The sequence below is a fragment of the Streptococcus sp. SR1 genome (genome assembly GCF_000526075.1).
Classification (GTDB): Bacteria; Bacillota; Bacilli; order Lactobacillales; family Streptococcaceae; genus Streptococcus; species Streptococcus halitosis.
Genome location: NZ_JATR01000002.1, coordinates 1 through 57,671, shown reverse-complemented (window position 1 = coordinate 57,671; position 57,671 = coordinate 1). Strand labels below are relative to the sequence as shown.

The following is a 57,671-nucleotide window of genomic DNA, read 5'->3' as shown; positions in this document are numbered from 1 at the left end:
CGGTCCTTATCATCACTCTTTACGAATACAATATTCCGTTTACCTGTTAACTCTATCAGTTTTTCCTTCCCAAGGATGATTGCGAGATTCTTAATAATTGAACGTTTAGCTGGTTCATCAAAGTAAGTGTAAATAAATCGATATAGATACTCACCTTTCTCTGCTAATTCAAAACATTTTTGGAATATCTCTTTATCCAGAGGATCTACAGAGTGACCAAAAACAATGATATTTTTAGAAGTAATATAACCCTCAAAATCATTATCAGGAAATTGAATAGTTTGTCTGAAGAATTCTTCAAATTTATTTCCGGTCTCTTTAACAACTCTTTGGTAATACTTCTGATAAGGAATCAAATCACTGTTGACATCATTTTCTTTATCCTCAATTCCAAAGACCATGGTATTGAGCCTATTAAACGTTCTATCTAAATCAATTCGACCATGTATAAAATGAGTTCTTTCTTCAACAGTTCTAAATAGATAACTTGACGTGTTGGTATAATTAAAGTTTAAAACATAAGAACTTAATAAATGAGGTACTGCATCTAAAGCTGTTGGTCTTGCTTCAATCCCTCGAACTTCAAAATCTAAATAATCTATATATGACAGATAGATTTCTAACAATTCAATCAATAGATCAAGTTGCCTGATAAATTTACTATTTAATTTTTCAAGTGTAACTTCTCTTTCCAAAGAATCCCAGCCTTCCTCTTTATAAAAGGAAATAAAGCTTCTTGCAACAAATACTTTTGAACTATAATTATTTTCACTTACTAATTTATCTTCAAGTACCCAAAATTGATTTGCAGGAGCAATTTGAAATAGCAAATCACTCTTCTCCTTAAAATACATTATTGCATCTGCAAGTTGAGAAATCATGGTTTCAAGATTTGACCAATTATCCCCAAGGGTATCTTTATTCTCATTAATAAATTTCAAATACAAATTATCCTTATATTTCTCAATCCTTATATTTTTAACTTTTAGGAACTCCAGTAACTCCTCATTTGGATTAGAGAATAATTGTTTTTCAAAGTAAATAAAATTGGTATACTTTGTTTTTCGCCCCATTGCAATATCAAAACCATTACCTAAAATTAAAATTGTATCTGCCATATTTTCTCCCTTTGCTTTTTTATTTTCTAGAGGGGTATATTTTACCTCCCCTACTCCAACTGGCTTTTAACCTTCTTCTTAGTCAAGATACGGTCATTTTTGTTAGAGAGAGCTTTGATACGAGCTTCGAGAAGGATTTTCCGTCCGGTCTCTGTTCGTGTGTAGATCAGGTGATAGCGTCCGATAGTTGGCGTCAGAAAGTCAAGGAATTTCTGCGCTTCTTCCTTGCGCTTATCAAAAAGGCTTGGCACGGCATAGTAAGGTGACTGACCTTGTCGGACTTTCTCTGCCTTCAAGAGATAGCGCTGATTGTCCACTGGTGCAAAGAACTCTCCCACAGTCTGTGCAAACAGCTCCTTGTCCCTCATGCTTCCTCCCTTGAGATAGGCAAAAACCATATAGTTGTCCTTGTCCTCCTCTACCTGAACACGGGATTGATCGTCTATTAGATGCCCCGAATCTAGCAGAGCCTTTCGGATCTGCTCACCAAGGAATTGCATACGCCTATAGGGGCTTTTATAGAGGAGATAGCGTGATGTAGCAAAAGCTAGAAAGAGGAGACAGGCTGCCGTAAGCCACCAAACTCTAATCAGTCTCAATCTAAACAACAAGAGCAATAAATCCACTGCTAGGAGCAACAAAGACATGCGAACCCATTTTAATGCATCAAACTGGAGCATGATTGGAATTTTCTGTTGTTGAGCAGCGACTTCAGTGACAATCTCAAATCGATCTGCCACTACGAGAGCATCTTGCCATTTTTTGCGCAAGCCTGCTCGATCCTTGGAGAGACTCTTAACTCGCTCATTATACTCGCTGATTTGCTTTTTCCTAAAGGGGGGCTTGGGAAAATCCAAACGATCCAAACCGGTCTCAATACTCTCCTGATTATAGGCCAAGCCAAGAAAATGCTCCATCCGTCGCGACAAGGTCTGCAGATCCTGATTGCTCTCTGGTCTAGGCTCCTCACCAGGAAGAGTGATAAGTGCTTGCGCTTGAACGGCTACCAGATGCCAGATGTTACTGGTCTTTTCTGGATGTCCCGGCCAGATACGAATGGCACGGCCACGCATCTGGTTACTTAGCATAAAGCTCCCCACAAAGCTTCCGAGTATTAGGGAATTAACACAAGGAGCATCCCAACCCTCTCCGAGGAGAGATTTGGTCCCGACTAGGACTTGAATCCGCCCTCGTTGAAAAAGCTCCGTCACTGCCGCTACAATACCCTTAGCAGTACTAGGGAATCCCACCAGCACATAATCCTCTTGGTCTAACTGACCAAGAGACGAAAAACTAAGATGAACCTGAGGCAAGAGTTCCTTCAACTCTGCTGCCACATTGGTGGGAAGAATAACGATACTCCCTGACAAGACAGCCAAAGATACAGCTATCTCTTGCTCCTGAGCTTTGCGACGAATGCTTTCAAAATAAGGGAGAACCCCCAACTGAGAAATGGTTGCCTGATTATCTCCCAGATAGGTGGCAAAATCCTTGCGAATATAATCCGCCAAGACGAGTTGTCGCAAATCTTGTCCCATACTCTTATACTCAGTCAGAAAAATATCTGCAATACCAGACAATTTCCCCAAAGACTGATTTAAAATCTTGTCCTTAGACTTGGACTTGACTAGAGAAACCTGTCGCTGTTCGATCAACCCCCGTGCTTTTAACTCCGATTCTAACTTTTCCCTAAATCCATTTGAATCCTCGTACCAATCTGGAGTTTGATAGAGAACGCTCTGCAACAACAGCTCGAGCCAGTAGGAGTTCACCTGAGGCAGACGTTTCGCCCCCAAAAGATTCTCTAAAGAGTCAGGAATGGTCAAGCCTTGAGAATGCATATAGATCAAAATAGCCGACAAGTACTTAGGGTCTTCTAATAGAACATCGGATGAAATATCTCCTTTGAGTACCTTCGAACCTGATACTAGAGCTTGAAAGTCAGGATTGACCAAAAGCTGATGGATATACTCCCACTTTCTATCTTCAAACTGCCTGAGGTGTTCTGACTCTTCAGCTGTTGGTGAACAGATATAAACAAAATCCTGATGAGGGCAGAGGGTGTCTTCCTTGACTAGTTCAGGTACCGTGATTTCTTGGTCAATTTCCCCACACATTCGGATATAGCGTTCCCAGAGTTCAGGTTCGCTGTCATAAGGTGGTGTCGCTGTCAGGGAGATGACTTGCAACTGTCCATACTGCTTGCGAAAGACTTCCAGACTTTTCCACCATTCATTGCGCAGGTGGTGGCATTCGTCCAAGCAAAGAGTAGCAACTTTCTGAGCTCTTAGACTTGCAAGCAAATCAAACCCCACAAAATCCTCTGCTTCTCCATCTTCTTGTGATTGCAATTGGTTCATGGCGCTATGAAAAGCCTGATATGTCACAATCGTTAATGCCTTCATCTCCTTTAAGTTTTGGGAAACGAGATCTGAAATCTTCTGTTCGTTCTCTAAAAAGGCTGTTTGGATCCTATCTACCCATTGTTCACGAATGGTGACAGTTGGAACCAAGACAAGGGCTGGGTTGCCAAAACGAGCGATCAGCTCGATACCAATGGTGGTCTTGCCGGACCCTGGTGCCGCCACTAGGTGAACATGGCCATCTGTTTGATAGTTCTGAAAACGATCTAAGACTTCCTTTTGGTACTTTCTCCATCCTCCTTTAAATTTTAAATCTAACATTTCTTTCACCATTATATCTCTTGACTTACTCCTTTAATTGTACCACACTTATATAAAAAGCAAGATAAGGAATCAAATTAGTCTTTATAAGAAAAATATGGTATAGTAGAACCATACTATCTATGAGGAGTTTACATGTCACAGGATAAGCAAATGAAAGCTGTTTCTCCCCTTCTACAGCAAGTCATCAATATCTCATCTATCGTCGGGGGAGTCGGCACCTTGATTTTCTGTATTTGGGCCTATCAGGCGGGTGTTTTACAATCAAAGGAAACCCTATCGGCCTTTATCCAGCAAGCTGGGGTTTGGGGGCCACCACTCTTTATCTTTTTACAGATCCTACAAACCGTCGTTCCGATCATTCCGGGAGCTTTGACCTCAGTGGCTGGGGTCTTTATTTACGGCCACATCATCGGAACCATCTACAACTATATCGGCATCGTGATTGGCTGTGCCATTATCTTTTACCTGGTACGCCTCTATGGAGCTGCCTTTGTCCAGTCCGTCGTCAGCAAGCGCACCTATGACAAGTACATCGGTTGGCTAGATAAGGGCAATCGTTTCGAGCGGTTCTTTATCTTTATGATGATCTGGCCTGTTAGCCCAGCTGACTTTCTCTGCATGCTGGCTGCCCTTACCAAGATGACCTTCAAACGCTATATGATTATCATCATTTTGACCAAGCCCTTTACCCTAGTGGTTTATACTTATGGTTTGACCTATATTATTGATTTCTTCTGGCAGATGTTTTGAGAATAGAAACATCCGTTTGGTTGCCCAAGCGGATGTTTTCTTTGTTTTATTTTGCGACACTCTTAGCAAGGACAAAGTTTCCAAGTGTTGCGGAACCATTGCCAGCAACTGCTGGAGTCACGATGTAGTCACGCACGTCTGGTACTGGTAGGTAACCATTTAGAAGAGCTGTAAATTTCTCACGCACACGGTCCAGCATGTGTTGTTGGGCCATAACCCCACCACCAAAGACGATCACATCTGGACGGAACGTCACGGTAGCATTGACCGCAGCCTGAGCGATATAGTAGGCTTGGACGTCCCAGACAGAACTGTTGAGTTCGATGTTTTCACCACGAATACCTGTACGAGCTTCTAAACTTGGTCCAGCCGCAAAGCCTTCCAAACAACCCTTATGGAAAGGACAGACGCCGTTAAATTCTTTTTCTACATCCATTGGGTGTTTAGCCACATAGTAGTGACCCATCTCAGGGTGACCGACACCACCGATAAACTCACCACGTTGGATAACACCTGCACCGATCCCTGTACCGATCGTGTAGTAAACCAAGTTTTCGATACGACCACCAGCATTGTTACGAGCAACCACTTCACCATAGGCAGAGCTGTTCACGTCTGTGGTGAAATACATGGGTACGTTGAGGGAGCGGCGAAGGGCACCAAGTAGGTCTACATTTGCCCAATGAGGTTTTGGAGTCGTTGTGATAAAACCATAGGTTTTTGAGTTTTTGTCGATATCGATAGGACCAAAGGAACCGATGGCAAGACCTGCAAGATTATCGAATTTTGAAAAGAATTCGATGGTTTTATCGATCGTCTCGATAGGAGTTGTTGTAGGAAACTGTGTTTTTTCTACAATGTTAAAATTTTCATCTCCGACAGCACAGACAAACTTTGTACCGCCCGCTTCTAAGCTTCCATATAATTTTGTCATGATAAACCTCTTATCTTTGTTTTCTCTATTATAGCACATTTTAAAGAGCTAGATTTCTCAATATTTTAGATTTTCCTCTGTAAATCTTACCATCCAAGTAAAAACGAACAAACATAATATTTGTTCGTTTTGTTTTTAAATCTGATTTTCGAAGAGGACTAGGCTTTCACTTCGATGATAGCGTCACCCTTGACAACTGAACCGCTTGCGACTGGTGTCACAGAAGCATAGTCTGCTGTGTTGGTTACGATAACCATTGTTGTATCGTCAAGACCTGCAGCAACGATTTTGCTTGAGTCAAATGTTCCAAGAACATCACCAGCTTTGACCTTGTCGCCTTGAGCAACTTTTTGTTCAAAGCCTTCACCGTTCATAGTCACCGTATCGATACCAACGTGGATCAAGATTTCAGCTCCGTTTGCTGTCTTCAAACCGTAAGCATGTCCTGTGGCAAAGGCGATCGATACTTCTGCATCAGCTGGTGCGTAAACCACACCTTGGCTTGGTTTTACAGCAATCCCTTGTCCCATTGCACCACTTGAAAAGACTGGGTCATTAACATTTTCAAGGGAAACTACGTCCCCAACGATTGGAGTTTGGATTGTTTCACTTTGAGGAGCTACTGGAATGTTACCAGTTGTTTCTTCTTGAACCAAGCGCTCTGTCGCTACTTCAGAAGCAACTTCTTTTTCATCCTCGTAGCCAAACATGTAAGTAAGAGCAAAACCAAGTACAAATGATACAGCTACCATAAGAAGGTATTGTAGAAGTTGTCCGTTACCAATGTAAAGCATTGTACCAGGGATGACTGTGATACCATTACCAGTACCAGCAAGTCCAAGGATAGATGCCAATCCACCACCGATTGCACCAGCAATCAATGAAAGGAAGAATGGTTTACGGAAACGCAAGTTAACCCCGAAGATAGCAGGCTCAGTAATACCTAGGAAGGCAGAAAGAGCAGCTGGGAAAGCAAGTGTTTTAAGTTTAGGATTTTTAGTTTTCACACCAACGGCTACTGTCGCAGCCCCTTGAGCTGTCATCGCTGCAGTGATGATGGCGTTGAATGGGTTAGCATGGTCAGCAGCAAGCAATTGAACTTCAAGCAAGTTGAAGATGTGATGAACACCTGATACGACGATTAATTGGTGAACTCCACCAATCAAGAAACCACCAAGTCCGAATGGCAAGTTAAGAATAGCTTTTGTTCCAATGAGGATGTAACTTTCAACAACGTGGAAGACTGGTCCGATAACAAACAATCCAAGGATTGACATTACAAGGAGTGTTACGAACGGTGTTACCAAGAGGTCAAGTACATCTGGAACAACTTTACGAACAGCTTTTTCAAATTTAGCTCCGACAACCCCGATGATGAAGGCTGGAAGAACTGAACCTTGCAAACCTACAACTGGGATAAATCCGAAGAACTGCATTGCAGTTACTTCACCACCAGAAGCAACAGCCCAGGCATTTGGAAGTGAGTCAGATACGAGCATCATACCAAGGACGATACCAACGGCTGGGTTACCACCGAATACGCGGAAGGTTGACCATACAACTAAACCTGGTAAGATGATGAAGGCTGTATCTGTGAGGATTTGGCTGTAAATGGTAACATCTTCTGGAAGTGTGATTCCAAGAGCGTTCAAGAGACCACGAAGACCCATGAAGAGACCTGTCGCTACGATAACTGGAATGATTGGTACAAAGACGTCACCGAAAGTACGGATAGCACGTTGGAACCAGTTTCCTTGTTTAGCAGCTTCTGCTTTCATATCTTCTTTAGAAGAGGTTGGCAAACCAAGTGCAACCACTTCGTCGTACATCTTGTTTACTGTACCTGTACCAAAGATGATTTGGTATTGGCCTGAGTTAAAGAAAGCTCCTTGAACTTTATCCAAGTTCTCAATCACTTCCTTCTTGATTTTCCCTTCATCTTTGACCATGACACGTAGACGAGTCGCACAGTGGGCCACACTGTTGACATTTTCACGTCCACCAAGGGCTTCGATGACCTTTTTTGCAATATCCTGATTGTTCATTTGCAAAAATCTCCTTATAAAATTTTGTTCTTGTTTGAAAGCGATTTTATTCGCCCCACGACTATTATTTTATCACGTTTCTAAAATATGTCAAGCGTTTTGCAGGATTTTTTATTTCCTTTCTTTTTTCTCTGATTATTTTTGCTCGTTTTTGAGGGATATTCTCTTTTTCCTCAAAAAAATATCTTTATATTTGAGGAATCAAGGCTTTTATTTACATTTTCTTTCATTTTTTCGTGAAAATTTGCCAGATTTCCTTTACTTGATTTATGGCAATCGTTTGACATATTTTTCTTTTTTTTAACATAAAAGACTTGCTTTTTTTGCCGAAAACGTTTACTATTAATAATAGAATAGAACTTATGGAGGAAAGATAAAATGGAATGGACAACTGAGCGTCGTTACAGACGCTATGAAGACTGGTCTAATGATGAAATCAAACAAATCAAGGAAACGATGGCACAATCTCCTTGGCATACTCGTTACCATGTCGAGCCTAAAATGGGACTTCTCAATGATCCAAATGGCTTTTCTTATTTTGATGGCAAATGGATTCTCTTTTACCAGAACTTCCCCTTTGGTGCAGCCCACGGTTTAAAATCTTGGGCGCAGCTAGAAAGTGATGATTTGGTTCACTTTAGAGAAACTGGAGTCAAAGTTTTGCCAGATACTCCATTGGATAGCCACGGTGCCTACTCTGGTTCTGCCATGCAGTTTGGCGATAACTTGTTCCTATTTTATACAGGAAATGTCCGTGATGAAAACTGGATCCGTCACCCTTACCAAATTGGTGCTTTGATGGATAAGGATGGCAAGATTACAAAGATTGACAAGATCTTGATTGACCAGCCATCAGACTCTACTGACCACTTCCGCGACCCGCAAATTTTTAACTTCAAAGGTCAATACTATGCTATCGTCGGTGGACAGGATTTGGATAAAAAAGGCTTCGTCCGTCTCTACAAGGCTGTTGACAACGATTACACAAACTGGCAAGCAGTTGGCGACCTTGACTTCGCTAACGATCGCACTGCCTACATGATGGAATGCCCAAATCTGGTCTTTGTAGGGGAGCAACCTGTCCTTCTCTACTGTCCACAAGGATTGGATAAGATTGTTCTAGACTATGATAATATCTATCCAAATATGTACAAAATCGGGGCTTCCTTTGATCCTGAAAATGCCAAAATGGTAGATGTGTCTCCATTGCAAAATCTAGACTATGGTTTTGAAGCCTATGCGACTCAAGCCTTCAACGCTCCGGATGGACGTACATTGGCAGTAAGCTGGCTTGGGTTACCAGATATTTCTTACCCATCTGACCGTTTTGACCACCAAGGAACCTTCTCATTGGTCAAAGAACTCACTATCAAAGATAGCAAACTCTACCAATATCCCGTCTCAGCCGTCAAAGAACTTCGTGCTTCTGAAGAGGTCTTCTCAAATCGTACTCAAACCAATAACACCTATGAACTCGAGCTCAACTTGGAGGCCAATAGCCAAAGCGAGATTGTCTTGCTCGCTGATAAAGAAGGCAAGGGGCTTTCAATCAACTTTGACCTTGTCAATGGACAGATGACAGTGGATCGTAGTCAGGCTGGTGAACAGTACGCCCAAGAATTTGGTACCACTCGTTCTTGCCCTATCAATAACCAAGCTACTACTGCCACTATCTTCATCGATAAGTCAGTCTTTGAAATTTTCATCAATAAAGGAGAAAAAGTATTTTCTGGTCGTGTCTTCCCACATGCGGACCAAAATGGTATCCTCATCAAATCTGGAAACCCAACTGGAACTTACTATGAATTAGATTATGGTCGCAAAACTAACTGATGTCGCAAAACTTGCAGGCGTCAGCCCCACTACCGTCTCACGGGTCATCAATAAAAAGGGTTATCTATCTGAGAAAACCATTCAAAAGGTAAATGAAGCCATGCGAGAATTGGGCTACAAACCCAACAATCTGGCTCGAAGCCTCCAAGGAAAATCTGCCAAGTTGATTGGACTTATTTTTCCAAACATCAGTCATGTCTTTTATGCGGAGTTGATTGACAAATTGGAACACCAACTCTTCAAAAATGGCTACAAGACCATCATCTGTAACAGCGAACACGACTCTGAAAAAGAACGGGAGTACATTGAAATGCTGGAGGCCAACCAGGTCGATGGTATTATTTCTGGAAGTCACAACTTGGGAATCGAAGACTACAATCGTGTGACAGCACCGATCATTTCCTTTGACCGAAATCTATCACCTGACATCCCTGTCGTCTCCTCTGATAACTACGGTGGCGGAGTCCTAGCAGCCCAAACTCTGGTCAAGACAGGCGCCCAGTCTATCATCATGATTACAGGAAATGACAACTCTAACTCACCAACTGGACTGCGCCACGCTGGTTTTGCCTCTATTCTCCCAAAAGCGCCTATTATCAATGTTTCGAGTGACTTTTCTCCCGTCCGAAAAGAAATGGAAATCAAGAATATCTTGACCCATCAGAAACCAGATGCGATTTTTGCTTCGGATGATTTGACAGCTATCCTAGTGATCAAAATCGCTCAGGAGCTGGGAATTTCTGTTCCTGAAGAGCTCAAAGTCATCGGATACGATGGTACCTACTTTATCGAGAACTACTATCCTCACTTGACAACGATTAAGCAGCCTATGAAAGAGATTGCCCAACTCACTGTTGATCTCCTCTTGCAGAAGATTGAAGGTAAAGAGGTCGCGACAACCGGTTACTTCTTACCCGTTACTCTATTACCTGGAAAAAGTATTTAAACACAAAAAAACTCAGACTGATTCGTCTGAGTTTTTTATGATCTTAAGTTTTCTAGATAACGCTGGGCTGTCTCTAAGTTAAAGGTTTTATCTGCGATGAGGCGCTCAACGAGGGGAGCAACTTCAGACTCACTAGCACCAGCTAACAGAGCTAAGGATTTGGCCTGCAATTTCATGTGGCCTTGCTGAATGCCCGTACTTACCAAGGCTTTGAGAGCCGCAAAGTTTTGGGCGAGACCGATGGATACGATAATCTGAGCTAATTCTTTGGCAGAAGGATTTCCCAGTAGTTCATGACTGAGGGCTACACGTGGGTTGAGACCGATAGAGCCGCCCTTGGTCGCTACGGGCATAGGTAGTGTCATCTCACCGACCAATTCTTCTGTGTCCCTATCTAGACTCCATCGACTGAGACCTTGATAGTGTCCATCTCGACTGGCAAAGGCATGGGCACCAGCTTCGATGGCACGCCAGTCATTACCCGTGGCTATTAAAATGGCATCAATACCATTAAAAATCCCTTTATTGTGAGTCGCTGCTCGGTAGGGATCAGCCTGCGCAAACTGGCTGGCCAAGGCTATTTTTTCCGCAATTTCTCGTCCTTGATCCCTTTGAGGGCTCAAGTAGCGAAAGGCGATACGACAGCTTGCAGTCACCAGAGAATCGGTCGCGTAGTTGGACAAAATTCCCATAAGGCTCTGTCCTTGACTGAGTTCTTCTAAGACTGGTTTCAAGGCTTCCAGCATGGTGTTGAGCATATTGGCTCCCATGGCTTCCCGAGTATCAACATGGAGATAAACAACGAGAAAGTCTGTTTCACCTTTGATCTGCTCTACATGCAAATCACGCGCCCCGCCACCACGTTTGACGATAGAAGGATAGGCTTGATTTGCAAGTTCCAAGAGCTCCGCTTTCTTATTGGCAATCTTCATTTGAGCTTGTTCAAGATCAGCAACTTGATAAAGGGCTACCTGACCGATCATCTGGCGCTCATGTACTTGAGCAGTAAAGCCACCTGCTCGCTTGATGATTTTGCTGGCATAGCTGGCCGCAGCAACCACTGAGGGCTCTTCTGTCACATAGGGAACTGTGTAGTCCTGACCATTCACCACAAGCTCTGGAATGATCGAATAAGGTAGAGAAAAAGTTCCCACCACATTCTCACTCAGCTGATCTGCAACAGCCAAGCTGACTTGTTCATCCTGCTCCAGACTCGTTTGCTTTTCAGGACTAAGGAGCGCCTGAGCTTTCAATAACTCAAGGCGCTCATGGTATGTTTTTTTAGAAAATCCATTCCAACTTATCTTCATCATTTTTCAACCTTGCTATAACGGCGTTGGTGGTCGAGAATTTCAACCAAGGCATAGTCTTGATTTTCAAAATCTGCAAATTGAGCTGAACCAGACTCATCCAACTCCACCTCTTCAAAGAAGACTTTTTCATAGTCTGCAACAGACAATGCTGTACGTTGCTTGAGTTTGGTCAAACGATCCTTATCAAGGTAGGCCTCATAGCCTTCAACCAGTTCTCCACTAAAGAACTCTGAAACCGCTCCACTTCCGTAACTGTAGAGGACAATTTTATCTCCAGCCTTCAAATTCTCTGCATTTTCCAAAAGGGAGAGAAGCCCAAGGAAGAGAGAGCCTGTGTAGATATTCCCAATCATCTGACTGTAGAGAATGGACTTATCAAAGTTTTCTTGCAGACTATCCTTTTTTTCCTGAGACAAAGTCTTATCCATCATCTTGCGCAAGCCTTTTAGGGCTAATTTGGGATAAGGCAAGTGAAAGCAGATAGCCGCAAAATCATTCATAGTCCAGTCATAGCGTTTCTTGTATTCATCCCAAGTCGTCGTAAGACTGTCAAGATATTGCTGAGTTGAGTACAAGCCGTTTACATAAGGAGTAGTTGAATAGTTCGGACGCCAGAAATCCATAATATCACGCGTTTGGGCAACATTATCATTGTTAAAGGCCATGGTACGCGGATTTTGCGTAATCAGCATCGCCACACTCCCAGCTCCCTGAGTTGGTTCACCTGGAGTCGCTACACCATACTTGGCAATATCGCTGGCGATGACCAAGACCTTGGACTCTGGAGAATTTTCCACATGCAACTTGGCATAATGGAGGGCAGCTGTTGCTCCGTAACAAGCCTCTTTGATTTCAAAACTGCGAGCGAAAGGCTGGATACCTAATAGACCGTGAACAAAGACTGCCGCTGCCTTACTCTGGTCAATCCCTGACTCGGTCGCCACGATGACCATGTCAATTTCTTCTTTTTCTTTATCTGTCAAAATAGAGTTACTTGCACTGGCAGCTAAGGTGACAACATCCTCAGTCAATGGTGCAATGCTAATTTCGTTTAATAAGAGACCCTTACTATATTTATTCGGATCAACTCCTCTTGCTTCTGCTAGGTCTTGTAATTTCAAGACATATTGACTGGTTGCAAAACCAATCTTATCAATACCGATTGTCATATTTACCTCTGTTTTTTCATTCATTGTAAAAAATCGTTCTATTCTATTTTATCACAAATAGGAACAAATGAGAGAAAAAAGACTTGATTCAACAAATCAAGTCTTTGCTTTGACAGCATTAGGAGGATATGCCTCGCTGTTTTCGGATATAGTAATAAAGTTTTAGAATCACCGTTCCACTTGCCATCCCGATGGAAATGACCAGAGCCAACATAACTACTAGTGTTGCACTGGTAAGGGCATGACTGTAATCGCCTGTCACAAAGAAAGCTGTCGTTCGATAGGATAGATAACCTGGCACCAAGGGGGCAAGAATGGCCAAGACAAAGACCACTGCTGGCGTCTTATAGACAATACTTAGAATTTGGCTGATACATGAACCAACCACCGCTGCAATAAAGGTCGCAACAATAACATTGGTTGGTTCTTTGAGCACGAGGTAGAGGAGCCAGACACCCATTCCCAGAACACCACCAGGTAGGAGCATAGAGCGTTGAACATTCAGTACGATTAGAAAGGTGATAATGGCGAGTAAACTCGCTACTGCTTGGAGTAAAATACTTGTTAGAGTCATCTTATGTCATCAAAACTAGGGCGACGGAGGTACCGGCCCCTAAAGCGAGGGTAATGAGCAGGGATTCAAACATCTTGCTCATACCAGAGTTGATATGGTTGGTCATGATATCCCGAACTGCATTTGTCAGAGCAATCCCCGGAACAAAGGGCATGACGGCTCCCGCTATGATCAAGTCTGCCGTCGAAGGAAATCCTGTATAGCGGGCCCAGAACTGGGCAATCAAGCCAAAAACAAAGGCCCCTGCAAAGGCGGTTACAAAAGGAATGCGGACAAACTTCTCTACATAGAGAGAGAAAGCAAAACCAAGTAAGGTCGCAATGGCTGCACCAAAAGCATCATAGGTATTCCCCCCGAACATAATCGAGAAAAAAGGGGCACTGAGAGTTGCTGCAATAGTCACTTGGAACTTGGTATAAGGAAGAGCTTGATTTCTGATTTCCTTTAGCCTTTCAAAGGCTGTAGAGAGATCGATCTGCCCTCCGACAAGCTCCCGTGATACTTGGTTGACATCGCAGACTTTTTCGATGTTGTAGGAGGAAGAAGTGACCCGTTTCATACGAGAAATATTAGTATTCTCAATAGAAAAGAAAATAGCCGCTGGCATGGCAAGAACGTTGCAATCCACTATTCCCTGTGAATGAGCGATACGGATCATGGTGTCCTCAACCCGATAAATCTCCGAACCGCTTTTTAAGAGAATGGTTCCAGCTAACATAATGACATCAATAACGGCATTCAACTCTCTTGATTCGTCCATTTTCTCCTCCTTTTCTGCTTCCTATATTTTATCACAAAAATCAATGAAAAAAAATCTTTGTCATGAAATCATGACAAAGATTCGTTTAATCTCGAGAACTTTCACGGGTTCCTTCACTATTTGATTGACTAGTTGAAGGAGTGTTTCCTTGTTGGTTCCCCTGATTTGGAGTTGTAGAAGAACCTTGGTTCCCACGTTGTGCAGAACTAGAAGATGAAGTTGACGGTGGTGTTTTCGGTTTGTAGATGGAAAGTTTGATACGCGTGCTAGCAAGGTCAACCTGTTCACCCGCTTTTGGTGTTTGATCTACAACTGTACCTTCTGCTGTCCCCTCAGGAGCAGTCGAAACCTCGACAACCTCAATATTGGCCTCTTTTACACCGACAATCTGAGTCAAATTATTCTTTGTAAATTCGAGACTTGAACCAATGTAGTTCGGCATGCTGACACTAGTCACCTTCTTAGCCACTGTTAAGGTAATCGTAGTAGCTTTTGAGAGATCATAAGTCGTACCTGCCGCAGGACTTTGTCTGAGAATGGTTCCAGGTTCGCTTTCGCTGGATTCTTCCTCTTCCATCTTGATTAGATTCTCAGGAACCTTCTTCTCCTTGAGTTCAGCTACGGCATCCGTATACTTGCGTCCAACATAATTGCTCAATTGGAAGGATTGCTTACCAGAAGAAACGATCAAATTAACCTTGGTTCCTTCTTTTCGGCTACTACCTGCCTCCGGATCGGTTCGAATAACGCGTCCTTCTGCTACGGTATCGCTGGCCTCTGACTTTTCTTCACCAGCTTCAAATTTAGATTTTTTAAGAGCTTCTTTTGCCTCTGCAACAGTTTGTCCAGCCACGTCAGGAACAGGAATCGTTGCTGGTGTTCTGGACAAAATCCAGATTAAAGAGGCTGCAACTAATAGAAGACTAGCTAAAAGAATCATATAGCGAGCCTTAAACTTCCGCTTTTTAGTTGGCTTTTGCGTAGGTGCTTGCTCTGGGGTTGATTTCTTTGACTGAGGACGTTCTTCCTGCGCCGGAGCTTTTGGAATCGAGGTCAATGTACTTTGTGGAACTTTAGGTAAAGTCTTCGTATCCGCCTTACTCGCATCGTCAAAGACCAGTTTCGGTTCATTCCGACGATTATAAGACAAGCTAGTTGACAAGTCCACATACATTTCTGAAACAGACTGATAGCGATCAGACAATTTCTTAGCAGTTGCCTTGATGACAACATTTTCCAAAGCCTGAGGGACAGATGGGTTTTCAGCTATGACGGACGGAAGTGGCTTCTGGAAATGCTGAAGGGCAATCGTAACCGCGCTATCCCCATCATAAGGGATATGACCCGTCAGCATTTCATAGAAGATAATCCCCATTGCATAGATATCACTCTGGAAGGTCGCTTTAGAACCACGCGCTTGTTCAGGTGACAAATAATGAACCGAACCCAGCATCGAGTTGGTCTGGGTCAGACTGGTCTCCGCAAAGGCCACTGCAATCCCAAAGTCAGTAACTTTAGCAGTTCCATCTGGCGTCAAGAGGATATTTTGAGGTTTCAAATCTCGGTGAACAATTCCTCTAGCATGGGCTAAACGCATAGCCAAAAGAATCTGTCCCATAATCCGAACCGCCTCTTCATTTGAAAGAGGATAGTGTTCTTTGATATAACGCTTGAGGTCAAGTCCTGCTACGTATTCCATAGCTAGGTACTGTTGGCCATCTTCCTCACCGATATCTGTTATCCGAACGATATGAGGATGGTCCAGATCCGCCATAGCCCTCGCTTCCCGCTGGAAACGTGCCACAGCAATCGGGTCCGTCTGGTAGTTGGTCCTCAGGACCTTAACTGCCACTTCTTCCCCATCTAGGATCAAATCCTTGGCCAAGTAAACATCTGCCATGCCTCCTCGACCAATCTGCTTGACAATCCGATACCGCCCGGCAAAAATCTTGCCGATTTGGATCATTCTGCCGCCTCCTCGTTCATGTAAACAAGGGCAACCGTAATGTTGTCTAAACCTCCTGCATTGTTAGCGAAGCGAATGAGGGTTGCCGCCTTGTCTGCTAGAGAAATATCGCTGGTTACGATATCATAAATCTCACTTGCCGAAATCATATTGGTCAAACCGTCACTATTGAGCAAGAGATAATCTCCTGACTCCAGTGTAATCATCCCAAAATCAGGCTGGATTTCATCTTTTTGTCCGATAGACTGTGTGATGATATTCTTTTGAGGGTGAGTTTCTGCTTCTTCTGGAGTCAATTGACCAGCCTTGAGCAATTCATTAACCAAGGAATGGTCACTCGTTAACTGGTGGTATTCTTCTCCACGAATCAAACCGATACGAGAATCTCCAATGTGAGCATAGATGGCTTGGTTGTCAATAAACGCAACAGCTTCTAGCGTTGTTCCCATGCCTCTGTAGGCTTCGTCCTGACCTAGTTGATGAATTTTTTGATTTTCAATCTCCAGGTAGTGGGCAAACCACTCACGAACTTCATTGACTGAGTCAATTTGGGTATCCACCCAATCTACACCGAGGTCTGTTACCGCCATCTCACTAGCGATATTTCCTGCACGGTGTCCTCCCATCCCGTCAGCCAAGATGATCATAGTGCGTCCTGCTCGGTTGACAAAGTGATTGACATAGTCCTGATTATTTGTCCGTTTCTGACCAACATCTGTTAATAATGCTATTTCCATTGTGTCAGTTCCTTCCTATTCTGATATCTTACGAAATTGGCTGATAAAGAATCCATCACTTCCATACAATTCAGGAGTAATCAGGATGCAGCCATCTTTCAGGATATCTTTGCATTCGTGTTCTAGTTTAACCTGCTCGAACTCGGGATGACTTTCTAAAAATGCCTCAACGACTTGAAAGTTCTCCTCAGAGACGATAGTACAGGTACTATACGTTATTATACCACCTTTTCGTAGCGTTTGACAAACACTACCTAATATTTCCAGCTGAATTTCCTGTAAGGACGTGAAATCTGCTGTTTCTTTATTGTATTTGATATCTGGTTTGCGACGTAAAAGTCCAATCCCAGAACAGGGGGCATCTACCAAAATCTTATCAAAAGAGTCCCGACCGAAAAACTCATGCACTTTTCTGGCATCCAATTTTTGCGTTTGCACTCGATCTACCACACCTAAACGCTCCGCATTTTCTTGGATCAAGTCCAACTTATGATCATAAAGATCCAAAGCCGTCACCTTACCAGATGTGAGGTAGGAAGCCATATGGGCTGTTTTCCCACCTGGAGCGGCACAGGCATCCAGGACCTGTTCATCACCTTGTAGATCAAGAGTCGGAGCAACCAATTGACTGGACTCGTCTTGGATGGTTATAGCCCCTTCTGCGAACAAATCATGTCCTGCAAAGTGGCCTTGCTCCTTGACCAGACCAGTGGCTGCCAAAGGGGAATCAGCCGCCTCTAACACGGCTTTAATTTCCTCTTTTCGGCTCAAGTTGGTCACCCGGATGCTAGCCTTATTGCGTACCAAGAGACTTTTAAAGATGGCTTGTGCTCGCTCTTCACCGTATTCTTCCTTGAGCTTAGATACTAGCCAAACTGGGAGAGAATAGGCAATGGAATCACGCTTATTTTTGCGTTTGATGCTGTCAATATCTGGCCAGCCTTCTCGCAAAATACGACGAAGGACAGCGTTGACCAATTTTTCACTACCTTTTTTACGGGCTTTAGCTAGCTCTACCGCTTCATTGACTACAGCATGATTAGGAATCTTATCCAGATACCGAAGTTGGTAGGCGCTCAGAAGGAGCAGGATATAGAGCCAGTTATCTAGCTTATCCCTGTCTTCGATAAAGTGGGACAGGTACCATTCCAGAGTGAGTTTTCGGGCTACCGTTCCGTAGACAATCTCTGTCACCAAGCCCTTATCTGCTACTGAGAGTTGACTGCCCTTGAGGTGTTTATTTAAAGCAATATTTGAGTATGCTTGGTTAACCAAAACATCCTCTAGCACCGCTAGAGCTAGACTTCTAGCCGTTTCTACTTTAGTCACCAAATCGTTCTCCTACAGTCAATGTCCGTCCAACTCCGTTGAGAAAGGATACGATATCCATCTTAGGCTTGCCAGCTGGCTGCACTTGCTTGAGAGACAGAGCACCTTCAGCCGTTGCGACAATCAATTCCTTCTTGCCAATAGACAGAATCTCACCTGGAGCTCCCTGACCTTCTACTGGCAGGGCTTCATAAATCTTAAAGCGATCACCCTTGAGAAAAGTGTGAGCAACAGGCCATGGATTCATGCCACGTATTTGGTTGAAGAGTTGACGATTGGTTTTAGTCCAATCGAGTTTCTCTTCTTCTGGCTTAATATTTGGCGAGAAAGTGACCTGACTAGGATCTTGAGGCACAGGTTTGATCTCCCCAGCAATATAGCCAGGAAGGGTGTCCAAGAGCAAATCACGACCAACAATGGCTAATTTCTCAAATAAGGTTCCAACATTGTCCTCATCTGTGATAGGAATGCTACGACGAGAAATCATATCTCCTGCATCCATTTCCTTAACCATCTCCATAATGGTCACACCAGCTTCCTTATCCCCTTGAATCAAGGCATAATGAATGGGGGCTCCACCACGGTATTTTGGAAGAAGGGAAGCGTGAACGTTGACCGCAAAATCCATGCTATCAAGGAGTTTACTTGGGAGAAATTGTCCAAAAGCAGCAGTCACAATCCCATCCGCTCCTAGCTTCATAATGGCTTCCATCTCTGGACCTCCAGATAATTTTTCAGGCTGGTAGATAGGAAGGCCTGCTTCTTTGGCAGCCTGCTTGACTGAGGTTTCTTGGATGACTTTTTTACGTCCGACAGCGCGGTCTGGCTGGGTCACAACAGCTAAAATCTCGTAACGATCATCTGTCAAAAGTCCTTTTAATACAGTCGCTGAAAAATCAGGTGTCCCCATAAAGATTAGTTTTGTCATTTCTTCTCCTTCTTATAAAAATTGCTGCGGCTCATGGTCAATGCTGAGACGGAGCTCGCTATTTTCCCGTTCTTGAGTCAAGGCCAAAACTCGATTGAGAGTTGGTCCCAGCTCATCTTCTAAACGGTATTTAATCAAAATCTGGTAATGATAAAGGTTGTGGGTACGGGCGATGGGTTTTGGCGTTGGTCCAAGGATTTTACTAGTTTCCGATAAACCTGAGCGCAAAATCCCCATAACTTCATAGGCACGTTTGACAACCTCTTCTTCGTTCTTGTGAGAGAGGGTAATCCCAATAGTGAAATAATAAGGTGGGTAGCCAAGTTGGCGCCTGATACTCATTTCATAAGTGTAAAAGCCTTCGTAATCCTGATCTTTTGCAAAACGAATGGCATAGTGTTCCGGATTGTATGACTGGATCAAGACCTGCCCAGCCTTTTCCGCTCGACCTGCACGGCCTGCCACCTGAGTTAAGAGTTGGAAGGTTCTCTCGGAAGAACGAAAATCAGGCAAGTTTAGGGCTGTATCCGCATTGAGGACTCCGACTAGGGTCACATTTGGAAAATCCAAGCCCTTAGCAATCATCTGAGTTCCCAGCAAGATATCTGCTTCCCCTCGGCCAAACTGGTCCAGAAGAGCTTGGTGACTGCCTTTCTTGCGAGTCGTATCCACATCCATCCGCAGAATGCGAGCCTGAGGAAAGAGCTCTGCTAGCTCATCGTAGGCTTTCTGAGTCCCCGTCCCGTAGTAACGAATACTGCGACTCTGACAGTTGGGACAGACCTGAGGAATCCCCTTCGAAAAGCCACAGTAATGGCAGTTCATAGTCTTGGTATCCATATGCAGGGTGAGAGAAATGTCACAGTTGGGACAAGTATCCACCGTCCCACACTCCCGACACATGACAAAGCTAGAATAGCCCCGACGGTTGAGCATGAGGACTACCTGCTCTTTTTTATCCAAACGGTCTTGGATGGCCTCTAGCAAAGGAGGCGTAAAGTTTGACGTCTCATTCTGCCCGATATAGTCCCGAAAGTCAATCACTTGAACCTCAGGAATGGTGGCTAAAGGATTGGCCCGTTGGGTCAGACGTAAGTGTTGATAGACGCCTTTTCCAGCCCGCGCACGGCTCTCTAAGCTCGGTGTTGCCGAACCAAGGACTAGGGCTGCTTGATTGTACTGAGCCCGTAAAATGGAGACCTCTCTAGCATGATAACGGGGATTGCTGTCTTGCTTGTAGCTAGCTTCATGCTCTTCGTCGATAATTATAACACCTAGATTTTTCAAAGGAGCAAAGATAGCTGATCGAGCGCCAACAACAACTTGGGCATCGCCACGCTCAACCTTGCGCCATTCGTCGTACTTTTCACCATTGGACAGGCCTGAGTGAAGAATAGCCACTTTCTCACCGAAACGAGCAATGAAACGCTCCGTCATCTGTGGCGTCAGAGAAATCTCAGGAACCAGTAAAATAGCTGTCTTACCCTTGTCCAAGGCTCCTTGGATGATCTGTAAGTAAACTTCTGTTTTCCCACTCCCTGTAATCCCTTGAAGGAGGAATGGAGGCTGTTGACTGCCAATAGCACTGACAACGGCATCACGCGCCTGCCTTTGTTCCCGATTCAATTCCAAAGGTTGGCTGACTTCAATGCCTTCAAAATAAGTAGCTGAGCGTTGCACTTCCTTTTGGACTATGGACACAGCTCCTTGCTCCACAAAGAAGTTGACTTGCTCGCGTGAGTAGGACTCTAACAAACTAGCCAGAGGAGCACTCTCAGGATGAGACAGCAAATAGTCTCTCAGCTCTGCTTTTTTCTTAGCACGCGCAGAAATCTCGATCTTCTCTAGCTGAGTGGCATCAACTTCATACCAAGACTGGGTCTTGACCTTCTTTTGATCGACTGCCTGGTATTCTAAGCGGAGCAGACCTTTCCTGGTCAAGCGCATCATTTCTGCCTGTTTAGCAAGGTCTAGAGAAGAAAAGGCTAGCGAATCTTCTGAACCAAACAGACGCTCTCGTTCTGCCTGGCTCAGACCTTCCAGAGGATAGAGAATCTTATCATAACTGGAGTTTAAAAATCCCGGCAACATGGCTTTTAGAATGGAGATTTTATAAGAAAAGACAGACTTGCGTAACTCCTCAGCCAGCCAGAGTTGCTCTTGAGTGAGAACCGGGGAAAAATCCAGCACCTCCGCAATCTCTTTCAAGTCCTGATCAGCCACCTCTTCATCCGACTGGGACTCCAGGCCAAGCACAATACCTTGGATCAAACGATTGCCCTTACCGAAGGGGACATGGACCCGCATACCGACTTCCAGCATGTCTACAAATTCCTCAGGAACCTTGTAGCTATAGGGCTGGTCCGTCTGCATCAGGGGAACATCCACGATAATCTTTGCAATAGCCATCTTCTCACCTCCTTCTTGTCAGTAAATTCTTGCAATAGAAAAAATAAGATTGAGTCCCCCCAACCTTAAATTTTTTCACCATCTTCTTTTTCTTTAGCAATTTGCTCTTTGATTTTCTTTTCTTCTTCTTCTCTGCGGCGTTTTTCTTCTTCGATACGGAGACGAACCGCTTCACGTTTTCCTTCTGGATCTGGGTGAATGGTTACATTTCCAGACTCGATTTCTTCCAAAGCACGAAGAGTTGATTTTTCAGACTTAAACTCTTGAGTTGCTGGCGCACCTGCTTCTAGTTCGTGGGCACGCTTTGCTTCCAAGATTACGAGTGAATATTTTGATGGCACCTTGTCTAGCAAGGTATCGATAGAGGGTTTTAACATCATTTGCTTGTACCTGTTTCCTATAGTTTATCGAGTAGTTGGAGATTTTGGCAACATCTCCTGGTAGTGACCAATGACACGGTCCACACGGAAGTGTTCTGCTTCGATCACACGCTTGACACGTTCAGCAGCGAGGGGCACCTGATCGTTGACAATGGCATAATCATACTCACGCATGAGAGCAATTTCTTCCTTGGCTTTTTCAATTCGTTGGGCAATCACTTCAGCGCTATCTGTTCCCCGACCTACCAAACGATCTTGCAATTCATCCAAGTCTGGTGGCGTTAAAAAGATAAAGACAGCATCTGGAACCTTTTTCTTAACCTGAAGGGCTCCTTGAACTTCAATTTCAAGGAAAACATCGATTCCCTTATCTAGGGTTTCGTTGACATAGGTCAGAGGAGTTCCATAGTAGTTACCGACATATTCTGCATATTCCAACATCTGACCTTGACGGATCAGCTCTTCAAACTCTTCACGAGTACGGAAGAAATAGTCCACTCCGTCCACTTCACCAGGACGTTGCGCACGCGTCGTCATCGATACAGAGTATTGAAATTGATTCTCAGAACTCTCAAAAATCTCTCTTCTAACCGTTCCTTTCCCAACTCCTGAAGGACCAGAAAAAACGATTAGCAAGCCTCGGTCTGCCATTATGTCTCCTTTAGTTAGTCTGTGAAATAAAGTAAAATTTCTCTCGGATACTGATGATCACGTCAGTTATCCTTCTACAGTCTTTCTATCTAGTGTAACAAAAAAGCAGTAATTTTTCAACTGCTCTTTCTTATTTATTTAGCATAATCTACTGCACGAAGTTCGCGGATCACGGTTACCTTGATATTTCCTGGGTAATCGAGATTATTTTCAATTTTCTCACGAACTTTGTGAGCCAAGATTGTGACTTTGTCGTCCTTGATTTGTCCTGGATTAACCATGATACGAATTTCACGTCCTGCTTGAAGGGCAAAGCTATTTTGCACTCCTTCAAAGCCATTGGCGATTTCTTCCAAATCGTGGAGACGCTTGATATAGTTTTCAAGAGACTCGCTACGAGCACCTGGACGCGCTGCACTCAAGGCATCTGCTGCAGCAACAATCACTGCAATGACGCTTTCGGCTTCGACATCGCCGTGGTGGCTAGCAATGGTATTCACCACAACTGGGTGTTCCTTGTACTTACGAGCCAACTCTGTACCAATCTCAACGTGGCTACCTTCAACCTCACGGTCAATGGCTTTCCCAATGTCATGAAGGAATCCAGCACGACGGGCAAGAGCTGCATTCTCACCAAGTTCACTGGCGATAATACCAGATAACTTAGCAACCTCAATCGAATGACGCAAGACATTTTGTCCATATGAAGTACGGAACTGCAAGCGTCCCATGATCTTCATCAAGTCTGGATGGAGGTTTGGCGCACCAATCTCATAGGCAGCAGTCTCACCATATTCGCGGATTTTATTGTCAATCTCCTGACGGTTTTTCTCCACCAACTCCTCGATACGAGCTGGGTGGATACGGCCATCCTTGAGCAACATTTCCATGGTCATACGAGCAATTTCACGACGAATCGGATCAAATCCTGACAAGGTTACCACTTCCGGTGTATCGTCGATAATCACATCGACCCCCGTCAAACTTTCAAAGGTACGAATGTTTCGCCCTTCACGACCGATAATACGTCCCTTCATGGTATCATCTGGTAGGTGAACTGTCGAGTTTGTTGACTCTGCTACATAGTCACCAGCGATACGCTGCATAGCCTGAACCAAGATATCTTTCGCAATCTTGTCTGAACGTTCCTTCACTTCTTGCTCAGCCTCACGAATGCGGCTAGCAATTTCCTTGGTCAAGTTTTCCTCTGTTTGAGCCAAGATAATATCTCGAGCCTCAGTTTGGGAAAGGGAACCAATACGTTCAAGTTCAGCTTCTTTTTGTCTTTCGACTTCCTCTAATTGCTCTTCACGTGCATCAAGGTTTTTTGCTCTATCAGAAATACTTTGTTCTTTTTGTTCAAGTGTTTTTTCTTTGTTCGTCAAATTGTCGTCCTTACGGTCAAGGCTCGTAGCTCTCTCCGTCAAACGACTTTCAATTTGCTTGAGCTCCTGACGTTCTGACTTAAATTCAGCGTCCACTTCTTCACGGTATTTTCTGGCTTCCTCTTTGGCCTCCAATAGTGCTTCTTTTTTAAGAGACTTGCTTTCGCTCTTGGCTTCATTTAGTAATAAATCCGCTTCGCGCTCAGCTTGTCCTCGTAAATTAGTTGCTTCTTGTTCAGCATTTAGAAGCATCAACTCTGCAGCTTCTTGAGATGATTTCATCTTAGCTGAGATGCTGACATATCCAATGACTAAACCAATGATGACGGCAAAAACAGCAATCGCAAGTGTCATGATTTCCATGTTTTTACCTCATTAAATTTGTTTATCGAATGACATACATTCCTTAATATTCTATCATAAAAAACCGATTTTCACAAACCCAAATTGAAGAGTTTTGTGTGAATTCTAGGACTACAATTCTTCGGATCCCTTCAAACTTTTATACACATCATCAAAAAATATATTTGCTACTCTCTTCTTGAACGAATCATTATTTAATAGAGCACCATATAAATCTTGACTCTGAGAGTACCCTTCTATCAAGGCATTATCAATTTCTTCTTCAAAGGCAAATACGAAATCTTCCCTAGAATTAACACGCGCAGATTGTTTAAGCCTTGGATTCTTTTTCATCAATTCACGAATCGAAACAGCTCCACTTAAGCCAACTTGCTGGTCAATGTTCAAATTTAACTGTTCGTTCATTTCGTCTAAGATTTCAGATAAATGTTTTTCTTGATCACCAGTAACATCGCTCAAACTTGGTTTAGGAAGAATTAATTCAGGCTGATATTCTAATTCAGAAACTGCCCTGAAAGAACCTGTTTGCTTATGTTTCATATAATCAACGACAATCTTATCTGCAATTGTAAAATCATTTCCTCCTAAACGAACATCAATCATCTTAACAAGACTTTGAAGATAGTTATATCGTTCGTGTAAAACCTCATTTTGATAAGCCGTTGCCTGAATCAAGAAAGTATACATCCGAAGAAAACCGCGAATAACCTTTCGAATAGACAATTGTTCTTTTTCATCAAAACGTTTCACTCTATCATAACCTTTATTCAACAAAGCGACCATCTTTTGCTTTTCTCTACTTGAACGTTTTTCTTGATATAAAAATTGATTAAACTCTTGAACCTCTTCGCTGTCCAGAATACCATATTCATCAATTTTACGATCCAACTTTAAGACATCACTAGGAGCAATGGTATCAGCTAAAATCGTCTCTCGATAGTAGGGAGCAAAGGCTGAGCGAATATCGTCGTAGGTATTTTTAAAATCAAGGATAAATGTTTTCTTGTTATAGCCTCTAAAGATCCGATTCAGGCGTGACAACGTCTGCACCGCAGCTACACTACGCAATTTTTTATCCACATACATGGCAACCAACTTAGGTTGGTCAAAACCAGTCTGATACTTGTTCGCAACTATCAACACCTGATAAGCATCAGTATCAAAACGTTCTTTTAAATGCTCTTCCTTAAACTGATTCATCTGAGATTCCGAGAACTCTCTCCCTAGATAATCAACCTTACCAGAAAAAGCAATCAAGGTACCAATACTGGTGATACTGTGATCTTTAAAGTATTTTTCAAAAGCCAACTGGTACTTAACTGCCACTTCACGACCAGAGGTCACAAGCATGGCTTTTCCTTGACCACCCAACTCTGCCATAATATCATGACTGATAAAATGGTCCATGATAATCTCAACCTTTTGATTGATATTCTCATCAGATAATTCCACGAATTTAGCAATCTTACGCTTAGCAAGCGTGGTTTTTAGTTCAGGATCTTCTTCTACTACTTTATTAAGTTGGTAGTAGGTTTTATAAGTCGTATAGTTATCTAAGACATCTAGGATAAAACCTTCCTCTATAGCTTGCTTCATACTGTAGACATCAAAAGGGGCTTTAGAGCCATCGGGCTGTGTTGTACCAAACAACTGTAGGGTAGTTGCCTTAGGAGTTGCTGTAAAAGCAATGATTGAAACATTGTCTTGCTTTCCTGTACGCGCAATCTCCTGCTCAATGGCATCCGCAACTGTCACTTCCTGAATCTCATCAATGGTTCCATCCTCCGTATCCGTTTCAGTCAAGACCTGACTAACTGAACTCATGTAGGAACCTGTCGTTGAACTATGGGCTTCATCAATCAGGATGGCAAATTTCTTTTTCGCAGTATTCCCTACAGACATCCAGTTGGATTGGTTAATCTGGGCAAACTTATGGATAGTCGTTGCAATGATCTTTGTGTTCCCAGCAATGGCATCAGCTAAATCACTAGATGTCTCACGATCACCCATCACCTTCACAACACCGTTCTTATGGTTAATCTGTCTAACAGCATCTTGTAACTGACGGTCTACTACTATACGGTCTGTGACAATTAAAACTGTATCAACGATATTTCTATTTTGGTCATCATGAAGTGAAACCAGACTATGAGCTAACCATGCTATGGTATTGGTTTTACCAGAACCAGCCGAATGCTGAATCAGATAATTACTGTCAGTATGATTGACTTTCATGTCTTCTAGGAGACGACTAACAGCTCTACGCTGATGGTACCTAGGAAAAATCAGTGTTCTCTTTTTAGCATCATTCTTATCAAGCTCAAAGAAGATAAAACTTTCAATCAGCTGAAGAATACTATCCTTGGTCAATACATCAAGCCACAAGTACTCTGTATCTACACCATTAGGGTTGTGTGGATTGCCACTCCCCATATCAATACCTTCCCCTTTCCCCATATTAAAGGGAAGGAAGTAGGTCTCTTGACCCTTTAACTGGGTTGTCATATAGATTTCCATAGTATCTACAGCAAAGGAAGCTAAGACCCCCTGCTCAAAACGAAAGAGACGATTATTAGGATTACGACCTTTGAGTTGTTTGATGGCATCCTGAACTGACTGACCACTAGGATTAAACTTGAGCTCGATGGCAAATAGCGCTAATCCATTGATAAAGATAACAAGGTCAATGCGGCCACCCTCTTCATAAACCACTTCCTCAATTACAGACAAGCGATTGGCTTTATATTGCTGAACAGCTTTTTCATTAAAACTAGTAGCTGGTTTACGATAGAGGAGGCGCAGTTGCTTGTTTTCAATAAATACTCCCTCTTTTAAGGCGAACAAAAAACCACCCTTGACGATTTCTTTATTGATGAGAGTGATAATCGTCTCCTTGCTCAGTTTTTTTAGGAGATAATCCATGGTCTCTTCCTGAGTCTCCATCAGAAAATCCCATAGGAGTTCCTCATCCATGGCTAATCGAGAATTGTACTGAGCAGCATCCCGCTGAATATAGCCATTCTTATCTTTCAAGTCTTTGATAATCCACTGCTGGAAATCATAGCGCTCCTTCAAGCCCAAATTTGCCATAGTTTCTCACTTTCTTGATTTTAAAATTATATTATTCGATACATTCCAATCAAATTTCTATCAGTCAAATAAGGTCATTTGACCAGAAATTTCTTTATTCTTAGATTTTATACGGTGTTCAAATTCGACGACATGTTCATCATCTACAGCATAATGAGTAACTTCCAGAACTTCCCATGCACACTGCTCCTTACCAGCAATACTTTTATCAATCTTTCGTAATTTACATCTTATGAAAAAACCTGTGTTGAACGAGATAACTTTGTTTTGTGATTTTTCTAAAAAATCCTTGTCTTTGACACTGAAACGTATTTTATCCCCTTCATACTCACCTGTCCACTTTTCTGTTACACCAGCTACTAACACAGGAGATATAATATAAACTTTAGCATCGTAAATAACTGTCTCACTAGTCTGGTTATTAGAAATATAATTATCAAATTCGCCACTACCTATATTACTGGTTACTTTTCCTTCTTGTGTTATCTCGATTTCTGAAATTTCTTTATCAATTTTATTTGCTTTAAAAAAAGCATTTTTGTACTTAGCAAGACTAGAAAATTCTTCAATGTATGTCTTTGCCTGTTCTAGTGTCAGATCTCCCTTATTTATTTTTTCTTGTAAATCAAGTACTAATTTTTCACGATCTAACGTTGTACTTTTAGGTTCTTGAACTTGTTGAAAAAAAGCAGTAAGACTTATTGAAATAATAGACGTCATACCAGCTATAAAAATTTTGTCTAGATTCTTTTTCCATAAAATTTTAAACTCCGATTTAAAACTGCCTTTATCTCTCGCCAATGCTCTAATTTCAATTGAGAGACCAAATTGATTGGTTATTTCATATAAAAAATCAGCTAAATTTTGTTCAGATTTTAATAGTGTCTTAGCATCTAACTCATGTTTTTTAGAATCCTCAAAAATCCATCGAATAGAATAACTATATTCTCCTATTTCTGTATCCATTACACTCTCCTCTTCCCTGTTACATAATCATAAATAAGAGTTTGTCGTTGTTTGTTAATATTATCAATTTGCTTGTTTTTTATTTGAATTAGTTGATCAATCTGATATATTTTCTTATCCAGAAGATCTGAAATTTTTGTTTGTTCAGATAAAGGCGGTAAGATAAGCTTTATATTTTCAATAATTCCCATACCTATATTTTGTTGAGTTCCAAAAGACCAATTGAATTCAACTTGAGCTTTAAAAATATTAGATATTAAATAGTAATAGATGTATTTTTGAACAGCTAAACTTTTCTTACACCTTATTAGCGCAAGTGGAGACCAAATATCAAATATTTCATCAGTGTTAACTATACCGACATTCCCAGTTGTTGCACCAGATTTTACAATAAAAATATCATCTTTTTTAGGAGATATTTTTTTCTTAAAACGTTCATGGTCTTGCAACGAGATATAACCTCTCTTATAATTAAAATCCAATACACCATTTTTTACAGCTTCTGCCGATAAAAATGGAATACCTGTCTCGCATAGTAAAGGCGTTTCATGTGGTCCATCAGTGACAGGCGTAGCTACTACATGTTTAATTGGCTTCACTCCCCACCCTTGAGGCACCTGTCCAATCCAGTCGATTCCTGAGTCTTTCATGGGGACGTTTTTATCCAATCCTTTTGTGACGGTCTCATAAATCAAGCTTGCGCGGTAGTCTTTGAGTTTTTGAATCTGTTCTTCCAGTAGAGCTTTTACCTTATCCAACTGGGCAGTTTTCTTGTCTAGAAAATCAGCAATTTTTTGTTGTTCATTTTTTTGAGGAAAGGTAAAAGTGAATTCATCAAATACATTTTGATACAAATGTAAAATGGTGCTCGCCCCTGAATTTGTATAGTTAAACCACATCCAAAATTCATCTGATAGTAAAACATAATATAAAAATTTTCTATCAATCTCATCAACTGTTTGGATCCTTAATACACCGCTATTTAACGAAGCCTTATCATCAAGCCCTGAAATAATAGCTACTTTACCCACCGTACCATCTTTCGTAATCAGTAAATCACCATTTTCTACCTGAATCTGCGAAGCTTCTGACCAACGTTTTTCATCAATATGTACAGCTGTTTCAAAATTAATTGTTCCATTTTGAAAATCAGTTCCTGTAATCAAATATGGGCCTTCTTCTTTATATTCAGCTGATGTTAATCCTTGCCAACCGATTCTACCATTAAGCTGAGTCGTAAATTTAATTTTCGAAATTTGCCACTCTTCTGGTATCTGTCCGATCCAGTCAATGCCACTCTCTTTCATCCTAGTCATGTTTTAGTTCCTCCAAGAGAGTCTGTAGTTCTACTTCTATGTCATAGAACTCTGCCAAAAGTTTTTCTGCACTTTCTGGTGCTTGGTATTGGTAGAAATAGCGAGTAAAGGGAATCTCGGCTCCATAGCCCTTTTCTTCATCAAACCAGTAGTGGGCGTCAGGTACATGGGGATAAACCTCACGCGCAAAGTAGTCTTCCACATCCTCTGTCAGCTTGACGATTTCACTATCCTTGGTGGTCTTATCATAGACAATCCCTCCAGCAATCTCATTTGGCTTGTCTTTCTTCTTAGTACGGATGACTTCTGCTGTCTTGTCCATTTCACTCATAGCTAGAGCTAGCGCATTGATATTCGCAGGCGTTACCTTGATGTCTCCCAACAAGTCCTTAATGACTTGGACAAAGCTTTCAAAGTTAGGATAACTGTCATCCGTGATTCCCCCACGAAGAGCATCTAAGATAGCTTCTTGCTTGTCTTTCCCAGCTTCAAAGCCTTGTAATTTTTTCTCATCCTTGGCTGAGCGTGGTTCCATCTCTAGCAATTCTTGATACTGGTATTCATCAAATAGTTTAGCTAGGAAAGGAACACTTTTTGCTTTATCAATGGTTTCTTCAGTAATCCAGCCACGACGTTGCAGAGGTTGCATGACTGTATATTCTCGGTATAGAAACTCATTCTTATCAAAAATTTTCACATGGTCATTTTCTTTGAAATCATCATACCATTTGAGAATCTGGCGGATATTGTCTTGAGACAACTCACGACGTTTTTGTCCAAGTGACTTACGCAAAGGGACAAACTCCTCTGTCGCATCGATAAACTGGACCTTGTTTTGACGCTCAGGAGATTTGTTTTTATTGTAAATCCAGATATAAATTCCAATCCCTGTATTGTAGAAAAACTGTCCTGGAAGGGCAATAATAGCTTCCAACAAGTCATTCTCAAGGATGTAACGGCGGATCTGACTTTCCCCAGATGAAGTACCTCCAGAAAAGAGAGGGGAACCATTTGAGATGATAGCAGCTCGACCATTTTCTTCTAATTTAGCTAAACCATGAAGATGGAACAGAAGTTGGGCATCACCAGTTCCCGGAGTCGCTACAAAACGTCCTTGTTGACCTTCTGTACTCTCAAAGAGATTATGGTCTCTTTTAACTGCGTCTTCTACGCCATCATCTGCATCTTTCCCGCCCCAGGATTGACCAAAAGGAGGATTGGCAATGACAAAACTCATCTTCTTATCTGGGAATGGATCCGGATCTTTTAATGTATCGGTCTTCACGAAATAGTCCGAGTCTTCCTGACGAATCAACATATCCGCTTGACCAATCCCGAAAGTCTCAGGTAAAACTTCCTGACCAAAAAGACGGACAGTTGCCCCTGTATCGAGCTTACGGATGTAACTTTTGGCAGTCGCTAGCATACCACCTGTCCCAGCAGCCATATCTAAGATTTTCAACTCTTTTTTATCGACAAATAATTCTTCATCGGCTTCAATCAAGAGCAGATTGACCATTAGAGCAATGACTTCACGAGGCGTATAGTGGGAACCTGCTTCCTCATTTTCAGAAAAACGACGGATGATATCCTCGAACATATAGCCCATCACCATAGAATCCACAGAACTTGGCGATAAATCAATCTGAGAAAATTTCTTAATCACTGTAAAAAGACGTCCAGACTGTGCAAGTGTACGGACCTGCTCTTTAAACTTAAGGTTTTCGATAATGTCCTTCACACGACAAGAATAACCATCTAGGTAGGCAATAAAATTTTCTTCAATCGCATTGGGATCATTTTGAAGGTTTTCTAGCGTGAAAGAGCTGGTATTATAGTATTTATAGCCAGATTTATTCTCAAGAACCTTCTCGGGTGTATTGGGATTTGACTTATAAAGTGCGACTACTTCGTCTTTCGTTGGCAATAAAGCAGCTTCCAAGCGAGTCAAGACAAACATCGGAATGATAACATCTCGATACTTATCTGCACGGTAAGCCCCACGTAAGGTATTCGCAATCGACCAAACTGCATTGACCACATTTGAAATCTGAACATCGTTCGACTGGAATAGCGGTAGTTTTTCTTTGAAATTAGACATTTGCTTCCCCTGTTTTTATTATTAACAATTCTCTTCATTATACCACAAAATAAGAGTTATAAAGCGGATTCAAGGGACAAGAATCTAATTATTATACTAATAATTTTTCACTTTTTTTAACTTAGGAAATCTGTCATTTTCCAAAAAATTTTATCTTCAATCTGCTAGCTAAAAAGTTCAAAATAAAAAAGCCTACCTTTCAGTAGACTTAGTAATGATCTTTGAAGGACAAGAAAGCCACGCTATCTCCATCTATCATATAAATCAAGCGATTTTCTGCATCGATGCGCCGCGACCAAGCTCCTTGATAGTCATATTTGAGCGGTTCTGGTTTCCCCATTCCTACAAAAGGATTGCGTTGAATATCTTTGATTAATTTATTGATTCTTTTTAATGTTTTCTTATCTTGGTTTTGCCAATAGCAATAATCCGCCCAGGCATCTTCTGTAAACTTGAGCAGCATTTCTCACTCCTCAATGACATGCAGCTGAGCACTTCCAGCACGGACTTGAGCCATTCCTCGCAAGATCTTGTCAGAAAGTTCCTTATTTTGAGCGATTCTCAAGGTTTCCTGAATACTGTCCCACTCGCTCTTTGAAAGGACTACAATATCCTCATCTGGGTTTTTATTGACCACCGTCAAAGGCTCAAATTCATCGTTTACCTTCTTCATGTAGTCCTTTAAATGATTTCGGAATGTTGAATAAAGAACTGCTTCCATAACCATACCTCGTTTTACCTCTTTTCCACTATTATACACAAAAAGAAAGAAATTGTCAGGAACTTGTACAAGATTTTTCTTTTCTATCTATTTATTCGAAAATCTTCTAAAAAAGCCTACCTTTCAGTAGACTTAGTTTGTTTCTATTATGATAGGCACTCTGCCGAAATTCTGCTCTGCGATACTTGGCTGTCCTAGTTGGTAGATCTGGTCTGCCTTTTGGGTCATGGTATCCCAAGGTTCTTTGCCAATTCGGCTGACTAGATGGACCTGCTCTTTCAGTGACTTGAGATGTTGTCTGCCTTTTTCAGTAAAGCCAAGGACATGGATGACTTCTGGCAAGTCGCTTTCTCTGGCCTGCACCAAAATATAAGTCAAGAGGCGTCTGACACGCGCCTTGGTATAACGCTTGGTCGCAACTGCCTCGACCAATTCGTCAACAGACTGAGCCGTTTTGATAGCTTCCTTGATGCGCACAGCCATTTCTTGATTGACCTGATAGATGGTCGTCAGGTCTGGATTTGACAAAATTTGATAGCAGAGCAAGGGAAAATAGTCGTCCCAACTCACCTTACGGGCCTGCTCAAAGAGGGCAACGGAAGGCATAAAGCGTTCTAAGAAATCTTGGTCTGATTGATGCTGACGGAGAGCTGTTGCCGAGGCAAAGTCCACATCCTTATCCACAGAATGGTAACCCGCTCCCTGACGCTGAATCGGCTGAAGCTTGATGTTGCGTCCTGCAACCGCCTTGGCATAGGCCAGAGCAAGGACATGATTGGGCGTATTGCCTGAAAAATCTAGATCTGCAAATTCCTGCCACATGGCTTGGGTTTTCTGGGGGTAGGAGAGTGAATCAGGCAGATTTTCCACAAAATTCTCCATCTCTCGACCGCACTCTGTGTATAAGTCAGCAATTTTCTGATAATCCAAAACTTCCTCTGTCCCAAAAGCTAGAGTATCAATACCCAAGCGAACCAAGATATCTACAGCTCCTTGACCAAAAAAATCTGCTGCCTGAACACTGACTAAAAAGGGCAATTCCACTACCAGGTCTGCTCCATTCTCCAGTGCCATTTGAGCCCGTGTCCACTTGTCCACGATAGCCGGCTCTCCTCGTTGCATGAAATTTCCAGACATGGCCACAATTTTCAACCCCTTCGTCTGCTCAAGCAGGTATTTGTGGCCATTATGAAAAGGATTGAACTCCGCGATAATACCTGTGATGGTCATGATGTTCTCCTACTTCTGCGCCACAAAAAACCAACGGGTAGTGGTTTCTGTTGGTTCCTTGTCCTCAAAATCCGCAAAGAGTTTGAAGGACTTGAAACCAGCCTGTTCCAACAAAATATCATAGGTCAAGACTTCGTATGTTCGCTCCTCATGCACTTCATCGTGGCGACTAAAGGAACCGTCAGCCTCCTTGATAAAGAAAGTCAACTCATGCACGATGGAGTGAGGGGCTTCGTCCTCATATGTGTCCCAAAGCATGGCAAAATCTTCCGCATTTTCATGGTAGGAATAGCCTGGAAAAACCTCATCTGTCTGGTAGGTTGAATGCACATCAAAGATAAATACACCATTATCATTGAGGGCATTATACACTTCCTTAAAGACGTCTCCTACCTCGACCTCATCCTGCATGTAACAGATCGAGTCCGAATAACAAGTGACAAAATCATATTTCCCTGCCTTGGACAAATCCAGCATATTGCCTTCAATAAAGTCAATCTTTTGCTTGGCTGAAGTCGCTCTCTTCTCAGCAATCTTCAGCATATCCGCGCTCAAGTCAAGTCCTGTCACATCAAAGCCAGCCTGAGAAAAGCGAACAGACTGGATACCTGTTCCACAAGCCAATTCCAAAAGCTTCTTTCTCTCCTTGGTCTTAGGCAAATGACGTAGCGAAAAATCCGTCCATTTATCGTATAAACTATCATCCATGACCGCATCATAGACCGCCGCAAAGGTTTCATAAGTAGCCATAATTAAGATACAAAGAGCGTTAAAAGCAAGGAGAAAATAGGAAACTTTCTGCTGTATCGTCAGATACAAAGGAAGTTTATCTTTTTCTCGCAGCTTTTAGCTCGTGTTCAGTTTCGAGATGAACAAAACACGACGCCCTTTACCTTTCTATCCATTTTTTCTAAAATAAGCAAATAAAACCCAGTTGACTGCAACTGAGTTCGATTAAAGACAAAGTCTTTTTAAGACTTTCCTTAGGTGATTTCGGACGTCTGCGACCTTCTTCGAAGTTCCAAGACTTAGTTTTGAGCCTAAGATCTCAAAACTCCCGAGTTCTTGAAACATTAATATTTCAAGAACTTTTATCACAACGGAAAGTCTCGGCAATCTCTCACTTCTTACTCAAAATAAGAATAATCTCAATACATTGTCGAATTTCAAAGTAATTTCCATCCGAAGTTCAAGTCATCTTCTACGCCAAAGCTTCAGATAAATCTACTGACTCTGCCTCATGCCATAGTTTTTCTAGGTTATAGTGGGCACGCATTTCTTCTGAGAAGATATGCACAACAACACCGCCGAGGTCTAGTAAAACCCAGCCTCCAGCTGCATCTCCTTCGACATGACTGCCTTTAAAGCCAGCTTCAGCTACTTTTTCACGGATATTATCTGCGATAGCGTCCAACTGACGGCTATTCATCGAGCTCGTGATGACAAAGTAGTCCGTCACGCTGGTCAAATCTTGTACGTCAAGTGCGAGGATATCCTCCGCACGTTTCTCATCAGCCGCTTTCACGACTAGTTCTAGTAATTCTTTTTCGTTCATTTAGTCCTCTTTCAAATAGTGCACAAAGGCGTTATAGGTTTCAAGGGTTTGGGGATAGATGGGAAATCCCTGATGAGCTAAATGCTCCACGGTACGAGCTGTTTCGTAGGCCACTGCCTTATTGAGCGATAGCTCCGCAATTTCACGCGCCACATCCACTCCTGGAAAGGCACGATTGTGCTCGATATAATCTGCGACGTAGATGACTTTATCTAGATCGGTCATCTGACCAGCTCCGACTGTATGGATTTCAATAGCTCGCAGGATTTCTGGATCATGCAAATCCAAATCTTCCTGAATCTTGTAGATGCCAACCATACCATGCCAGACATTATTGCCCCAGTTTTTGAGATCAGTGTCTAGCTGATGACGGTCAATCAAGTCTAGAAATTCCTGATCTGACAGCTTTTTAGCATAATCATGAAGAAGGCCTGCTAGACCAGCTTTCTCAGCATCGACTTCAAATCGCTGGGCAAGTTCTATGGCTGCACGCTCCACCCCCAAACAATGGGTTAAACGTTTTTCAGGCAGAAGCTCTGCCATTTTTTCCAACAAAGCCTCTCGGGAACAGTTGATATAGTCTTGGTATGCCATCAGTAAAGCCCCTCCTTCTCGATGTAGTCTAGCACTGGCTGAGGTAGGAGAAAGTTAGGTTTCCGACCTTGAGCAATGAAGTCACGCACCATGCTGGACGAGATGTCCATGAGAGGCACATCCACCCAGATAACTGGATAGGAAGTCCCTGCCTTGTAGCGTGGGCGCTGAACCCCCACAAACTGAACCATGTCGACTAGCTCATCAATTCGGTACCACTTAGGCAGATAGTCCACCATATCAGCCCCGATAATGAAGTAATAATCTGTGTCAGGATGTTGCTCGGTCAAAATCTTCATGGTGTCATAGGTGTAGGAAATGCCCTTGCGCTCTAACTCAATGGTTTCAATGGCGAGGCCTTCAATCCCCTCAATCGCCAACTCAAGCATCTTGAGGCGGTGGTGCTCGGGGATAGTTTCCTTTTTATCTACGTGAGGAGGTTGGTATTCAGGCATGAGCAAGACTTGATCCAGTCCCAACTGTTGCCGTACTTGGTCAGCAACGATCAGATGGGCATTGTGAACGGGATTAAAATTCCCTCCTAGAATCCCGGCTTGTTTGCGTTTTTTCTCCTTGATTTCTGGCTCCAACTCTACCTTGGTAAAGGGAGTCAATAATTCAATTGCCATAGGCTCGTCTTCCTTTAATTCTCTGTAAAAACAGTTGTTTGGAGTAGGTGTTTAGATTTCTTTAACTTTCTTGGAAATCTTGCGATTTTCTTTCTTGCTGGATTGTTTAAACAAGATCAAGATGCGTCCGATTTTTTGGACAGTATCTACACCGATTTCTTCTTCCAAGATTTCAGCTACTTCGTGGATGTTTTCATCTGTGTTTTGTAAGAGAGTAACCTTGATCAATTCACGGGCGTCAAGAGCTTGGCGAACGCTGGTTTTGATTTGGTCGTTAAGTCCATTTTTACCGATTTGGATGATGGGTTTGAGGGTGTGTGCCTGGCTGTTGAGGAAGGCACGTTGTTTTGATGTTAATGACATAATTTCTTTAAAAGAGTTTCTTTTTATACTTTTCTGAAGTGGTGACGGACGTCAGCAAAGTCCTTCGGACTTTCATGACTAAAATTTGAGCCTAAAGTCTCAAATTTTCCTCAGTTGGTACAATCACTTGTACCAACTGACACCACGGCGAAAAGTATTCGTTATAGGCTCGCGGGACTCGCCCGAATTCAGATAACCCTTTCCTTTCTGTGTTTAAATGATTGCTTTTCGTGTGACGACGGCGACGCCTTCTGGTGCCCAGACAGCGACTTTGGCGGTACCTGTTACGCGGATCCAGCCTAGGCCTGAAATGACTAGGTCTGTCTTGTCCTTGATGGTAAAGACATGCTGGACTAGTTTTGGGAAATCTTCTTTTTCCTTGCTATTTGGTGGTGTTAGAAGGGTTCCGACGTGCTTGTCATAGAAAGCACTAGCGCCTTCTAGCTTGGTACGGTGGAGTTTGAGTTCATTGTCAAAGAAAGCTGTGAATCCTTGCTTTTCTCCTGATATGAAGTCAAAGCGTCCAAGACCACCTAAAAACAGGGTTTGTTCAGGATTGAGTTGATAGGTTTTTGGCTTGATTTCCTTTTTAGGGCTGACATACTTGAGGTTTTTAGCCGTCAAGTAGTGGGCCATCTGGTGTCGGTGGATAATCCCCGGTGTATCGTAGATATAAGATCCATCATCAAGTGGAATCTCAATCTTGTCCAAGGTTGTCCCTGGAAAGCGTGAAGTCGTGATGACATTCTGATCACCCGTTATTTCTTGAATAATGGCATTGATTAGAGTTGATTTTCCAACGTTGGTTACCCCAACTACGTAGACATCACGGCCCTTACGGTAGTGTTCAATCTTGTCAATGACTTCTTTAATAGCATGCTTGTTTTGGGCTGAAGTTAAAACCACATCAACTGGACGAAGTCCTTCTTCGTGGGCACGTTCCATGAGCCACTGGCTAATCTTGCCCGGTTTAACTGACTTGGGCAGGATATCTTTTTTATTTCCGACCAAGAGGACATCATTGCCCGATACAAAGCGCGGTAAGCCTGGGATGACAGAGCCATTAAAGTCAAAAATATCTATGACATTGACCACTAAGGCATCACTGTCTCCCACCTCGTGCAAGAGTTTGAGAAAATCATCGTCCGTCAACTGGACATCTGTGATTTCATTGTAGTGGCGGAGACGGAAACAGCGTTGGCAATAAACTTCTCCAGTCTCCAAACCTTTTTCAAGTGCCGACTGGGGAGTGAAACCAAGACCAGCCTTGTCTGTCGTCTGAATGGTTGCTCCACAACCAATACAGAGAATTTCTTCCATAGTTAAATTCCTTTTTTATATGTAATCGGTCCGTATTTTTCAGTGATTTTTCGCATAACACGGCGCTCGCGAGCTCGGTTAATCTGCGTTTTGATCGAGTCATGTTGGACCAAGGGTTTGACTAAGATCGAGCGAATACCCGCACGATGGGCTGCGCGAATATCTGTCATGAGCTGGTCGCCGACCATGACCACTTCATTTTTTTCATAGTGAAATTCCTTCATGGCACGGTCGATCCCAAATGTGAAAGGCTTCAAGGCCCAATAAACGTAATCAATCCCAAATTTCTCAACTGCGCGTTGAACTCGTTTTTTGGTATTATTTGAGACCACGATGATGCGAATGCCCGCGTCACGGAGATCATGTAGCCATTGCTTCATCTCTGGTGTCCCATCAGGGTTGTTCCAAGCAATGAGGGTATTGTCCAAGTCGACCAAAACAGCCTTGATTCCCTGCGCCTGCAGGCTTGGGACTGTCAGATCATAAACTGCTTCCACAGCAAAATCTGGCATATAGTTTTCAATCGCCATTCTGGCTCCTTTTTTAATTTCTAGCAATTTTCTTTAAACATTGAGCTAAGACTGCCCATAAAATGAGACTAGCTATCAAAATATAAATCCAAGCATTTGGTTCATCTGTAAACGGTAAGGGAACATTCATTCCGAAGAATCCTGTAATAACCGCAAGGATAGCTAGCAAGACTGAGATAATTGTCAAAGTTGTCAAATTATCATTTAGATTATTATTTAGGATGTTGTTGTAAGAGGCTGAGAGTTGTTGCAAAACTTGAGATATCAAATCTGTCATTGAAACCAACTGATGGGCTTCAATCATAGCATCGTCAAACTGCTCTCTTTCTACCTCATTAAGATTACGATAAAGAGCATGCCCTTGGATGTGTTCCAAGAGGAGACGATTTTGTTTAGCAGCTGCTGTCAGGTAAACCATACCAGTTTCCAAGTCAGAGAGGGCGAAAAGATTTTTTTTAGTTGTTTTTTGACGAAGAAGTGCACTGATTTCATCCTTACTTTTATCCATCTCTTCAATCACTGGATAGTAAGCATTGCTAATAATCTCTAAACTGGCAAAAAGAAATTTGTAGATTGAAATAATTTCATGGCTTTCAAGGTAGGTTGCCATGCGTTTAATCACATAAGTATTCTTGTGATTGCTGATAGTAATCAGCCGTTGTTTTTCAACGATAAAGGTCATCGGAATCGCTTCATAATATTCTTTGTCTTTTTCTAAATCAAGAACATTATAAATAAAGGTTACCGTCTCCGTTTCACGGTTATAATCCATGTGGGCTCGTTCATTTCTATCCAGAGCATACTCGATGGTTTCCTTGTCCAATCCATAGATGTCAGAAAGATCTTCCATATTTTTAATCTTATCCACATCAAGGTCTATCCAAGTACGATCGTGACCTAGTTTTTTCTCTACAAATAGCATACTCTCTCCTTTACCAAACTCCTTCTATTGTACCACAAATCTGCTAAAATAGTCGGACTATTCAGTACGGGATAAATTACTAACAACGGTAATATTGCGGTTAGGAACAAAGTGAAGAGCTTGATCATCACCTCGCAGTTGTGTTGTACGGATCCCTACGCTAACGACCTTTCCAGAAACGGTAATCGGTCCATTTGTCAGAACCACTTCATCACCCACATCAAGCTGGCGTTCAAAAAGGATGAAAAAGCCATTGATGACATCGGATAGAAAGCCTTGCGCCCCCATACCAATAGCCACCCCAGCAATCCCCGCACCAGCAAGGAGGCTAGAAACCGGCAAACCTAAAATAGACAGGATGCAGTAGATCAAAAAGAAATAAAGAATGTAGTTAAAGACATTCTCCAGCAAACGCGAGATGGTCTTTTGTCTTCCTGCATCTCGATTTGAAAATTTAAGCGAGGGCTTGACAATCTTTCGTACAGTCGCATGAAGCATCTTTTTAGCTATATAAAATAGTAAAAACAAAATCAAAAGAGAAATCACCTTGGTCAAGAGATTCTCTAACATGGTTGTTAAATCAAGTTTATCAAAATAGCGTTGAAAAAAATCTTGCATATAAAACTCCTTTTTCCTATTATACCATAAAATCGTCCTTCTCTTTTCTTTCATAATTATTCAATTATCATCTCCGTTTTCAAAATATCACTTGCCTCTATAGCATATTTATACTATAATTATAAACAATACATTTTGAAGGAGACTGATATGAAACGAATCATTAGAGCCTGGACCAAGGCAAGCCTCATCAAACGAATCCTTATTGGAATGATTTTTGGAGCGACATTGGGGATGCTCTTTCCAAACCTTACAGGAATCGGTCTGCTTGGAGATCTCTTTGTAGGCGGACTGAAGGCCATCGCTCCTATTCTAGTTTTTGCCCTTGTTGCCAATGACCTTTCTCAACACCAAAAGGGACAAAACACCAATATGAAGACAGTTATTTTCCTATACTTGCTTGGAACCTTTGCTGCTGCATTGGTAGCCGTTCTAGCTAGTTTCTTACTGCCTGTGCAAATCACCCTGACCAGTGCAAATACAGAAGTTGCTGCTCCTGACGGTATCGGTCAAGTCCTCAGCAACCTCTTGCTCAAACTGGTGGATAATCCCTTGAATACTATTGTTGAAGCCAACTATATCGGGATTCTCTCTTGGGCAGTCGTCTTTGGTCTGGCTATGAGAGAGGCAAGTAAACACAGTAAAGAATTACTGAAAACCATGGCAGATGTCACCTCTAAAATTGTCGAATGGATTATCAACCTAGCTTCCTTTGGGATTTTAGGCTTGGTGTTCAAGACCATCTCTGATAAGGGTATTGCCAGTCTGGCTAACTATGGTGTCCTCCTAGGACTTTTGATTACTACCATGGCCTTTGTTGCTCTCATCATCAACCCACTCATCGCCTTTCTCTTTATGAGGAAAAATCCCTATCCCCTTGTTTTGAAATGCCTACGTATCAGTGGTATTACAGCCTTTTTCACTCGTAGCTCTGCCGCCAATATCCCTGTCAATATGAAACTCTGCCAAGATTTGGGACTGAATCTTGACACCTACTCTGTCTCCATCCCGCTTGGTTCGACCATCAACATGGCTGGCGCTGCTGTTACCATAAATGTCCTGACCCTGGCTGCCGTCAACACACTCGGAATCTCGGTAGACTTTGGGACAGCATTTGTGCTCAGTGTAGTGGCTGCCATTTCTGCCTGCGGGGCCTCTGGAATCGCTGGGGGATCCCTTCTCCTCATTCCTGTGGCTTGTAGCCTCTTTGGGATTTCCAACGACTTGGCTATGCAGGTTGTCGGAGTCGGATTTGTGATTGGGGTCGTTCAAGACTCCTGTGAAACAGCCCTGAACTCTTCAACAGATGTCCTCTTTACAGCGGTTGCCGAGTATGCTACAAACCGAAAACTTCGCCCCTAGTCTCTGACTCCTCGTTAAACACTTGACTCTATTAGTTTAGGAAATTTTTCATGTCCCTCACTCAACGCACGACAAAACTGATCTTAGCGACCTGTCTCGCTTGTTTTCTCGCTTATTTTTTAAATTTATCATCAGCAGTTTCAGCTGGAATTATCGCTCTCTTAAGCCTTTCCGACACGCGCAGAAGCACGCTGAAATTAGCACGTAACGCCTCTTTTCCATGCTTCTAGCGCTCGCTATCGGTGTTCTAGCCTTTCAGCTGACAGGCTTTCACATCTGGAGCCTGGGCCTCTATCTGGCTCTCTATGTTCCTTTAGCCTATAAAATGGGTTGGGAAATCGGCATCACCCCTAGCAGTGTCTTGGTCGGTCATCTCTTGGTACAGGAGTCTACTTCCCCAGATCTCTTGCTTAATGAAGTACTCCTCTTTCTCATCGGGACAAGCTTTGCCCTATTGGTCAACCTTTACATGCCCTCTCGTGAGAAAGCCATCCAAAGCTACCACCTTCAGGTCGAAGAAAAATTAAAAGACATCCTGCTTCGCTTTAAATACTATCTGTCAAGAGGAGACGGGCGCAATCAAGCCCAACTCGTTGACCAATTAGATAAGCTCCTCGATGAAGCTTTCAAACTGGTTTATTTGGATCACTCGGACCACCTCTTTCACCAGACGGACTACCACATCCACTACTTTGAGATGAGACAGCGACAAAGTCGTATCCTGCGAAATATGGCCCAGCAGATCAATACCTGTCATCTGGCCGCCAGTGAGAGTTTGATCTTGGCCCAGCTCTTTTCAAAGATTGCTGCCCAGCTAAGCCAGACCAATCCTGCTCATGATCTACTTGATGACATCGAACGCTATCTGCAAGTCTTTCGCAATCGGAGTCTCCCGAAAACACGTGAGGAGTTTGAAACCCGTGCTACCCTCCTGCAACTACTACGCGAAGCCGAAACCTTTATCCAGGTCAAGGTTGATTTTTACCAGAAATATGGAAACTAAAACGCAAAGAACCTCAGAGAATTCCTCTGAGGTTCTTGTGTTTTGTATTTGGAGGGAAATTATTTGACCATTCCCCTTAGAATCATCAAGACAGGGATATTTTCTGTAGAACCTGAATCCCTATCACGACTAGCCATATTTTAAAATTCACAGAATATCTCAACAGTCTGATTGACTTTCATAACAATCCAAGCTAGAAGACTTTATATTGTCCACCCGCATATCCGCAAGGAATGTAGCCTGCTTGGTATAAGGGATACAAATCATCCCACTCAACTGGAATCATATCGTTGACTTGATGTACGATTTCGATAATTTTCTCATTAATCTGGTTTTCCATATGTTCCTCCGGTTTAGATGTATTTTCCCCGTCTCTAGTATCCTCTATCTGTGAATGGTACCGCGTTCTTACTGATAGGTCACCATCATAAAAACGAGGAGCAAGACAAACAAGGCTAGGCTAATCAAGAGGGTCACCATTTTTACCAAGCGGTTATTCTGCCAGTAGCCTGGTTTTCCGATATTGCTGGTCGCATCCATGGAAAAGAGTTGGCTTTGGCGAGGTTGGATGAGAACCAGGACAATTAAGGCGACGGCTAGGATTATTCCTATAAGCATCAAAACTTCCATCATTTTCACCTCAAGATTCCTAATAATGTAAAGATCAGGGTAAGAAGGATGAGCATGCCGAGTAAAATGGAGAAAGTTTTACTGATCTTTTCTCCTCGGGTAGGCTTTTCTTTCTTAAGCGCTCCTTGCTTTAACTCTTCCATGCGTCCTTCGACATCCTTGTAAAATAAATCTTTTTTAGTCATGCCCATCCCCTATTATCCTTTCCATCCTCTCTTGGTAAGTAGCCAAGTCCACATAGTTGGCATGGCGGCCTTGATGTCCAAGGGATTGGCCCATCTTGTCAAGACTGCTGAGAGCTTCTTGAATCTTCGCAATCATGTCTCCAACAGCCTGGACATCAAAGAGGTGTTCTGGAGCTGTGTAAGGTCTGTTATGAGCTGTTTGGTCAAAGGCTAGGATGAGCATATTGTGCTCGAAGGCTTGACGGACAGCATCCAAAAGCTCGTTTCCGTAATTGATGTCTAGATAGAGATCCGACAGCTGGTAGAGTTCTCGAATCTTTTGCGGACTAGCGTTTTGATAGAGAACGACATTGGGATAAGAAAGCAAGGTCAGCAACTTGGACGACATCTCAGTCACTGCCGCGATTCGGAAGGTCACCATTGGCAAGGACTCAATCAGGGTTTCGATATGCTCGATCTGATCTGAGTTGGTAACAATCAAGGCATCTGCTCGAACGAAGTTTTCTCTTTTGAACTGATAATGATAACCTAGATGGGCAAACTTGTCATGATAGGCTGGATTGGCCAAGGCCAAGGCCTGTTCATAGGTAGCCTTGTCTGGTATGAGGATCTGCTTAGCTCTCAGCCCCTCTTGCTCCAGTAGCAACTGCATATTTCCAGGAAGACAATCATCTAGCGGTTCTTGCCAGACTAAAATATCCCGTCCAGTCTTATCTGGATAATGGTATGAGACCAAGAAAGAGGTGGCTAGAGTATTAAAGAGAAGGTGGCGAGTGTCGATTCCCAAGTCTTGCAAAAAGAAAATCGTGAATTCTACTCGATTTTTAAAATGGCGCAGGGCTTGTCCGGGCAAGGTTAGGAGGATATCGCCTGTCACATGGTTTTCTAGGACAATTTCCTGTCCCTTTGCATCCTGGTACTTTGTTAGGATAGCCTGCCCATCTGCACTATAGGTGGTCTTGGCAAAGCAGGCTCCGTATCGGTTATAGTGGTCTGCTTGGTAGATGCGACCGGATAGGTCCTTCCAGTCGACTTGCTTTACCAAACGGGCCTGAGGAGCCTCCACATAGTGAATCACGCCCCTCTCCCGAGAATCCTCTAAGATATGCGCCGACTGGTTATTTCCCGCAATCTCCCAAAACTCAGGTACGGCTACTTGATTGAAATAAAGAGCTTTTCCCGACTCGTAACCTAGATAGTAGGTAAAGGGAGAAAGAATCCCATCTGGGAGAAAGCCATCTGGCTCGATCACAACCGTGACATGAGACAGACCAGCAGTTTCTAGACTTTCGTGCAAATCTCGACTTTCCTGGCCATATCGATCAAATAGTTGAATCATGCAGGACCTCCTCTATCGTTTTCTCCCACTTGTCCCTTACCTTATCTGTTAAAAATCCTCTAGCTAGCTCATAAGATGCTGTCCGCATAGCTGGCAAATGATTTTCCTGATAGAGCTGGCAGATCTTTTCTGCAAAGGCCCTTTTAATCGCCGTTTCAACATGGTCATCCGAACTTAGAATCAAGTAGCCATTTTGACCGTCCTGGATAAAGGTCTGGTTTCCATAAGGCACATCAAAACCAATCAGGGGCAAGCCTGAACCAACTGCCTCCATCAAGGTCAGACCAAAGCCTTCACTGGTTGAGGCTGTCAGATAGACCTCATACTGGGGATAGATCTGAGCCAGGTCTGCATGCCCCTTGAGCTGGATATAGTTCTCCGCTTGGTGAGCCGTGATGATTTCCCTTAAAAGGGACTCCTCACCTCCACTGCCATAAATGTCAAAGGTGAGCTCAGGGAGGACTTGATGCGCTTGGATAACCGCCTTGACGAGCCAGTCGATGTGTTTTTCCTTGGCCAAACGCGAAGCGGTAATGAGAGAAAAGGGCTTTCGTTCCCTAGCAGGCTTCGTCAACTGATCAATGCTCCCAACTGGAATCGTGACGATTCGTGGACGATGCTGACTGTACTGGGCAAATTGACCTTCGAGAATCTCCTTCTGCCGATCCGTGGAAACGATAAAGCAATCGACCTTGTCCGCATTTGTAAATTGATACTCATAGTAGTTATTCCAAAGGAGATAGTCTTCGTTGCTAGCATTTTCACTATAGTGCTCTGCGTGAACGACAACTGCTAGATGGGCCTTTTGTGCTTCTTCAAAAACAGCCTGACCAATCCCTGTTTCCCTGTCCAAGATGACCAAATCAGACTTGCTCAAGTTCAAACTTTGCATAAAATAGCGCATAAGGGCTGGCTTTCCGTACAGAATCCGGTCCTTAAATCTATAGACCTCTTCCTGACCTTCAGTCAGCAAGATATCGTAAGCGGTGCTGCCGTCTTCATTGAAAAAGCTTCGTTGATAGAATCTAGCCACTTGGTCTTTAGGCGCGAAATATTCTGTACAGTAGCGTGTGTAGGAGAAATAATCCTTGCGAATCAAGTTCCCCCCAAACACATACTCTGCATGTTGTACTAGATTCTTAGCCGAGTCTACCAAGTAGCAGGTCACAAACTTGTCCTCGTCTGAAAAGTAGACGCGCAAGACCTTGCCATCCTGCTCCCTATGACTCTCTAGGCCACCAAAAGAGGCCAAGACCTCATCAACTGTAACACTGGTCGGTGCTAGCTTGATATCTGTAAAATGATTGTAAAGCCAGATTACCTGATCATCCGCAAAGCCGATATTGGCCGTTAAGTGCTGGATATTGTCTGCTAAAATCAAGTCGGTAAAGATAAACTTAGATGCTAGGTCTAAACTTCTAAAAATCCCTGCTCGGTAGGCCTGGGCATACTCGACACCACTGCTCGCCCAACCTATTCCTAGATTTATATTGTAAATTGTCATATGATCCTCTTTTTATGGAAAATGGGTGAGAATCTCACCTTTGGGCGTTACTTCCACAATCCCCATGAGAAGATTGCGTACCATATCTGTACGGATTTGTTGCTTCATGATTTCAAAGCCTGCATAGGCCTCCTGATAGTACTCCACGATAGGGTTCTTTTGAGAAGCAGACTGACTTCCGATTGCTAGACTGAGCTGTTGGAGATAGTCGACTTGCTCAACCCAGTTGTCATCAATCGCCTTGAGCATGGATATTCTCAGAAAGGAGTCATAGAGCTGGTGAGGTTGGAGGACTTCTTTTTTAGCTGCGATTTCCTTGGCTATTATTTTCTCTAGTAACTCCCGAATCTGATCTGCATCAGCTAAATCCAGATCAGCCGGTAATTCTCTCATCCCAAAGCTAATATTTGTTACGATGAAGTGAAAGAGCTCTTGGGGACTGCTATAGGTTTTTTCTGAGATTTGTTTGGTATAGTCTGCCAGTATGTCCTCAAGGATATGCTCTAAATCACGGCTTCCATCCAGCAAACGATCTCTTTCTTTGTAGACCATCTGACGCTGGATATTGACGCTTTCCGCATACTCTAAGGTTTGTCTGCGTGCAGAGCGACTGGCACTATCACTAGCCTCTTGGGCTTTTCTGACGAGATTGCGGTACTTGCGAGCCTTGAGTAGAATAGGTTTGCTGATATCTTCCACTTGGTAGTCTTGATACAGGTCGTGAACCCAAGACGGTCCGAACTTTTTGATCACATCATCTTCAAGCGACACGAAAAATTGAGACATGCCTGGATCGCCCTGGCGGCCGGAACGACCTCTGATTTGCAGGTCAATCCGTCGGCTCTCCATTCGCTCGGTACCGATCACAATCAAACCGCCCAATTCTGCGACTCCTGGACCGAGTTTGATATCTGTCCCGCGACCTGCCATAGAAGTCGCAACGGTCACTGCCCCCATCTGTCCAGACTCTGCGATGATCTGGGCTTCACGCGCCGCATGATTGGCATTGAGGACATTGTGGGAAATCCCCTCTCGCAAGAGCAAGGACGAGTAAAGTTGGGACATTTCAACAGATCCGACAAAGATCAGGAGTGGATTGCCTTTGGCGTGGTAGGTCTTGATAGCTTCGAGAGAGGCATACACTTTCTCAGGGAGGGTCACATAGAGATTGTCCGGATAGTCCATTCGCCTAAGTGGGCGATTGGTCGGGATGCGAATGACGGCCATGTTGTAGGTTTCGAAAAATTCTTTTTCTGCTACCTTTCCCGTTCCTGTCATACCTGAGATTTTGCGAAACATTTTAAAGAGACTCTGGTAGGTGATTGAAGCCATGGCTCTGGTCTCAGGAGAGAGCTTCACATGTTCCTTGGCTTCGATGGCTTGGTGGAGACCGCCTTGAAGTTTGGTCATTTCCATCAGGCGACCTGTTCCCTTGTCTAACAAGACCATCTCTTGCCCTCGAACCAGGTAATCCTTGTCCTTGGTAAAGAGCGTATGAGCTCTGAGCGCATAGACTAGATGTCGAACATAACTGGAGTACTCTTCCTTATAAAGATGATCGATTCCTAGGAATCCTTCAACCGTCTGGGCCCCCTTTCGGATCAACCAAACCTGCTCTTTTTCTTCCTTGTAGATGTAGTCTTCTCCTTCAACCAAGGTCGTCACTAGGGTATCAATCATCCCATAATAGTTAGACTGGACACGGGGAGAGCCTGCGATAATCAAGGGAGTTTGGGCACTATCGAGTAGAATGTCATCGATTTCATCAATGATGACATAGTTAAAGGGAGGCAGGAACTTTCCTTCACTAGTGGAGGAAAGATTGTCATTGAGATAGTCAAATCCCAGTACACTATTGGTCGTGTAGACGATGTCCGAGGTGTAGATCTTTCTTTTCTCTTCGGCAGTCAAGTCCTCTTTTGGATCCTCTGAAAAGGGCAGACCGACAGTTAGACCTAAAAATTGGTAGACCGGACCCATTTCACTTGCATCCCGTCTAGCCAGATAGTCATTGGTCGTGACCAGCATGCTGCCTTTTCCCGTTAGGGCATTGAGGTAGAGGGGCATGGTTGCAGTCAAGGTCTTGCCTTCACCCGTATTCATCTCAGCCACATTTCCTTGGTGGATCACAATGGCTCCCATGACTTGCACATCATAGGGAAAGAGACCCAAGACCCTTTTATCGGCCTCACGGACAAGGGCATAGGCTTCTACCAATAGCTCATCCACGGTTTCTCCCTGGGCAAGGCGCTGGCGAAACTCTTCTGTCTTTGCAGCCATTTCCTCATCACTGAGGGCAGCCATCTCTTCTTTGAGGTCGTTGATTTGGCTTAAAAGTTTCTTGACCTTTCTCAGTTGTCTTTCTTGATACAAACGATTAAACACCAGCATCCTCCTCAATAGAAAACGAAACAAAGTCAAGATCCTCAAAACCTGCGCTAATCAAGGAAAGGCGGTAGGTGTAGGCCGCTTCAGGATAGGTGAAGCTAAAAGAAAATTGTCTTTCAATCTTCTCCTCGATGATTTCCTCATAACGGTTTAAAAAAGTCAGTTTGAGATAGAGGCCATTGGCCGGTTGAACCTGCATCTTCATAGATAGACGGTAGGTGTGATTTTTCTTAAGAAGAGGGAGGCTAGGCTGACTTCTAGTAGCCTGGTAGTTGACACTGGAAAACCAGGTTTTAAGGGTTTCACCTGAAGCCAGCAAAGGATTTTTCAGTGTAACATGACCATCTGCATGATAGGTGATCTGGCTACCGTAAAGATAAGTGGCTCCCATCTCGCCCCACCTAATATCCTCTCTCTTGATGATAATCATGTCTCACCTCTTCCGTATTCTTCTAGTATCATCTTGTAAAAATGAATAAACCAGGCAACGTTTGTCCCTGTGTCATCATTGTGTCGACCTGCTGTCCCTTTCGACAAGATCTTGGCACCTGTCTGGCAAAGAGTCTCCACTAGTTGGTCATAGGCAGCACTATCCATATCCTCGTCCTTCATGTAAGAAAGACCGAAGGTCGTCTGGGAAAAATCAGCTTTTTCAAATCGAGTCCAAAAACGTTGATCCAAGTCCTTCATGTCTTTCTGGCTCACTCCTCCTGTCTGAAGGTGCAAGACATCAAAGCTAGTTGGAAAGACTCCTGGCGCCTCTAGGCGCCCCCTCTGTGCAATGGTTCCTAGATTGGTCAAGGGTTTTCCGACTACGATTCCCTTGGGTTCAAAGTAGGAACCATAATAGAGGGCTGGGAAGGTTCCCATTGACAGGCCAGATAGGATCAAGTCACTTCTATCCAAGCCTAGGTAGTCTAGATAGTGTTGAATCGTTGCTTGTATGCTGTCTTCTAACTCCTCAGTTCCTAGGTAAAAGGCTCCTCCTTCTAATCGAGGGTCCGAAAAGAGGAGAAAGGGGCATCTGAGATTCTTCATCATCCAGTAACCCTCAAAACCTTCTGCGGGACGGTAACCTGAGAAATAAACTGCTAGAGGTGGCTTGAAATCCCCTGGGTGAAAGAAATAGTTGATTTCCTCACGTTTTTTGTCATGCAGGATATTGCCTCCGATAACAAATTTCCCAAACTGTTTCCGGCTCCAGCGTTGGTGGAGATTGCCGATGTTGACCTTTCCCTGACCACGCGCTTCAAGAGAAACGCTCAGATAAGCATCATAGTCTTGCTCCACTATGATTGCTGAGGCAAAGTCTGCTTCCTCAAGGAGAATGTCCTGTCTAATCTCTGAAATGGATCCTGCTGGGATCTTTCGCAAACGCAGGCGCAATTCCACGGGTCCAGTTTTTTCATATTCTAGCCAGAGTTCGATTGGCGAATGGGCTTGGACGGTCTGATTGTAGGCCCAAGAGACTATCTGGGTATAGGTCTTGCCAAAGTCTCCTTCCAGCTCCAGATACTCAAATCCTTGATAGGAGACAGATCCTTGGAATCTCGGGTGAATTCGTATCGTAGCTGGACTCAGCTTGTCTCCATAACCACCTTCAAAGAGGGAGGTGGAGAGGTCTCGAACAAAGCCCTGTTGGTCTGACAGGTCCATCGCTTGCATGCAGTGCTGTTTGATGAGGTTTTGAAGACTTTCATCCTGACTTGCAAACTGTTCTGGATAGAAAACCGTATAGGGTTCCAAGCTAGATGCAAAAGGCAACAAATCTACTAGGTAAGCCCCATCCGTGAGAATGACAGCATGAAAGTGATCTAGGTCATTCTCATCCATGATTTTCTGGATGGCAGACGGTGTGTTGGGAGGAACATGATACCAGTCTAGTTGGGCTGGTAGGGCAAGTGCATCTCGCCAATCCTCTGGACCGATTTGCAAGATTTTATACTTCTTTTCCATGAGTCACCTCCTCCAACCACTTCTCTAGTTTGATTAGGAATTGCTCCCCAGTGTGTTCCTTTATCTTTTCAATGGAATGGATTAAAGCATCATTCCACACCTGCAGACTATCGAGATAGTAATGGGCCGCTTGAGCAAAATCAGCTATATTTTCCAACAGATAGCCATTCTTCTGATGGCTGACATACTCTGTTTTGACCCTGTTGATTTGAGGGATACCAGCACTAATCCCCGCTATCTGAGTATAGAGAAGAGGCTGACAGTTCAAATCGACAATCAAACGAACAAATTCCAGCTGCTTGATTAACTCCGATTCATCCTTCATATTGACAAATGAATAGCGCATGGCCTGGTGGCGATTGTCCTCAAGCGGATTTTCAGCTCCTTGGTAATCAACTTCCTTCTCTAGCTCCTGACTTTGAAACTGGTCTGCAATCATCTCTGCAACTCGTGTTTCCAGCTGCTTCATTTCTTCTTGATTAGCAGCAAAGGCTCCAAAAACCAGCTCCGTATCCTTGTTTTCAGAAAGGAAATGCAAGACCTGATAGAGCGCTTGGTCCTCTATCCCCTGCTCAAAGTCCAGTTGATAGTAGAGGAGCGACTCCTTCCGAGTCTGACTCTTTCCCAGCTCCAAGCGGGTATCAAAAGGTGATAAATGACGAAATTTCGTTGCTTGATTTGGAAAGGCAGACTGAGCCAAGTGCAAGGTGTCCTCTCTGTCGACCAGAACAAGGTCCACCTTATCCAGCAGACTTGCCAGTTGGGGTAATTGCTCTTGAGGATTTCGTCCGATAAAAAGGCTGAGAACCTTGGTGCTTTGACGAGGCAATCGTTCTAAAAGGAAGGTATTATGCTGGTCACAAGCAGGCAGAAAATAGGTCGCTTCTTCCTCAGGGAGTTGAGCTATTTTCTTCTCAAAAAACTCAGCAATCAATTCTCCCATATCTTGGTAAGACTCTTTTTGGAAGCGAAAAGCAAAGATAGGATTGACCACGATACGGCCCCCATCTTGCAAGTGCTCTCTAAACTGCCACAGTCCCTTGGGATTGAGGTAGTCTTGGTAGAGAGCCTGACCCTCTTCGTAGTAAATCACACTAGAAACCAGCCCCCGATCATCCATCAGGTAGTTGGCAGACAAAAGCCCATCTTCCTTGAAATACTGAATCGTACTGATAAAACCTTCTATCCCATGCTCTACCTGGGCATAGGGCTTGCCATCCTTCAGCACCAGAATAGTAAAGGGACTGTAAACAAAGTCGCAATCCTCATCCCACTCAATATCTCTGAGCTGCAAGACCTGCGGTCGAATCTCATGAAAATCCTGCAATTCATCAAATAAGGAATAAACCTGTGCTTCTAAAATGCCTTGGCGATGGAGAAAATAGCGCAGATGAGGCTGATAGGACATGAGGAGGACCTGTGCAGGAATCCCTTGGCGTTGCATCAGACGAATCTGATTGAAGGTGTCATCAAATTCTAGCTTAAAATGAGAAAAATACCAAGGTGTCAAATCGGCATGCCAGGGACGCTCCTTGCCATACCAAGCTGGGATAAAGTAATACATCAAAACCTCCTAGAATAGTGGCTGATACCTTTCATTTAGTCTGAGCGCCTGCAATTCATCATGAATCGTAAAAATCATACCACTCAAAATTAAAAAGAGTCCAGGAATCATGCTGACTTTTAACAGACTCTCATCCTTCAAGACAAACAAGATCGGAAGTCCAGCCAAGGTAACGTTAAAGACTGCACCTATCAGAGCAAATCGTAGAACCAAGCGGTTGATAAAGCGACTAGTATCCTCACCGGGATAGACTCCGTAGATGTAATCTCCTGATTGCTTCATCCGATCTGCGATCTGTTGACCACTCACATTAACAAAGGCAAAGGCAATGCTAAAGACAAAGAGGATAAGGATATAAGCATAGATCCACAAGGGTTTCCCCATCGCATACTGCTCCAGTATGGCAGGGTAGAGAGGATTACCCTTATCCAGATGTTGAAGCAAGAGCAAGAGATAAGAAGGCAAGCCCATGAGACTCATCACATACATATAAGGCATGCCACCTGCAGGATTGAGCATGATTTCCAGATAGGAATAGCGTTTAAAGCGAGAATGAAGCCCGATTTTATTGATAGGGATGCGGTATCGCGCTCGGTAAAAGAGAACGACTAGATAGGTAAAGAGGACACCAAGCACTACCAATAGGAAAAGCAGCCAAGGAGAGATCTTATGAACTTGGACCGATTGGAGGATGTCCTGAGGGAGTGAAGCCACCATACTTGCCAATAAAATGACGACAGGGCCTCCAACTCCGATAGACGCATTGATGTCCGACAGCCAAACTAAGAAGAAGGTCCCCGCAACCAAAAGGCTGGTATTGAGGAGAAAGACCAAGAAGGGATTGTAGGGAGCTTGGACAGGGAGGTTTGTAGTCAAGGCCAAGGCCTGAATCAAGGCAATCCCTAACGTCAAGTACATTTTCCGTCTATCCTGAACTTCCGAAGAAACCGAGTTTAAGCCCAGCTTCTTTGAAAAGGAAAACATCTGCCACAAGATCATAGCTGACATCCAAGGTGAAAGCCCGATGGAAAAGAGAGAGAGACTGCGAAGATTTCCACCAGTCAGAGCTACTGAAAAGTCCAGATAGGCTACGCTTCCCCCGAGAAAATCCCGACTATTGAGATCAACAAAAGGAAGAGCCAGACGACTCCCGAGCACATAAATAAAGAGCAAAAACAGGGTGTGCATCCCTTTTTTTACTGCTATCGATGAACGAAATTCTTTCACTGGCTCCTCCTTTTCTTTTTATCTTTCTGTCCTGTCACACGGGGCCAATCCAGCCTTTTTATCTTAGCACATTCAAATCTCTATCTCAGTTTTCGTGAGTTTTTCGTCCAGATAAGCTGTCAGAGCTGCTACCATTTCTTCTGGCCTTTCTGCTGAGAAAATACCTGCATAGGCACTTTCAGGTAGTTCCCGCGACTGGGTATTGTCAAAAGTCAAGATTGGTTTCTCAAAGCGTGAAATATAGTCATAAACAACACTCAGCTTGTCATCGTGGTTAATATCGAGGTAGACATCTGTCTGCTGGATCAGTTTCTCGACCAAGAGGGGGAAGGTGTTGGGATAGAGGGTCACATTTTCAAAACGTGACAAGAGCATGAGTTCCGGTGCCATCGTCGTATAGGCTGCAATGTAGAAATGCACATCTGGCAAGGCTTGAACCAGATAGTCGATTTTCTCAAGATTCCAGGAATTGGTCAAATTAACACAAGTCATAACTGGCTGATAGACTGTGACTGGGTAGTCAATTCCGGCCTGACGCCATTTTTCAGTAATGGCAGACCACTCCATCAGATGATAGAGCCACCAAACCTCACGCAAACGCCCGACCGAATGAGTATTCCAAGGTTTGTCCTGAGAGAGGAAATGCAAGATGGCTGGCAGGGGCTCTAGGGGAATCTGGAAGATGAACTCATGCCCATGTGAGGCAGCCCCACTGTCAAAACCAATCTGGAAATTATAGTTCTGATCCAGAGGAGCATAGCTGTCATGAAAGAGCATATTGAGTATGGACTGGTCTCCTTCACTCACATTTTGGTGTTCCCGCTCCGTCAACTCAACTAACTCTTGTCTCACAGCTTCTGCCCGCCATTTTTTGTTATTGATCAAGAGTACACCTGCATTAAAGCCAACCCCAACTCCAAAACAAGATGGTGCTGCAGCCAGGTAGTTTTCTCCTAAGTCCATTTCAAAGAGAGCCGTCAGATCAGCCGTTACTACCAAATCACTGTCCAAGTAAAGTACCTTGTCCTCTTCGACAAAATCAGGGATAAAGTAACGGGCAAAGGTCATGTGATTGATATGGGGCAATTTGTTGCTCCAGTTCATCTGAAACTGGGCGCCAAGCATCTTGACATCCACCAACTCACCGCCCATCTGCTCTACTATCGGTCTGAGAGCACGGAACCACTCCTGGGGAATATCCTGATTAAAGATATAGACCTTGACATGGCTATTATGATAGCAGAGAGACTTGAGCGCTGTTTCAATCTGGCGGATATAGGCATAATCTCCTGCGAGAACAATTGTTTTTTTCATTTAGTTTCCTTCAGTTTACAACGACTGCTTCTGTGATTCCAAAAGCGTACGGATAGACTCGATCATTTGACCTACGGCTGCTGGTGAGTAGACATGACTGTAGCCACTCGAGTCATGACTAGTGGTCTCAAAAGCAAATATAGGGATTTCTCTTTGCTGTACCTCTTGGATAATGTTTGCAATTTCATCCTCATGATTGATGTCCAAGTAAAAGTCAATCTTTTCCAAGACCTTTTTGACATTCATGGGATTAAAGTAAGGATAGAGGCGTACATTCAGATGTGATTGTAAGTTCATGATTTCCGGCGCAAAATTGGTATGAGCTAGGATAGAGAACTCTACATCGGGCAATTCTTGGATCAGGTGTTCGATTTGCTCTATGTGACACGTATTGGTAAAAATAGCGGTCGCATACTGGGGAGCTTGAACTAAAGATGCCAATCCTTTATGGAAATCACATTTTTTCATGACAATATCAGACCACTCTAGTCCGTAGTAAAACCACCAGTCCTCCCTGAAACGGTTGAGGTTGATTTGATACCAAGGCTTGTCCCCGGTATAATGGATAATCTGGGCTGTCTTCTCAGTAGCAAGAGAATCCGTATACCAAGAATCCATCTGGTAATTTCGAGCCACTGTATCCATACCAACCATAAAATTATAGGTAGCTAGCAGCGATTTCCAACGACTTTCAAAGAGGTGATTTAACACGCCCTGATCACCAAAAACTTGGTCATGCAGTTGGTCTGTCAGGCTCAACAAGTGCTCCGTCACCTTTTCTTGACGCCAGAGAGCCACATTAATCAGTAAGACACCTGCATTAAAAGTGCTAGGAACTAAGGCATCTGCGACAGCAGCTACTGGCCAGTCCGCCATATCTTCTAAAAAGAGTTGATCCAGGTTTGATCTAACGATGATATCCGAATCCAAGTACAAGGCTAGGTCTTCGCTGACATACTGAGGAATAAAATAACGAAAGAAAGTTGCATAACTTAAGTGAGCTAGTGGTAAACTATACTCTTTCAAACCTTGATGACTAATCTTGACATTGACGATTTTTGAGGCTAGAGGCTCTAGACGTCTCTCCATGAGCTGAAACCATTCAGATGGCAAATCATCATTGAAAACATAAAAAGTCACTGCTCGGTTATGGGCGCAGATTGACTTGATTGTTGTCTCAATCTTGTCCATATAAGCATTATCACCACCGAGTACAATGGCTTTTTGAAGCTCTTTTTTCATTTCGTCCCCTTTTCTCTTCACATTCTTTTGGCTACTTTTCTACTACTATAGTTCTGATTTTTTCGATGATTATCTCACCTTCCTATTATACCTTTTCCCCTAGTTTATTTCAAACTCAAAAGAGGATTTTCCCCTTCTCACATATAGAAAAAACCTTTGAAAAATCAAGTTTTCAAAGGTTTTCCATTTTACTATTTATTCATTGATTTTTATATCTTATCAATGACTTTCTTGATCGTCATTCTGATCCTTCTTGGCAAGAAGACCGATACCTGTCACAGCTGCCAATGCTCCCAACAAAGCAGATGCTACCGAAGTCGACGCTCCTGTATTTGGCAAGACTTGTTTCGGCTTGCTTGAAGCGGATTGACCTTGGCTTGCAATGTTTGCCATTGAGAGAGAGGTGCTTGCTGAAGTAGATACCAGAGCACTTGCTGACGCAGATCTACTAATAGAATCTGAAGTCGAGAGACTAGCGCTAATCGACGTAGACTCGCTCACTGACACACTTGCTGAAACCGAAGTACTTGCTAGAGTCGATTCACTGGCTAACATGCTAGCTGAGAGTGATGCGCTCGTTGAAGTAGATTCGCTCAATGAAGTACTTGTTGAGATCGAAGCACTTTCCAACGCCAACTCGTCCGCTAGCATACTTGCAGAAGTTGAAGTACTTGTTGAAGAGGATTCGCTTGTGCTCACTGACACAGATTGACTCGAACTTACTGAGGCTGATTGGCTCGAGCTTACTGATGCAGATTCACTCGCGCTCGCTGAGGCTGACTCACTTGCGCTGGCTGAAGCGGATTCGCTTGCGCTGACTGAGGCTGATTGGCTTGAGCTTACAGACGCCGATTGGCTAGCACTAACCGATACAGATTGGCTTGAGCTTACTGAGGCCGATTCGCTTGAACTTACTGAAGCTGACTGGCTCGCGCTCAATGACGCTGACTGACTCGCGCTCGCTGAGGCTGACTCACTTGCACTCGCTGAAGCTGACTGACTTGAGCTAACTGATGCCGATTCGCTGGAGCTTACTGAGGCTGATTGACTGGCACTCAATGAAGCGGATTCGCTGGAGCTTGCAGACGCTGACTGACTCGAACTTGCCGATGCAGATTGGCTCGAACTTGCTGAAGCAGATTCACTTGAGCTGACTGATGCCGATTCGCTTGCGCTCACTGAAGCAGATTGGCTGGCACTAGCTGAGGCGGATTCGCTGGAGCTTACGGACGCTGACTGACTTGCACTTACTGAAGCGGACTCACTTGCGCTCACTGACGCTGACTGACTAGCACTTACTGATACTGACTCACTTGCGCTCACTGATGCGGATTGACTGGCACTAGCTGAAGCAGATTGGCTTGAGCTCACCGATACAGATTGGCTCGCACTCGCTGAGGCCGATTGACTGGCACTTACTGATGCTGATTGACTTGTACTTACCGATGCTGACTGACTAGCGCTGGCTGAGGCTGACTGACTCGAACTTACCGATGCAGACTGGCTCGCACTTGCTGATGCTGACTCACTTGCGCTTACTGAGGCTGACTGACTCGAGCTGGCTGACGCAGATTCACTTGCGCTCACTGAAGCGGATTGGCTCGCGCTTGCTGAGGCAGATTCGCTTGAGCTGACTGAGGCTGACTGGCTAGCGCTGGCTGACGCTGACTGACTTGCGCTCACTGATGCTGATTGACTTGACTTACTGAAGCTGATTGCTGCAGC

Annotated in this window: 48 protein-coding genes and 2 pseudogenes (1 of these 50 running past the window's edge); 5 read left to right on the top strand and 45 right to left on the bottom strand. The window is 43.5% G+C overall.

Annotated elements, in window-relative coordinates; all coding sequences use genetic code 11:
- A protein-coding gene (locus HMPREF1518_RS00375; RefSeq protein WP_033583434.1) for an AbiH family protein crosses the window boundary here: on the bottom strand, nt 1-1,118 show its 5' portion. The gene continues 25 nt to the left of window position 1, outside the view; 1,118 of the gene's 1,143 nt are visible here — the first part of the coding sequence; its start codon is at nt 1,116-1,118; its stop codon lies beyond the left edge, outside the window.
- A 50-nt stretch (nt 1,119-1,168) separates the two neighbouring features.
- Nucleotides 1,169-3,802, bottom strand: a complete 2,634-nt coding sequence (locus HMPREF1518_RS00370) for a DEAD/DEAH box helicase family protein (RefSeq protein ID WP_033583527.1) — start codon at nt 3,800-3,802, stop codon at nt 1,169-1,171.
- A 135-nt stretch (nt 3,803-3,937) separates the two neighbouring features.
- Here HMPREF1518_RS00370 and HMPREF1518_RS00365 point away from each other — a divergent pair, with 135 nt between their 5' ends.
- Nucleotides 3,938-4,555: a TVP38/TMEM64 family protein gene (locus tag HMPREF1518_RS00365; protein ID WP_000076176.1), complete on the top strand. Its 618-nt coding sequence runs from the start codon at nt 3,938-3,940 to the stop codon at nt 4,553-4,555.
- Between the two features lie 46 nt (nt 4,556-4,601).
- Here the strand turns inward: HMPREF1518_RS00365 and scrK are convergent, their stop codons facing one another.
- A complete protein-coding gene (scrK, locus tag HMPREF1518_RS00360) occupies nt 4,602-5,489 on the bottom strand; it encodes a fructokinase ScrK (RefSeq protein ID WP_033583433.1) in 888 nt (295 codons plus the stop codon).
- Between the two features lie 158 nt (nt 5,490-5,647).
- Entirely contained in the window at nt 5,648-7,534 is a 1,887-nt protein-coding gene (locus HMPREF1518_RS00355) for a sucrose-specific PTS transporter subunit IIBC (RefSeq protein WP_033583432.1), read from the bottom strand.
- Between the two features lie 378 nt (nt 7,535-7,912).
- Between HMPREF1518_RS00355 and HMPREF1518_RS00350 the strand changes: the two genes are divergently transcribed.
- Both HMPREF1518_RS00350 and HMPREF1518_RS00345 read left to right on the top strand, forming a co-directional pair.
- Nucleotides 7,913-9,367 (top strand): sucrose-6-phosphate hydrolase, encoded by a 1,455-nt coding sequence (locus tag HMPREF1518_RS00350; protein ID WP_033583430.1) that lies wholly within the window; start codon nt 7,913-7,915, stop codon nt 9,365-9,367.
- Nucleotides 9,348-10,313 carry a LacI family DNA-binding transcriptional regulator gene (locus tag HMPREF1518_RS00345; RefSeq protein ID WP_033583429.1) on the top strand — a complete coding sequence of 322 codons (966 nt, stop codon included), beginning with the start codon at nt 9,348-9,350 and terminating at the stop codon, nt 10,311-10,313. The genes HMPREF1518_RS00350 and HMPREF1518_RS00345 overlap by 20 nt, the downstream gene beginning before the upstream one ends.
- A 35-nt stretch (nt 10,314-10,348) precedes the next feature.
- Here the strand turns inward: HMPREF1518_RS00345 and HMPREF1518_RS00340 are convergent, their stop codons facing one another.
- The 28 genes from HMPREF1518_RS00340 to HMPREF1518_RS00200 form a co-directional block, all read right to left on the bottom strand.
- Nucleotides 10,349-11,623: a hydroxymethylglutaryl-CoA reductase, degradative gene (locus tag HMPREF1518_RS00340; protein ID WP_033583526.1), complete on the bottom strand. Its 1,275-nt coding sequence runs from the start codon at nt 11,621-11,623 to the stop codon at nt 10,349-10,351.
- Nucleotides 11,623-12,795: a hydroxymethylglutaryl-CoA synthase gene (locus HMPREF1518_RS00335; protein ID WP_033583525.1), complete on the bottom strand. Its 1,173-nt coding sequence runs from the start codon at nt 12,793-12,795 to the stop codon at nt 11,623-11,625. Before HMPREF1518_RS00335 ends, HMPREF1518_RS00340 begins: the two co-directional genes overlap by 1 nt.
- Before the next feature lie 118 nt (nt 12,796-12,913).
- A complete protein-coding gene (locus tag HMPREF1518_RS00330) occupies nt 12,914-13,369 on the bottom strand; it encodes a threonine/serine exporter family protein (RefSeq protein WP_000176910.1) in 456 nt (151 codons plus the stop codon).
- Between the two features lies 1 nt (nt 13,370).
- On the bottom strand, nt 13,371-14,129 hold the full coding sequence (locus HMPREF1518_RS00325; RefSeq protein WP_000344546.1) for a threonine/serine exporter family protein: 759 nt from the start codon (nt 14,127-14,129) through the stop codon (nt 13,371-13,373).
- 85 nt (nt 14,130-14,214) lie between these two features.
- Entirely contained in the window at nt 14,215-16,095 is a 1,881-nt protein-coding gene (gene pknB / locus HMPREF1518_RS00320; protein ID WP_033583427.1) for a Stk1 family PASTA domain-containing Ser/Thr kinase, read from the bottom strand.
- Entirely contained in the window at nt 16,092-16,832 is a 741-nt protein-coding gene (locus HMPREF1518_RS00315; protein ID WP_000401532.1) for a Stp1/IreP family PP2C-type Ser/Thr phosphatase, read from the bottom strand. The genes pknB and HMPREF1518_RS00315 overlap by 4 nt, the downstream gene beginning before the upstream one ends.
- A gap of 15 nt (nt 16,833-16,847) precedes the next feature.
- Nucleotides 16,848-18,161: a 16S rRNA (cytosine(967)-C(5))-methyltransferase RsmB gene (gene rsmB, locus HMPREF1518_RS00310; RefSeq protein WP_033583524.1), complete on the bottom strand. Its 1,314-nt coding sequence runs from the start codon at nt 18,159-18,161 to the stop codon at nt 16,848-16,850.
- Entirely contained in the window at nt 18,154-19,089 is a 936-nt protein-coding gene (gene fmt / locus HMPREF1518_RS00305) for a methionyl-tRNA formyltransferase (protein WP_033583426.1), read from the bottom strand. Before fmt ends, rsmB begins: the two co-directional genes overlap by 8 nt.
- Nucleotides 19,090-19,101: 12 nt before the next feature.
- Nucleotides 19,102-21,498, bottom strand: a complete 2,397-nt coding sequence (locus HMPREF1518_RS00300) for a primosomal protein N' (protein ID WP_033583425.1) — start codon at nt 21,496-21,498, stop codon at nt 19,102-19,104.
- Nucleotides 21,499-21,563: 65 nt separating this feature from the next.
- Complete coding sequence (gene rpoZ, locus HMPREF1518_RS00295; protein ID WP_002875802.1) at nt 21,564-21,878, bottom strand: DNA-directed RNA polymerase subunit omega; 315 nt, start codon at nt 21,876-21,878, stop codon at nt 21,564-21,566.
- A 24-nt stretch (nt 21,879-21,902) separates the two neighbouring features.
- Nucleotides 21,903-22,529: a guanylate kinase gene (gene gmk, locus HMPREF1518_RS00290; protein ID WP_000775041.1), complete on the bottom strand. Its 627-nt coding sequence runs from the start codon at nt 22,527-22,529 to the stop codon at nt 21,903-21,905.
- Between the two features lie 134 nt (nt 22,530-22,663).
- Nucleotides 22,664-24,277, bottom strand: coding sequence for a ribonuclease Y (locus HMPREF1518_RS00285; RefSeq protein WP_033583424.1), 1,614 nt, complete (start codon nt 24,275-24,277; stop codon nt 22,664-22,666).
- A 111-nt stretch (nt 24,278-24,388) separates the two neighbouring features.
- Nucleotides 24,389-27,367, bottom strand: coding sequence for a type I restriction endonuclease subunit R (locus tag HMPREF1518_RS00280; protein ID WP_033583423.1), 2,979 nt, complete (start codon nt 27,365-27,367; stop codon nt 24,389-24,391).
- A 60-nt stretch (nt 27,368-27,427) separates the two neighbouring features.
- Nucleotides 27,428-28,333, bottom strand: a complete 906-nt coding sequence (locus tag HMPREF1518_RS00275; protein WP_033583422.1) for a hypothetical protein — start codon at nt 28,331-28,333, stop codon at nt 27,428-27,430.
- Nucleotides 28,333-29,649 (bottom strand): restriction endonuclease subunit S, encoded by a 1,317-nt coding sequence (locus HMPREF1518_RS10470; protein WP_081730766.1) that lies wholly within the window; start codon nt 29,647-29,649, stop codon nt 28,333-28,335. Before HMPREF1518_RS10470 ends, HMPREF1518_RS00275 begins: the two co-directional genes overlap by 1 nt.
- On the bottom strand, nt 29,642-31,750 hold the full coding sequence (locus HMPREF1518_RS00260; protein ID WP_033583421.1) for an HsdM family class I SAM-dependent methyltransferase: 2,109 nt from the start codon (nt 31,748-31,750) through the stop codon (nt 29,642-29,644). Before HMPREF1518_RS00260 ends, HMPREF1518_RS10470 begins: the two co-directional genes overlap by 8 nt.
- 208 nt (nt 31,751-31,958) lie before the next feature.
- Complete coding sequence (locus HMPREF1518_RS00255; protein WP_033583420.1) at nt 31,959-32,213, bottom strand: Txe/YoeB family addiction module toxin; 255 nt, start codon at nt 32,211-32,213, stop codon at nt 31,959-31,961.
- Nucleotides 32,214-32,216: 3 nt separating this feature from the next.
- On the bottom strand, nt 32,217-32,471 hold the full coding sequence (locus HMPREF1518_RS00250; RefSeq protein WP_197018549.1) for a type II toxin-antitoxin system Phd/YefM family antitoxin: 255 nt from the start codon (nt 32,469-32,471) through the stop codon (nt 32,217-32,219).
- 132 nt (nt 32,472-32,603) lie between these two features.
- Nucleotides 32,604-33,701, bottom strand: a complete 1,098-nt coding sequence (locus HMPREF1518_RS00245; RefSeq protein WP_033583418.1) for a nucleotidyltransferase — start codon at nt 33,699-33,701, stop codon at nt 32,604-32,606.
- Between the two features lie 9 nt (nt 33,702-33,710).
- Nucleotides 33,711-34,451 (bottom strand): class I SAM-dependent DNA methyltransferase, encoded by a 741-nt coding sequence (locus HMPREF1518_RS00240; RefSeq protein WP_033583521.1) that lies wholly within the window; start codon nt 34,449-34,451, stop codon nt 33,711-33,713.
- A gap of 451 nt (nt 34,452-34,902) precedes the next feature.
- Nucleotides 34,903-35,256, bottom strand: a complete 354-nt coding sequence (gene rsfS, locus HMPREF1518_RS00235; protein WP_033583417.1) for a ribosome silencing factor — start codon at nt 35,254-35,256, stop codon at nt 34,903-34,905.
- On the bottom strand, nt 35,257-35,850 hold the full coding sequence (gene yqeK / locus HMPREF1518_RS00230) for a bis(5'-nucleosyl)-tetraphosphatase (symmetrical) YqeK (protein ID WP_033583416.1): 594 nt from the start codon (nt 35,848-35,850) through the stop codon (nt 35,257-35,259).
- Nucleotides 35,850-36,479, bottom strand: coding sequence for a nicotinate-nucleotide adenylyltransferase (locus tag HMPREF1518_RS00225; protein ID WP_033583415.1), 630 nt, complete (start codon nt 36,477-36,479; stop codon nt 35,850-35,852). The genes yqeK and HMPREF1518_RS00225 overlap by 1 nt, the downstream gene beginning before the upstream one ends.
- Before the next feature lie 51 nt (nt 36,480-36,530).
- Complete coding sequence (yhbY, locus tag HMPREF1518_RS00220; protein ID WP_000060169.1) at nt 36,531-36,842, bottom strand: ribosome assembly RNA-binding protein YhbY; 312 nt, start codon at nt 36,840-36,842, stop codon at nt 36,531-36,533.
- A 213-nt stretch (nt 36,843-37,055) separates the two neighbouring features.
- A complete protein-coding gene (gene yqeH / locus HMPREF1518_RS00215; protein ID WP_033583414.1) occupies nt 37,056-38,162 on the bottom strand; it encodes a ribosome biogenesis GTPase YqeH in 1,107 nt (368 codons plus the stop codon).
- A gap of 2 nt (nt 38,163-38,164) precedes the next feature.
- A complete protein-coding gene (locus tag HMPREF1518_RS00210) occupies nt 38,165-38,692 on the bottom strand; it encodes a YqeG family HAD IIIA-type phosphatase (protein WP_000963744.1) in 528 nt (175 codons plus the stop codon).
- Nucleotides 38,693-38,705: 13 nt separating this feature from the next.
- The gene (locus tag HMPREF1518_RS00205; RefSeq protein WP_000899718.1) at nt 38,706-39,614 is read right to left on the bottom strand and encodes a magnesium transporter CorA family protein; all 909 of its coding nucleotides are present in this window, start codon (nt 39,612-39,614) and stop codon (nt 38,706-38,708) included.
- Nucleotides 39,615-39,671: 57 nt separating this feature from the next.
- The gene (locus tag HMPREF1518_RS00200) at nt 39,672-40,232 is read right to left on the bottom strand and encodes a mechanosensitive ion channel family protein (protein ID WP_007517840.1); all 561 of its coding nucleotides are present in this window, start codon (nt 40,230-40,232) and stop codon (nt 39,672-39,674) included.
- A gap of 150 nt (nt 40,233-40,382) precedes the next feature.
- Here HMPREF1518_RS00200 and sstT point away from each other — a divergent pair, with 150 nt between their 5' ends.
- Together sstT and HMPREF1518_RS00190 are read left to right on the top strand one after the other, a co-directional pair.
- Nucleotides 40,383-41,594, top strand: a complete 1,212-nt coding sequence (gene sstT, locus HMPREF1518_RS00195) for a serine/threonine transporter SstT (RefSeq protein ID WP_033583413.1) — start codon at nt 40,383-40,385, stop codon at nt 41,592-41,594.
- Between the two features lie 50 nt (nt 41,595-41,644).
- Nucleotides 41,645-42,597, top strand: a pseudogene (locus HMPREF1518_RS00190) (aromatic acid exporter family protein).
- 256 nt (nt 42,598-42,853) lie between these two features.
- Here the strand turns inward: HMPREF1518_RS00190 and HMPREF1518_RS10860 are convergent.
- From HMPREF1518_RS10860 to HMPREF1518_RS10460, 13 genes and pseudogenes are all read right to left on the bottom strand, one after another.
- Nucleotides 42,854-42,937 (bottom strand): annotated as a pseudogene (locus tag HMPREF1518_RS10860) (TIGR01741 family protein); the annotation flags it as partial.
- Nucleotides 42,938-43,005: 68 nt separating this feature from the next.
- Nucleotides 43,006-43,230 carry an accessory Sec system protein Asp5 gene (asp5, locus tag HMPREF1518_RS00185; RefSeq protein ID WP_025169573.1) on the bottom strand — a complete coding sequence of 75 codons (225 nt, stop codon included), beginning with the start codon at nt 43,228-43,230 and terminating at the stop codon, nt 43,006-43,008.
- Between the two features lie 2 nt (nt 43,231-43,232).
- Nucleotides 43,233-43,412 (bottom strand): accessory Sec system protein Asp4, encoded by a 180-nt coding sequence (gene asp4 / locus HMPREF1518_RS00180; RefSeq protein ID WP_033583412.1) that lies wholly within the window; start codon nt 43,410-43,412, stop codon nt 43,233-43,235.
- Nucleotides 43,405-44,751 carry an accessory Sec system glycosylation chaperone GtfB gene (gtfB, locus tag HMPREF1518_RS00175; protein ID WP_033583410.1) on the bottom strand — a complete coding sequence of 449 codons (1,347 nt, stop codon included), beginning with the start codon at nt 44,749-44,751 and terminating at the stop codon, nt 43,405-43,407. Before gtfB ends, asp4 begins: the two co-directional genes overlap by 8 nt.
- On the bottom strand, nt 44,735-46,255 hold the full coding sequence (gene gtfA, locus HMPREF1518_RS00170) for an accessory Sec system glycosyltransferase GtfA (protein WP_033583407.1): 1,521 nt from the start codon (nt 46,253-46,255) through the stop codon (nt 44,735-44,737). The genes gtfB and gtfA overlap by 17 nt, the downstream gene beginning before the upstream one ends.
- 12 nt (nt 46,256-46,267) lie before the next feature.
- On the bottom strand, nt 46,268-48,640 hold the full coding sequence (gene secA2 / locus HMPREF1518_RS00165; RefSeq protein ID WP_033583405.1) for an accessory Sec system translocase SecA2: 2,373 nt from the start codon (nt 48,638-48,640) through the stop codon (nt 46,268-46,270).
- Nucleotides 48,633-49,073 carry an accessory Sec system protein Asp3 gene (asp3, locus tag HMPREF1518_RS00160; protein WP_033583400.1) on the bottom strand — a complete coding sequence of 147 codons (441 nt, stop codon included), beginning with the start codon at nt 49,071-49,073 and terminating at the stop codon, nt 48,633-48,635. The genes secA2 and asp3 overlap by 8 nt, the downstream gene beginning before the upstream one ends.
- Nucleotides 49,070-50,599, bottom strand: coding sequence for an accessory Sec system protein Asp2 (gene asp2 / locus HMPREF1518_RS00155; protein ID WP_033583399.1), 1,530 nt, complete (start codon nt 50,597-50,599; stop codon nt 49,070-49,072). Before asp2 ends, asp3 begins: the two co-directional genes overlap by 4 nt.
- Nucleotides 50,583-52,163: an accessory Sec system protein Asp1 gene (gene asp1, locus HMPREF1518_RS00150; protein ID WP_033583398.1), complete on the bottom strand. Its 1,581-nt coding sequence runs from the start codon at nt 52,161-52,163 to the stop codon at nt 50,583-50,585. The genes asp2 and asp1 overlap by 17 nt, the downstream gene beginning before the upstream one ends.
- A gap of 9 nt (nt 52,164-52,172) precedes the next feature.
- Entirely contained in the window at nt 52,173-53,390 is a 1,218-nt protein-coding gene (secY2, locus tag HMPREF1518_RS00145; protein WP_033583397.1) for an accessory Sec system protein translocase subunit SecY2, read from the bottom strand.
- A gap of 72 nt (nt 53,391-53,462) precedes the next feature.
- On the bottom strand, nt 53,463-54,704 hold the full coding sequence (locus tag HMPREF1518_RS00140; RefSeq protein ID WP_033583396.1) for a glycosyltransferase: 1,242 nt from the start codon (nt 54,702-54,704) through the stop codon (nt 53,463-53,465).
- Between the two features lie 15 nt (nt 54,705-54,719).
- Entirely contained in the window at nt 54,720-55,946 is a 1,227-nt protein-coding gene (locus HMPREF1518_RS00135) for a glycosyltransferase (protein WP_033583395.1), read from the bottom strand.
- 219 nt (nt 55,947-56,165) lie between these two features.
- On the bottom strand, nt 56,166-57,671 hold a 1,506-nt coding region (locus HMPREF1518_RS10460; protein ID WP_231458930.1), incomplete at its 5' end, for an LPXTG cell wall anchor domain-containing protein.

Excerpts from the sequence above, each read along its gene's own strand:
- HMPREF1518_RS00370 (WP_033583527.1), bottom strand. The coding sequence starts at position 3,802 with ATGTTAGATTTAAAATTTAAAGGAGGATGGAGAAAGTACCAAAAGGAA.
- HMPREF1518_RS00365 (WP_000076176.1), top strand. The coding sequence starts at position 3,938 with ATGTCACAGGATAAGCAAATGAAAGCTGTTTCTCCCCTTCTACAGCAA.
- scrK (WP_033583433.1), bottom strand. The coding sequence starts at position 5,489 with ATGACAAAATTATATGGAAGCTTAGAAGCGGGCGGTACAAAGTTTGTC.
- HMPREF1518_RS00355 (WP_033583432.1), bottom strand. The coding sequence starts at position 7,534 with ATGAACAATCAGGATATTGCAAAAAAGGTCATCGAAGCCCTTGGTGGA.
- HMPREF1518_RS00350 (WP_033583430.1), top strand. The coding sequence starts at position 7,913 with ATGGAATGGACAACTGAGCGTCGTTACAGACGCTATGAAGACTGGTCT.
- HMPREF1518_RS00345 (WP_033583429.1), top strand. The coding sequence starts at position 9,348 with ATGGTCGCAAAACTAACTGATGTCGCAAAACTTGCAGGCGTCAGCCCC.
- HMPREF1518_RS00340 (WP_033583526.1), bottom strand. The coding sequence starts at position 11,623 with ATGAAGATAAGTTGGAATGGATTTTCTAAAAAAACATACCATGAGCGC.
- HMPREF1518_RS00335 (WP_033583525.1), bottom strand. The coding sequence starts at position 12,795 with ATGACAATCGGTATTGATAAGATTGGTTTTGCAACCAGTCAATATGTC.
- HMPREF1518_RS00330 (WP_000176910.1), bottom strand. The coding sequence starts at position 13,369 with ATGACTCTAACAAGTATTTTACTCCAAGCAGTAGCGAGTTTACTCGCC.
- HMPREF1518_RS00325 (WP_000344546.1), bottom strand. The coding sequence starts at position 14,129 with ATGGACGAATCAAGAGAGTTGAATGCCGTTATTGATGTCATTATGTTA.
- pknB (WP_033583427.1), bottom strand. The coding sequence starts at position 16,095 with ATGATCCAAATCGGCAAGATTTTTGCCGGGCGGTATCGGATTGTCAAG.
- HMPREF1518_RS00315 (WP_000401532.1), bottom strand. The coding sequence starts at position 16,832 with ATGGAAATAGCATTATTAACAGATGTTGGTCAGAAACGGACAAATAAT.
- fmt (WP_033583426.1), bottom strand. The coding sequence starts at position 19,089 with ATGACAAAACTAATCTTTATGGGGACACCTGATTTTTCAGCGACTGTA.
- HMPREF1518_RS00300 (WP_033583425.1), bottom strand. The coding sequence starts at position 21,498 with ATGGCTATTGCAAAGATTATCGTGGATGTTCCCCTGATGCAGACGGAC.
- rpoZ (WP_002875802.1), bottom strand. The coding sequence starts at position 21,878 with ATGATGTTAAAACCCTCTATCGATACCTTGCTAGACAAGGTGCCATCA.
- gmk (WP_000775041.1), bottom strand. The coding sequence starts at position 22,529 with ATGGCAGACCGAGGCTTGCTAATCGTTTTTTCTGGTCCTTCAGGAGTT.
- HMPREF1518_RS00285 (WP_033583424.1), bottom strand. The coding sequence starts at position 24,277 with ATGGAAATCATGACACTTGCGATTGCTGTTTTTGCCGTCATCATTGGT.
- HMPREF1518_RS00280 (WP_033583423.1), bottom strand. The coding sequence starts at position 27,367 with ATGGCAAATTTGGGCTTGAAGGAGCGCTATGATTTCCAGCAGTGGATT.
- HMPREF1518_RS00275 (WP_033583422.1), bottom strand. The coding sequence starts at position 28,333 with ATGGATACAGAAATAGGAGAATATAGTTATTCTATTCGATGGATTTTT.
- HMPREF1518_RS10470 (WP_081730766.1), bottom strand. The coding sequence starts at position 29,649 with ATGACTAGGATGAAAGAGAGTGGCATTGACTGGATCGGACAGATACCA.
- HMPREF1518_RS00260 (WP_033583421.1), bottom strand. The coding sequence starts at position 31,750 with ATGTCTAATTTCAAAGAAAAACTACCGCTATTCCAGTCGAACGATGTT.
- HMPREF1518_RS00255 (WP_033583420.1), bottom strand. The coding sequence starts at position 32,213 with ATGCTGCTCAAGTTTACAGAAGATGCCTGGGCGGATTATTGCTATTGG.
- HMPREF1518_RS00250 (WP_197018549.1), bottom strand. The coding sequence starts at position 32,471 with ATGGAAGCAGTTCTTTATTCAACATTCCGAAATCATTTAAAGGACTAC.
- HMPREF1518_RS00245 (WP_033583418.1), bottom strand. The coding sequence starts at position 33,701 with ATGACCATCACAGGTATTATCGCGGAGTTCAATCCTTTTCATAATGGC.
- HMPREF1518_RS00240 (WP_033583521.1), bottom strand. The coding sequence starts at position 34,451 with ATGGCTACTTATGAAACCTTTGCGGCGGTCTATGATGCGGTCATGGAT.
- rsfS (WP_033583417.1), bottom strand. The coding sequence starts at position 35,256 with ATGAACGAAAAAGAATTACTAGAACTAGTCGTGAAAGCGGCTGATGAG.
- yqeK (WP_033583416.1), bottom strand. The coding sequence starts at position 35,850 with ATGGCATACCAAGACTATATCAACTGTTCCCGAGAGGCTTTGTTGGAA.
- HMPREF1518_RS00225 (WP_033583415.1), bottom strand. The coding sequence starts at position 36,479 with ATGGCAATTGAATTATTGACTCCCTTTACCAAGGTAGAGTTGGAGCCA.
- yhbY (WP_000060169.1), bottom strand. The coding sequence starts at position 36,842 with ATGTCATTAACATCAAAACAACGTGCCTTCCTCAACAGCCAGGCACAC.
- yqeH (WP_033583414.1), bottom strand. The coding sequence starts at position 38,162 with ATGGAAGAAATTCTCTGTATTGGTTGTGGAGCAACCATTCAGACGACA.
- HMPREF1518_RS00210 (WP_000963744.1), bottom strand. The coding sequence starts at position 38,692 with ATGGCGATTGAAAACTATATGCCAGATTTTGCTGTGGAAGCAGTTTAT.
- HMPREF1518_RS00205 (WP_000899718.1), bottom strand. The coding sequence starts at position 39,614 with ATGCTATTTGTAGAGAAAAAACTAGGTCACGATCGTACTTGGATAGAC.
- HMPREF1518_RS00200 (WP_007517840.1), bottom strand. The coding sequence starts at position 40,232 with ATGCAAGATTTTTTTCAACGCTATTTTGATAAACTTGATTTAACAACC.
- sstT (WP_033583413.1), top strand. The coding sequence starts at position 40,383 with ATGAAACGAATCATTAGAGCCTGGACCAAGGCAAGCCTCATCAAACGA.
- asp5 (WP_025169573.1), bottom strand. The coding sequence starts at position 43,230 with ATGATGGAAGTTTTGATGCTTATAGGAATAATCCTAGCCGTCGCCTTA.
- asp4 (WP_033583412.1), bottom strand. The coding sequence starts at position 43,412 with ATGACTAAAAAAGATTTATTTTACAAGGATGTCGAAGGACGCATGGAA.
- gtfB (WP_033583410.1), bottom strand. The coding sequence starts at position 44,751 with ATGATTCAACTATTTGATCGATATGGCCAGGAAAGTCGAGATTTGCAC.
- gtfA (WP_033583407.1), bottom strand. The coding sequence starts at position 46,255 with ATGACAATTTACAATATAAATCTAGGAATAGGTTGGGCGAGCAGTGGT.
- asp3 (WP_033583400.1), bottom strand. The coding sequence starts at position 49,073 with ATGATTATCATCAAGAGAGAGGATATTAGGTGGGGCGAGATGGGAGCC.
- asp2 (WP_033583399.1), bottom strand. The coding sequence starts at position 50,599 with ATGGAAAAGAAGTATAAAATCTTGCAAATCGGTCCAGAGGATTGGCGA.
- asp1 (WP_033583398.1), bottom strand. The coding sequence starts at position 52,163 with ATGTATTACTTTATCCCAGCTTGGTATGGCAAGGAGCGTCCCTGGCAT.
- HMPREF1518_RS00140 (WP_033583396.1), bottom strand. The coding sequence starts at position 54,704 with ATGAAAAAAACAATTGTTCTCGCAGGAGATTATGCCTATATCCGCCAG.
- HMPREF1518_RS00135 (WP_033583395.1), bottom strand. The coding sequence starts at position 55,946 with ATGAAAAAAGAGCTTCAAAAAGCCATTGTACTCGGTGGTGATAATGCT.